Source organism: Streptomyces sp. NPDC005761 (assembly GCF_040630635.1).
Lineage (GTDB): Bacteria > Actinomycetota > Actinomycetes > Streptomycetales > Streptomycetaceae > Streptomyces.
In genome coordinates this window covers 54,468-112,138 of the sequence record NZ_JBEXXX010000007.1, presented here as the reverse complement: position 1 = coordinate 112,138, position 57,671 = coordinate 54,468, and the positions used below count along the sequence as shown (strand labels likewise).

The following is a 57,671-nucleotide window of genomic DNA, read 5'->3' as shown; positions in this document are numbered from 1 at the left end:
TTCTCGTCGAGGACGTTGAGGTCCTCGGCGGGGGCGGTGTAGTGGCCCTCCGACATGACATCGGCGTGGCGGGGCCCGGCGGGGTGTGCGGATCGGCTCATCGTGATGCTCTGCTCTCTCGGGTCTCTCAGAGGTGTTCGGGTGCGCTGATACCGAGCAGGGACAGGCCGCCGGCCAGCACCGTCCCGGCGGCCTCGGCGAGGGCGAGCCGGGAGCGGTGGGCGGCCGAGGGTTTCTCGTCCCCGACGGGAAGCGGCGAGACGGTGTCCTGGAAGTCGAGGAAGGCGCGCGCGACCGCTTCGAGGTGCCGGGCGAGCCGGTCGGGGGCGCGGTGGCGTGCGGCGGAGGCGAGTACGGCGGGGTGGTCGGCGACGAGGGCGAGGAGCGCGAGCGCCTCGGCGCCGGGGCTTTCGACGGCCTCCTGGCCGGGGGTGCTCGTGAACCCGAGGCGCCCGGCGGCGCGGTTCAGTGCGTGGACACGGGAGTGCGCGTACCGGACCAGGAAGAGCGCGTTGGCCTCGCCCTGGACGAGGAGGTCGTCCCCCAGCGGAGCACGGTCGTGCCCGGCCGGCCGCAGCAGGCCCCAGCGGGTCGCGTCGGCCCCGAGCCGGCCGAGGAGCTCACCGGCGGTGGCGCCGGCCGGGACAGGCCGTATCTCCGTCCCCGTGGAGGACGGTTCCGCTGCCTCGCCGGCGATTCCCAGCCGTACCCAGTCCGGATCGGGCGCCACGTCGCAGCCGACGTGCACGACCGCGCCCTGCGCCCGCGCGAGCGCGCCCACCGCATGGGCGGTGACGGCTGCCCGGACCTCGCGGGCATGGCGCAATCGCAGCGGTTCCCCGGCGAGCGCGTCCCCGTGCCCGTACCGCGTCCCCTGCTCCCGTACCCGGTCCACGAGCGCGCGGTGCGCGTCGGCGGAGGGGTCCAGCGTGAAGTTCAGGAACCCCGGCCCGGTGATCTCGACCCGCCCGATGCCGGGCACCCGGGCCACCCGCTCCCGCAGGATCTCGGCCACTTCCCGCGCGGTCAGGGCGGCGGGCCCGGCCAGCTGGAGGGCGACGGCGCTGGCGTAGTCACCGCGTCCGCCGGGTCGTGTCCGCTCTACTCGCACGCGCGCGGGGACGGGCGCGTGCAAGGCGTTCTCGTCGACCGCACGGCGCACGGCGCGCAGCACGGTCATGGAGAGATCGGCGGGGGTCACGGGACAAGCGTATGGGAGGAAGGGGGGCCTTTCGCGAACGCGTTTCGCCATCCGGTCAGCCGGCGGCACTCTCCGCCCGCCCGACCCCCTGCCGGCCGTCGAACAGCGGGGGGCGCCCGCGCTCCATCAACTGCCGTACGACCCGCACGAGCTCGCTCGGCTCGAAGGGCTTGGCGAGGAACGCATCGACACCCGCCTCGACACCGTTGTCCACCTCGTACGGCGTGCAGGCGCTGATGATCGCCACGGGCAGATGCCGGGTCCGCGGATCGGAGCGCAGTCTGGTGGCCGTCTGGAGACCGTCCAGCCGGGGCATCACGACGTCGAGGGTGATCACATCGGGGCTGACCCGGTGCACCAGATCCAGACACTCGACACCATCGGCCGCGGTCACGACCTCGAAGCCCTCCAGCTCGAGATTGACCCTGATCAACTGCCGGATGACCTTGTTGTCGTCGACAACAAGCACGCGGCCGCATGCCCCTGACACCCTTCGAGGGTAGGCGCGGCCAAGTGGCTGCGTCCGGGTTTTGCCCACTTCCGTCCCCGGACGGGTGGCGAAGGGGGTGGCCGGATGTGTGTGCGAGCGTCGGGCGGGCCTCACGGCACCCGGCGGGAACGCGGAAATACCTGTTCACGGGCACCGGGTGGAAGCTGGTAGTGTTTCACTCGTCGCAGAGCAAGACAGCGATACGCCCCCGTAGCTCAGGGGATAGAGCATCGGCCTCCGGAGCCGGGTGCGCAGGTTCGAATCCTGCCGGGGGCACTTCGCAGGAAGTGCCGAAAAGACCTTCTGACCAGTGGAAACACTGAGCAGAGGGTCTTTTTCATATCCGGCCGAACACGGCCCCGTCTCCGAGGAGGGGCTCCGAGGTGCGGCACCGGGCGTCCGGCGCCGCACCCTCCCACCGGCGGATCAGCCCACCGGCAGCCCCGGTGCCGGGTACCCGTCCATCAGCGCCTTCACCTCGGCGCGGACCGTCGTGACGGTGGCCTCGTCGCCGGTGCGGGCCGCGACGACCACGCGGTCGATCCAGCCCGCGACGGTGGCCATCTCGGAGGCGGGGACGCCGCGTGAGGTCAGTGCCGGGGTGCCGATGCGGATGCCGGAGGGGTCGAAGGGCTTCCGGGTGTCGTACGGAACGGTGTTGTAGTTGACGACGATGCCGGCGCGGTCCAGGGCCTTGGCCACGGTCTTGCCGGGGACGTCCTTGTCCGTGAGGTCGATCAGCAGCAGATGGTTGTCGGTGCCGCCCGAGACGAGGTCGAAGCCGCGGGCCGCCAGCTCCTCGCCCAGCGTGCGGGCGTTGGTCACCACGTCGTGGGCGTAGGTACGGAAGTCAGGCGCGGCGGCTTCGCGCAGCGCCACGCCGATGGCCGCCGTGGTCTGGTTGTGCGGGCCGCCCTGGAGGCCGGGGAAGACTGCGCGGTCCAGGGCGCGGGCGTGTTCGGCCCGGCTCAACAGCATCGCGCCGCGGGGGCCGCGGAGGGTTTTGTGGGTGGTGGTGGAGACCACGTCCACGTGCGGGGCGGGCGAGGGGTGCGCCCCGCCGGCGATCAGGCCCGCGATGTGGGCGATGTCCGCGACGAGGACCGCGCCCACCTCACGGGCGATCCGGGCGAAGCCCGCGAAGTCGATCTCTCGGGGGACGGCCGTGCCGCCGCAGAAGATCAGCTTGGGCCGCTCGGCGAGGGCCAGGTCGCGCACCTCGTCGAGGTCGACGCGGCCTGTGTCGCGCCGCACTCCGTACCGGACACCGTTGAACCACGTGCCGGTGGCCGAGACGCCCCAGCCGTGGGTGAGGTGGCCGCCCATGGGGAGCGCCATGCCGAGCACCGTGTCGCCGGGCTTGAGGAAGGCCAGGTAGACGGCGAGGTTGGCCGGTGAGCCCGAATACGGCTGCACATTGGCGTGGTCCATGCCGAAGAGCGCCTTGGCCCGTTCGGCGGTGAGCGTCTCGACCTGGTCGATGATCTGCTGGCCCTCGTAGTGCCGCTTGCCGGGGTAGCCCTCGGAGTACTTGTTCTGCAGCACGGTGCCCGATGCTTCGAGCACGGCAGCGGAGACGTAGTTCTCACTGGGGATCAGGCGGAGGGTGTCGGCCTGGAGCTGCTCCTCGGCGGCCACCAGCGCGGCCAGTTCCGGATCGGCTGCCGCCAGGGCGGAGTGGCGGGGACGTGCGGGTACGGATGTGGTCACGGGATCCTCCCGGGCCGGCCGCACTGCTGCGGCGTTGACCCGGATGCCCAGGCGGACGGCTCTCCGGAGATGACGCCCCGGGCGGGCCCGGGGTGTGCCGCTCCCTAGTGGTCGATTCCACTGAGCGCCTTCGAAGGGCGCGCGCCAGTCGCGGTGTCCCGGACTCTACCCGGGCCTGCCCGCACATGCCGGTCGGGGTGTCAGATCTTCGGCGATTCGGCGTCAACCGGACGGTGTGGAGCACCCCTTGGCCGATTCTTGGCAAATACATGCCCCCTGCATGAGGTGTTCCTCGCCAGAGTGGCGCATTACATGTGCACATCATTCGGCACATGCTCCACACGCGAGACCCACATCGCAGGGGGTTGTTTTGAGAATCAGCCGCGCCCGACGACGCGCCGCACTGAGCATGGCGGCGACACTGCCACTGCTCGCCGGTGCGCTCGCCCTCGGGATACCCGACGCCAGCGCGGATTCGTCGCCGGGCGGCCGGGACGCGCTGCAGGGCACCAAGCCTGCCTGGGCCACCGCCACGGCCGACCGGGGCGCCGCGGCCGACAGCGCGAAGGTCGCCGTCCGGGTCCACCTCGCCGGACGGGACGCGAAGGGGCTGGCCGCCTACGCCGCCGCCGTCTCCGACCCGCAGTCGCCTTCGTACGGGAAGTACCTGAGCGCCGCGCAGGCGCAGGCACGGTTCGGGGCCACCCGGGACCAGATCGACCGCGTCGGCCGGTGGCTGGAGTCCAACGGGCTGACCGTCACGGGCGCCAACCAGCACTACGTCTCCGCCACCGGTGAAGTGGCGCAGAGCGAAGCGGCGTTCGGAACCCAGCTGCGCAACTACCGCAAGGCGGGGCACACCTACCGGGCCCCGGCCGCCACCGCCTCCGTGCCCGCCGCGCTGAGCGATGTCGTGCTCGCCGTCTCCGGCCTCGACAACGCCCCGCACAGGTCGAGTCACGACGAGGTGCTGCCGCCGCCGGACGCGGTGTTCCGCAACTCCGGACCGTTCTCCTCGTACTTCGGGTCGAAGACCGCCTCCACCCTGCCGAGTGCGTACGGCGCCAAGGTGCCGTACGCCGTCAAGGGGTACACGGGCAAGCAGTTGCGCGCCGCGTACGGGGCCGGCGGCTACACCGGCCAGGGGGTCACCGTCGCGATCACGGACGCGTACGCCTCCCCCACCATCGCGAAGGACGCCGCCGAGTACGCGAAGCGCAACGGCGACGCGCCCTACCGGCGCGGACAGCTCAGCCAGGTGCTGCCGGACGACTACACGAAGACCGAGGAGTGCGGGGCCTCCGGCTGGTACGGCGAGGAGACCCTGGACGTCGAGGCCGTGCACGCCGTCGCGCCCGCCGCGGACATCGTGTACGTGGGCGGCGCGTCCTGCTACGACAACGACCTGCTGGACTCGCTGAACAAGGTCGTCGACCACCGGCTCGCGGACATCGTCTCCAACTCGTGGGGCGACATCGAGGCCAATCAGACACCCGACCTGGCGCTCGCCTACGACCAGGTATTCAAGATGGGCGCGGTCGAGGGCATCGGCTTCTACTTCTCGTCGGGCGACGACGGCGACAACGTCGCGTCCACCGGCACCAAGCAGATCGACGTCCCCTCCAACTCCGCCTGGGTGACCTCGGTCGGCGGTACGTCACTGGCCGTCGGCAAGCACGACACGTACCGGTGGGAGACCGGCTGGGGCACGTTGAACGCTCCGCTGGCGGCGGACGGCAGGAGCTGGACGGGCTTCCCCGGCCCCTACACCTCGGGCGCGGGCGGCGGCACCAGCTCCACCGTGAAGCAGCCGTTCTACCAGCGGGGCGTCGTGCCGGACTCGCTGGCGAAGGCGAACGGGAAGACCCGGATGCGGACGGCCCCCGACATCGCGGCCGTCGCCGACCCGAACACCGGCTTCCTGGTGGGCCAGACGCAGACGCTGCCGGACGGATCGCTGGGCTATGACGAGTACCGCATCGGCGGTACGTCGCTGGCGGCGCCGGTCATCGCCGGTGTCCAGGCCCTGGCGCAGCAGGCCCAGCGCGGGCGACCGATCGGTTTCGCCAACCCGGCAATCTACGCCCGCTACCACTCGAAGGCGTACCACGACGTGACGGACCACCCCCTGGGTGCCGGGCATGATCTCGCGGTCGCCCGGGTGGACTTCGTCAACGGGTACGACGCGGCGGACGGCCTGCGGACCTCTGTGCGCAGCCTGGGCAAGGACGCCTCGCTCTCGGCGGTGCGGGGGTACGACGACGTGACGGGTGTCGGTACACCGGCCTCCGGCTACGTGAGCTCCTACCGCAGGCGCTGAGTCCCGGGCGGGGACGAGGCCGGGCGGCCGTCACGGGGGTGAGCCCTCGTGGCGGCCGCTCGGCCTTCTCCGGTGTGCCGGTGGCCGGGGCGGCCCGGTTACGCGGAAGCCCGTTTGCGGGAGGCGGCCTTCGTGCCGCTCTGCTTCTTGGCCGCCGTCTTCTTGGACGCGGCGCTCTTGGACGTGGTGGTCTTGGACGCGGTGGCCTTGGACGCGGTCTTCTTCGTGCCGGACCCGCCGCTGGAGGCGCTCTTCTTCGCCGCCGGTCTGCCCGTGCTCGCCGTGGACTTCTTCGCGCCCGTGGACTTGGGCGAGGAGGCGGCCTTGCGGGCCCCCCCGCCGGAGCCCGATCCGGACGAGGCGCGCGACACCGTCTTGCCCGTGGGGGTCTTGCGGGTGGTGGAGTCCGACGACTTGCGGTCCGCGAGGGAGGTGACTTTCGCGGAGGGCGCGTCCTCCCCGTCCGCCTCGCCGGCATCACCCTCGCCCCGGGCCTCCTTCGCCGCTCGCACGCTGCTCTCCAGGGCCGCGAGCAGGTCGATGACCTTCCCGCCGCCGGTGCCGCCGGACTCGGGCGGTTCCAGGACCTCCCCGGAGGCCTTGGCCGCGATCAGTTCCTCGACCGCCTCGCGGTAGTCGTCGTGCAACGAGTCCATGTCGACCTCGCCGAGCGTGTCCATCAGGGCGTCCGCCAGGTCGAGTTCGGCGTCGCGGACCGACACGTCGCTCTCGGGGGCGACGCCTTCGGGAGCCCGGATCTCGTCCGGCCAGAGCAGTCCGTGCATCGCGATCACGTCGTCGACCACGCGCAGCATCCCCAGGCGCTCCCGCCCGCGCAGCGCGTACTTGGCGAGGGCCACCTTCTGGCTCCGCTTGAGCGCCTCGCGCAGCAGGGTGTACGGCTTGGCGGCCGGCACCCCGTTGGCGGACAGGTAGTAGGCCGCGTCCATCTGGAGCGGGTCGATGGAGTCGGCCGGCACGAAGGCGACGATCTCGATCGTCTTGGCGGTGGGCAGCGGAAGCGAGCCGAGGTCCTCGTCGGTGATCGGGATCATCGAGCCGTCCGCGTCCTCGTACGCCTTGCCGATGTCGGAGGCGGTCACTTCCTCGCCGTCCAGTTCGCACACCTTGCGGTAGCGGATGCGGCCGCCGTCGGCGGTGTGGACCTGGCGGAAGGAGATCGAGTGGTTCTCGGTGGCGTTGACCAGCTTGATCGGGATGCTGACCAGCCCGAACGAGATGGCGCCGTTCCAGATGGACCTCACCGGTCACCCCTTACATGCGTTACGTCCGTATAGAACACAGTTTCATGTGATTCTTATCGTATGACGCCGATCACAGTGGTGGAGGGGCGGCGGGTGCCGCTCAGCAACCTGGACAAGGTTCTGTATCCGGCCACCGGCACCACCAAGGGAGAGGTGCTGCACTACTACGCGGCCACGGCCGCCGAGGTGCTGCTGACGCATCTGCGGGACCGGCCCCTTTCCTTCCTGCGCTATCCCGACGGGCCGGACGGGCAGCTGTTCTTCACGAAGAATCCGCCGCCCGGTACGCCGTCCTGGGTACACACCGCCCCGGTGCCGCACCACGAGAAGGAGCAGGCCCGGCAGGTCGTCGTCCAGGACCTCGCCTCGCTGATGTGGGCGGCCAATCTGGTGGTGGAGTTCCACACCCCGCAGTGGCGGGCCGACGCGCCGGGTCTGGCTGACCGGATGGTGTTCGATCTGGACCCGGGGGCGCCCGCGACGGTCGTGGAGTGCTGCACGGTCGCTCTCTGGCTGCGGGAGCGGCTGGCCTCGGACGGACTGGAGGCGTACGGGAAGACCTCCGGGTCCAAGGGGCTGCACCTGCTCGTACCGCTGGAGCCCACCGCCTCCGAGCGGGTGTCGGCGTACGCGAAGACGCTCGCCGTCCAGGCGGAGAAGGAGCTTCCGGATCTGGTGGTGCACCGGATGAGACGGGCACTGCGACCGGGCAAGGTGTTCGTCGACTTCAGCCAGAACGCGGCGGCGAAGACGACCGCCACCCCCTACACCCTGCGCGCGCGGGCGGAACCGGCCGTCTCCGCGCCGGTCACCTGGCCGGAGATCGAGGCGTGCCGCAGGCCCGGGGCCCTCGTCTTCCTGGCCGGTGACATGACGGAGCGGCTGAAGCGGTACGGCGATCTGCTCGCACCGCTCACCGAGCCGGGCCGGGGGCGGCCGATTCCGGACACTCCGTAGGGCTCCGGTGGCCGGGACATACCGCATCGTCCCAGGTGTTGTCATGTTCAAGGGCAAAAGGCGGGATGGGGCGGGTGGATTGTCCGAGCGGTGGTGCACACTCTGCGCAGACACTGCTTCGTGGGAAACCGTGGGGAGGCGATGGCGTGTTCGCGGGGATCGACGAGGTCGACTGGGCCTCGATGGAGCATGCCTACGGGCCTGCCGACGATGTGCCGGCGCTGCTTCGGGGCCTCGCGTCCGCCGATCCGTCGGAGCGCGAGGCCGCACTGGACGGCATGTACGGAGCGGTCCACCACCAGGGCGACGTCTACGCCTGCACGCTCGCCTGCATCCCCTTCCTCTTCGAACTGGTCGTCGATCCGGTGGTCCCGGACCGCGGCGGCATCGTCGAACTGCTGACCAGCATCGGCGGCATCGACATCGACGAGGAGGACATCGGCGAGGACGAGGACGAGGCCGAGGGTGCGGCGAACTACGCGATGGCGGCGGCGGCCGTCAGCGCGGGCGCCGGGGTCTTCTTCGCGCTCATGGCCGACGAGGATCCGGGGGTGCGGGTGTCCGCCCCGCTGGCGCTCGCCACGCTGCACGGCAGTCCGGCCCGGGTGCTGACCCTGCTGCGCGAGCGGCTCCTGGTCGAAGCGGACGACGAGGTGCGGCTTGCCCTCGTCGAGGCCGCCGGCCGGGTCGCGCTGCGCCACGAACCGCTGACCGGCCGGATCGCCGACTGGCTGAGCCGGCTGGCCGCCGAGGCCAACGCGCCGGGGCTGCGGCTGGCGGCCCTGGCCCAGCTGGCGCGCTGCGCGCCCGAGGCCCTGCCGGTCGATGTGGTGCGGGTGGTGGCGGGTCTGCTGCGGCAGCTGCGCTCGGCCCCCGGGGTGCCGGAGGGTTCCGAGGCGGGTTCCCGGGCCCTCGGGACACACGCGGATCCCACCTCCGCCGAGGCCGCCCCGGTGACCCTGGTGGGCCGGCCGAGGGCCTTGCCGGCCGAGGACGGGGCCGGACGCACGGCGCCCTGGACCGCCGATCTGCTGCGCACCCTGCATGTCGGGCTCGACGACCGGGTCGCTGACCGGACAGCGCTGCTGGCCGATCAGCTGGGCAGCCCCGACCCGGGGCAGCGCACCGACGCCGTCCGGATGAGCGGCGGACTGATCCGGGCCTGGCGCGGTTCCTACGCGGAGCTCGTCCGGCTCGTGGGCGAGCAGCTGGTCTCGGACGAACCGAAGCCGGCCGAGGCCGCGTCGCACGTGCTGGAGGAGCTCTTCGGCCTCGCCGCACCCGCGGCGGACGCGCTGGCGGCCCGGGTCGCGGCCGATCAGGGCGCCTGGGTGAAGGAGTGGGCGAGCGGGCCGCCGGGGCTCGGCAGCGCGGTGAAGGCCCTGGCCCGGCTCGGCGACGCACGCGCGGTGCCCGCGCTGGCGGCGGCGCTGGAGCGGCCCGAGGTGCCGCACGACGTGGGGTCCGCCATCGGATATCTGGGGCCGCCCGCCGCACCGTTGGCCGGTGCGCTGCGCCGTCGGCTGAGCGAGGTCGCGCTGGACGAGGAGGCCTACGACCGGGCGAGCCCGCTGCTCGCCGGGCTGACCGCGCTCCGGGCGGGCGAGGCGGCGCCGGAGGTGCTGCGGATCCTGCGCGGGGCGCCGGAGTACCGGGGCGAGTGGCTCCGTACGGCGGCGCTGCGGGCGCTCGGCTCGTTCGGGTCCGCGGCGCACTGCGCCGTTCCGGAGCTGCGGGCGCTGATCCGCCGGCCCGGGACGGCGGGGGCCACGGAGGCGGCCGAAGCCCTCTGGGCCGTCGACGGGGACGCCGCGGCAGTGCTGCCGGTCCTGATCGAGGGGCTCCAGGCGGAGCACGCGCGTGACCGGGCGGCGGCGGCGCGCGCGCTGGGCCGGCTCGGCGCACACGCGGCGGTGACCGCACCGCGGCTGAGGGGGCTGCTGCTCCACGAGGAGCTGTGGCTGCGGGTGGACGCGGCGATCGCTCTGTGGGAGGTTTCCGGACGGGCCGGGGAGTCCGTTCCGGTACTCCTCGCGGCCTGGGAGAAGAACCGTCACGTCAGGGTTCGGGTGGCCGAATGCCTGGCGCGGGCGGGGGCTGCTGGTGCAGGCTCGGAAGCGGAACACGTGCTGCGCGCCGAACTCGCCTCCGTACGCCGTCACAACGCGATGGACGGCGGATACGGCAGTCACGACACGTACGAGGACGAAAAGCTGCTGGCGCTCTGCCGGCGGGCGCTCCTGGGGAATACGGGGAAGGGACCCACGACATGATCATTTTCGGTACGCGAGGCTATCTCTACCAACTGGCGGTCCTGACGCTGGTCTGCGGCTGGTGCGGGAACCCGGCGGCGCACACCCTGCGCAAGCGGGTGACGAAGTTCACGCTGTTCTTCGTGCCGCTGTTCCCCTTCTCGACGAAGTACGCCACGCAGTGCACGTTCTGCGGCGGCGAGCAGCAGATCCCCAAGGAGCAGGCCGACCAGCTGCTGGCCCAGCACGCGGCCTCGCAGGGCGGCAACCCCTACGGCCAGTCCCCGCAGCAGCCGGGCTACGCTCCGGGCACGCAGGGCCAGAACCCCTATCAGCACTGAAATACCGGAACCGAAGCAGCAGTACTAAATACACATAAGAGACTTCCTTCCGAATAAGGTCTACGAAGCCGGGGCCGTGCACATGCACGCGCGGTCCGGCCCGGCCGGCCGTCGGACAGGGAGGAAGAACATGCGTCCGCAGCATCGGACAGGGCGCCGCACCGCTGCCGCCGTCGCGGCTCTCACCGGTGTCGCCCTGCTGGCGGGCTGCGGCACCGGCGGCGAGCTGAAGAGCGCGGGACAGGCCCCGGCCGCCATCGGGCCCGCCCGTCTCTGGCCGGAGCTGCCGCCCGCATCCGCCGCCCCGTACGACTACGGCGAGGGCGAGACCGCCCATATCCCCGGGATCACGGTCCCGGGCGGCGATGTGCGCCGGCTGGACCCGGTGGCGGTGGTGCAGGCGGGGCTGAACGCCCGTCCCGACCGGTCCAGCGGCACGGCGGCGCTCCCGGCCGAGACCGTGCGGCGCATCAACGCCTGCCGGACCGCGGTCGCGTCCTGCCCGGTGCTGAAGCCGTACTACCGCGATCTGACAGGCGACGGCCGGGACGAGATGGTCCTCGGCATCCAGCTGGCCGACCGTCAGCTCTCCGTGCGCGTCTACATGCCGGAGCCGAGCGGGCTCACCCGGATCATGTCGACCTCCGACGCCGTGATCAGTGTGGAGCTGGCGGGCCGGGACCTGATCATGCGGGCTCCGTCGGCCATCACGGGGTACGAGTACCGCACCGCTTGGTCCTGGGACGACCAGCAGCGAGCCATGCTGCCCACCCAGGACGAGATCCTGCGGATGGCCCCGCGGTCCGAGCCGGGCCGGCACCGCACACCGAACGCCCGGCCCTCCGCCCCGCCGACCGCTGACGCGACCCTGACGCCCGGCAGCGCGCCGCCCTCCCCGGTGCCTTCCGCGGCCGTGACCGCGGAGCGCCGGTGAAACGCGCGCGGACGGGCGCGACCCGGGCCCGCCGTCCCCGGCGGCGGCTGCGGCTGCCCGCCTGGACCGCGACGCTCACCTGGAAGTCTGCGGTCTTCATCACCGTGATGTGCTGCGTCCTCGCCGCCCTCCTGGGCGTGCTGGTGCACACCGCGGTCACCCGGCAGACGGTCGGCCACGCCCGGGAGAAGGCGCTGTCCCGGCTGGAGACCGTCACCGCCGCCTATGAGGCGGGCGAGGCGCTGCCGCCGCGTTCCGGGCTCGATCCGCCGGGACTGCCAGCGTCGCTGCGCGCCCTGGCGGTGGACGGGAAGCGGGGCACCATGGTCGCCGACCATCTCGGCCGCCCCACGATGTGGGCGGCCGCCCCGGCGGACGGGCGCGCCCTGGCGACGCAGGTCGACTACAGCCAGAGCGCCCGTACGATCAACGGCCTCGACGGGGCGATCGTCGGCTCCTCGCTGCTGGCGATCGGCGCCACGCTGCTCGTCGGCGCGTTCTCCGTCACCCGGGTGACCCGGCGGCTGCACCAGACCGCGCGGGTCGCCCGCCGGATCGGAGCGGGCGATCTGGACGCCCGCGTCAACGACCCCCGCACTGCCGACCCCTCCCGCCGGCAGGACGAGGTCGCGATCGTGGCCGGAGCGCTGGACACCATGGCCTCGGCTCTCCAGCGCAAGCTCGTGGCCGAGCAGCGCTTCACCGCCGATGTCGCGCACGAACTGCGCACCCCGCTGACCGGACTCTCGGCCGCCGCCGAACTGCTGCCGCCGGGCCGCCCCTCGGAACTGGTGCAGGACAGGGTCCGGGCGATGCGCGCGCTGACAGAGGACCTGCTGGAGATCTCCCGGCTCGACGCCCGTACCGAACAGGTCGACCTCGATGTGCACGAACTGGCACCGCTCGCCGCGCGGGTGGCCCGCGCCTCGGGCCGTGGCACCGAGGTCAGGGTCGCCCCGGAGGGTCCACCGGTGCGGGTCGAGACGGACAAGCGGAGGCTGGAGCGGGTGCTCGGCAATCTGATCGGCAACGCCCACCGGCACGGCCGTCCCCCGGTGGTGCTGACGGTCGACGGGCCGGTCGTGACCGTACGGGACCACGGCGAGGGCTTCCCGGACTATCTGATCGCGGGCGGCCCGCAACGATTCCGCACGGAGGGTGACACCAAGGGCCACGGCCTGGGGCTGACCATCGCCGCCGGTCAGGCGGAGGTGATGGGAGCCGAGCTGGTGTTCGAGAACGCGCCGGGCGGCGGCGCGGTGGCCCGGCTGACGCTGCCGGAGTACGTACGCCTGGACCACGGTGACGAGGAGCCGCCGCACCACACCGCCACCACCTGACGGCCGCACGAGGCGCGCACTCCCCCGCTGCCACCTGTCGGCCGCCGCCCGGACGCACTCTGACCCCACGCACCCCCACGGCAGGACATAAGGGAAATACCACCCACCTCTTGCTACGTTGCGTGGCATGACCGCAACGACGGCGGACACGCCCCCGCCCGAGCTGCGCCTGCCCAAACGGCGCGGCGTAGAACTCTCGCTCCTCATCGGGGCCGTCCTCATCTCCGTCTACGGCTACGCCGCCGTCGGTCTGGCCCACGACGACGCGGTCCCGCCCGACGTCGCCGGCTACGGCGGCGGACTCGGGCTGCTCGCCCTCCTCGCCCATCTCGCCGTCCGCTTCCGCGCCCCGTACGCCGATCCGCTGCTGCTGCCCATCGCCGTCCTGCTCAACGGGGTGGGCCTGGTGCTGATCTACCGGCTCGACCTGGAGACACCGAGGGACCAGGCGGCTCCCACCCAGCTGATCTGGTCCACGCTCGGCGTCGCCTTCTTCATCGCGGTGGTGGTGTTCCTGCGCGACCACCGAGTGCTGCAGCGCTACGCGTACCTCTCCGTGGCCGCCGCCCTCGTCCTGATGATCGTGCCGATCTTCTTCCCCGCGGTGAACGGGGCCAAGATCTGGATCAGGATCGGCGGATTCTCCTTCCAGCCGGGTGAGTTCGCCAAGATCCTGCTCGCCGTGTTCTTCGCCGCCTACCTCGCGGCGAACCACAACGCGCTCGCGTACACCGGCCGCAGGATCTGGAAGCTCCAGCTCCCGACCGGCCGGGTACTCGGGCCGATCGTGGCGATCTGGCTGATCAGTGTCGGTGTCCTGGTCCTGGAACGTGATCTGGGCACCTCGCTGCTGTTCTTCGGTCTGTTCGTGATCCTGCTGTACGTGGCGACCGGCCGGACCGGCTGGATCGCGGTCGGGCTGCTGCTGGCAGCCGTCGGCGCCTTCGCCGTCGGCTCCTTCGAACCGCACGTGCACAGCCGGGTGCAGGACTGGCTCGACCCGTTCGCATCCATCGACGCCGGCCGGGGCCCCGGGCAGCTCGCCCAGTCGCTCTTCGCCTTCGCCGCGGGCGGGATGCTCGGCACGGGTCTTGGTCTCGGCCACTCCATCCTGATCGGATTCGCCGCCAAGTCCGACTTCATCCTCGCGACCGCCGGCGAGGAGCTGGGCCTGACCGGGCTGACCGCGCTGTTCATGCTCTACGCCCTGCTGGTGGCGCGTGGCTACCGGGCCGGGCTCGCCCTGCGTGACGCCTTCGGGCGGCTGCTGTCCATCGGCCTCGCCTCGATCCTGGCGCTCCAGGTGTTCGTGATCGCGGGTGGGGTGATGGGGCTGATCCCGCTGACCGGGATGGCGATGCCGTTCCTCGCCCAGGGCGGCTCGTCCGTGGTCACCAACTGGATCATCGTGGCACTGCTGATCCGGGTCAGCGACGTGGCTCGTAGACCCCACCTCGACCAGGTGGAGACCGGAGTCGTCGCAGCCGCCACGGAGGGCGAACAGTGACTGCTCATCCGCCGACCGCCCGGGGGGCCCGTACATGATCCGCTACATCCGCCGCGCCGCCGCGTTCTGCCTGCTGCTGCTCGTCGCCCTGCTGGTGAACGCCGCCCGCGTCCAGATCTTCGAAGCCGACGCACTCGACGACAACCCCGCCAACCGCCGTACCACCATCGACCGTTACGACCGGCCGCGCGGCAACATCCTGGTCGGCGGCCGGTCCGTCACCGGCTCGAAGAACACCGGCGAGCAGCTCGCGTACGAGCGCACCTACCGCAACGGCCCCCTGTACGCCCCGGTGACGGGCTACGCCTCGCAGACGTACGGCACCACCCTGATCGAGAACGCCGAGGACGCGATCCTCTCCGGCACGGATCCCATGCTCGCCCCGCTCCCCTTCTGGAACGAGATCACCCGTGGCCGGCAGCCGGGCGGCGATGTCCTCACCACGATCAAGGACTCCATGCAGCGCGCCGCCTACGAGGGGCTCGGCGGCCGCCGGGGCGCGGTGGCGGCCGTCGAGCCGACGACGGGCAGGGTCCTGGCCCTGGTCTCGACCCCGTCGTACGACCCCGGGCGGCTCTCCGGCACCGGTTCGGCCGTCACCGACGCCTGGCGGGAGCTCAACGCGTCCACGAGCCAGCCGATGCTCAACCGGGCGATCCGGCAGACGTATCCGCCCGGCTCCACGTTCAAGATCGTGACGGCTGCGGCGGCGCTGGACGCCGAGGTCGTCACCGATCCCGACGCCGAGACCGACACCCCCTCCCCGTACGTCCTGCCGGGCACCTCCACGACGCTGCCCAACGAGGCCCGCGGCTGCGAGCAGGCATCGCTGGCGGACGCCATCCGGGTCTCCTGCAACACCGTGATGGCACACCTGGGCGTGGAAGTCGGCCTGGACGGCATGGTGGAGGCGGTCGGCAGGTTCGGCTTCAACGACGCGGGCCTGAAGATCCCCTCCGGGGTGGCTAAGAGCAACTTCGACACGGAGATGAGCGACGACCAGCTGGCGCTGTCGTCGATCGGCCAGTTCGACACGACGGCGACCCCGCTGCAGATGGCGATGGTCGCCTCGGCCGTGGCCAACGGCGGCGACCTCATGTACCCGCACCTGGTGGAGCGTACGACCACGCACAGCGGCTCCACCGTCCGCACGAACGGCTCGCGTACGTACCACCGGGCGATGAACCCGATGACGGCGATGCGGTTGCGTCAGATGATGATCGACGTGGTGCAGGACGGCACCGGCACCAACGCGGCCATCGACGGCGTGACGGTCGGGGGCAAGACGGGGACGGCCCAGCACGGCATCGACAACTCCGGTACGCCGTACGCCTGGTTCATCTCCTGGGCGCAGGCCGCGGACACCGGGCGGCCCGCCGTGGCCGTGGCCGTGGTCGTCGAGGACGCCTCCGCCGACCGGGCCGACATCAGCGGTGGTGGCAGTGCCGCACCGATCGCCCGTTCCGTGATGGAGGCCGCCCTGGAAGACTGAGCCGGTGAGGGCATCGAGGGGGGTCGCAGAGACACTGGCCGCGATCGAGCGGGAGGACGGGCGGCTGTGCGCGTTCCTCGACGTGTGGCGCGAGGACGCGCACGCCAGGCTGCCGGCGGCTGCCCGGCTCCCGCTTGCCGGGCTGCCGTTCGCGGTGAAGGGCCCCGGCGGGATCCGTTCGTACGCCGCGCGCCGGCTGATCGCGGCCGGTGCCGTCCCGGTCGGCTCGACGTCCGTACCGGGCCCCGGTACGTACTGGAAGACCTGGGGGCTCGGCGCGCACGGACGCACCGTCAACCCGTGGCGCCCGGACCGGACACCGGGCGGCTCGTCAGCCGGCTCGGCGGTGGCGGTCGCCGCGGACCTCGTGCAGCTGGCGACCGGCAGCGACGGAGCGGGGTCGGTGCGCATCCCGGCTGCCTGGTGCGGGGTGTTCGGGCTGAAGACGACCAACGGGCTGCTGCCCTCCCCCGACCGTTCCGGCCTCGCCTCCGCCGGGGTCCTGACCCGCACGGCCGCACAGGCGCACACCTATCTGCGCTGCGTCCTCGACGGGTACGAACCGGCCGAAGCGGAACTGCCCCTGACCGCCGCCTACAGCCCGGACCTGGGGTTCGCGGAGGTCGACCCGGACGTGGCGGCGGTGGTGCGGGGCGCGGTACGGCGGCTGGTCGCGGCGGGGGTGGTGCGGCTCGCGGACGGCGGCTGCGAACTGCTGGACCCGGGGGCGGCCTGGCAGGCCGTACGGAACGGTGCGGTGGAGCCGCACCTCGGAGAGCTGCGGAGCGAGAACGACCGCAGGCTGGACACCTTCTTCGACGGCACGTCCCTGCTCCTCACGCCGGTGACCCCCAACCGCCCGCACGGCCACGACGGTCCGGGCAGCCTCTTCTCCACCGCGCTGACCTGGGCGTTCAACCTGAGCGGGCATCCGGCGGCGAGTGTGCCCGCCGGATTCACCCCGGACGGCTGCCCGGTCGGGCTCCAACTGGTGGCGCGGCGCGGCGCGGACGCCCCGCTGCTCGCGATGGCCTGCGCGGTGGAGCAGGTGCTGGCGCCCACGCGGCCGTGACGTGCCGTACCCCGGAGCCGGTCAGCCGCCGTCGGCTATCGGCTTGCGCGACTCGGCCCTGACCTTGGCGGTATCCAGCGCCGCCTTCTCGAGGTCGACCTCGTCCGGGTCCTGGAGCGCGGTCTCGGTGGTGACGACGGCGACGAAGGACGCGGTGTTGTCGTCACCCCAGGCGCACATCGGGAGGGTGCTGCTGACAGCGCCCTCCTTCGACCGCACGACCTGGCAGGACACCGTGATCCCGTACCCCTCGGGAGTGAACTCCCTGGCGGGTACGGCGATGGTCATGCCCTCGTTCTGCGTCGCCCCTTCAAGGATCTTGTCCCGGGTGAACTCGGGTCCCTTGATACGGCCCCACATCCCGGAGATGACCAGGGTGCCGCCGCTCTCGGAGGTGTACTGGGTGACGACGGCCTTCGCGTCACGGATGCTCGGGTCGTAGGTCTGCTCGATGTCCTTGCCCTCGGTCGACGAGGAGTCCTTGAGCAGGGTGTACTCGTCGTCCAGCAGCTTCTTCGGCACGGTCAGCCGGTACTCGGCCTTCGGGAAGTCCCCGACCGACGGGATTCCGCTCTCGGCCGCCTCGTCCATCAGCCGCGAGACCCCGAAGGCGAGGCCGCCGGCGACCACCAGGGCGCCGAGGGTGATCCCGACGATCAGCCCGGTCCGGTTCCTCCTCGGCGGCGGCATCCCGGGCCACCCGGGCGCGCCGGGTCGCGGAGCGCCCCACGGCTGCGGTGTCTGCGGATACCCGTAGGGCTGCTGGCCCGGCACCGGCTGCTGCTGGGCCGGTGTCTGCGGATACCCATAGGGCTGCTGGCCCGGCACCGGCTGCTGGGCGTACGGATTCTGCTGGGGCTGCCCGGGGCCGTACGGGCCCTGCGGGGCTCCGTACGGGCCCTGCGGGGGCTGGGGCGGGGGCGTGGTCATGACGCCAAGTTACGTCATACGGGCGAACATCGTTTCGATCCTCCGGACCCGGGCGTACCGGCGTCAGCGCAGGGGCTCGCGGCGCCGCAGCCATTCGGCAGGCACCCCTTCGACACCGGTGACCGCACCGACGATCCCGCCGGTGATGGCGCAGGTGGTGTCGACGTCCCCGAGGCCCTCGGCGGTCGCCCAGAGCGCGGCCTCCAGATCGTCCGGGTGCCGGGCCGCGGTCCACAGGGCGAAGGGAACGGTGTCGTCCGAGCGGATGCGCTGCCCGTTGCCGAGCAGGTCGGCGGCCTTCCACGGCTCGGTGCCGAACGGTACGTCCGCAGCCCGGAGCAGACCGTCCCGCACCCCTCCCGCGGGGGTCCGCCCGGCCACCCGTGCGAGCGTGAACTCGCCCCGTACCGCCAGCGCCGCAGCCACCGCGACGGCCACCGCACCCGCGATCCCCTCCGGGTGGGCGTGGGTGACCTCCGCCTGCAAGGCGGCCTGTTCGGCCACGTGGCCGATGTCCCGGTGGAATCGCGCGCCGAGCGGGGCGACGCGCATCGCCGCGCCGTTGCCGAGGCTGCCGCCCTCGAACAGTTCGGGGGCCAGCGTCCGCCAGTCGGCCGGGGACGTCAGCAGTTCGGGCAGCAGGATGTGCATCCCGTGGCCGTACCCGCGGGCCGGATCGGCCTCGAAGGCGAGCGCGAAGTACAGCGCGAGCCGGTCCTGCTCGACGTGCCCGTGGTCGTCGAGCACCCGCTGCAGCGCACGGGCCAGTGCGGTGTCGTCGGTCCAGTGCCAGACGGGCTCGTGGGGGGTGCGCCGGGCCCTGATCTCCTGGTACGCCTGCCGGGGCCGGCGGAACAGAGGGAACCACCGCTCGCCGAACGCGTCTCCCAGCGCGAGGCCTTCGAGACTGCGGCGGGCGGCGGCGAGGTCCGGGGAAACGACGGTGGAGGACATGCCCGCCATCCTCCCGTCACCGGTCAGGGGCCGTCCACCACCGGAGGCGGTCACAACTCCCTGTACAGAAGCGGGTGGTTCGTAGATCGTTGCTGACGTGACGGAAGAGACGAGCACCACCCCCTGGCCGGGAGCCATCAGCGCCCTCACGCTGTTCACCGAGGATCTGGCGGAGACCAAGCGGTTCTACCGTGAGGTCTTCGGACTGCCGGTGACCTACGAGGACGAGAACTCGGCCGTGTTCACCTTCGGTGACACGCTCATCAATCTGCTGCGGACCACTGCCGCGCACAGTCTGATCGAACCGGCCGGCGTCGCCCGCCCGGACACCGGCGCCCGGATGCAGCTCACACTCCCGGTGGACGATGTGGACGCCATGTGCAAGGTGCTGGCCGACCGCGGTGTGACGCTGCTCAACGGGCCGGTGGACCGGCCGTGGGGTATCCGGACCGCCAGCTTCCGTGATCCCGGCGGCCACATCTGGGAGATCGCGCGGTGACGGGCGCCGAAGCGGGGAGCCAGGCCGGGGCCACGGCCCCCGACGCCGAGATCCGCGCCCTTCTGTCGTCCCTGGACGGGCAGCGCCGCCATGTCCTCGGCATCCTCGAAGGACTCGACGACGAGTCCCTGCGGCAGCCCGTGCTCCCCTCCGGGTGGACCTGCCTGGGGCTCGTCCAGCATCTGGCGCTCGATGTCGAACGCTTCTGGTTCCGGGCCGTGTTCAAGGGGGACGCGGAGGTGATCGCCGCACCGGCGGAGACCGACGACGCCTGGCAGGTCGCCCCCACCGCCACCGCCGCCGAGGTCCTCGACCGCTACCGTGCGGAGACGGCCCTCGCGGACGCCGTCGTCACCGCGGCCGCGGCCGGGGCCCCGTTGGCCTGGTGGCCCCGCGCACAGTTCGGCGAACCGCACCTGCACACGCTCCGGGACGTCCTGCTGCACGTCATCACCGAGACCGCGTGCCACGCCGGTCACCTCGACGCGGCACGTGAACTCCTCGACGGCCGGACGTGGCTGGTGCTCACGTAGGGCGTGTGGTGCAGGTCCCCGCTGATCAGGCCGGGCCCGCGGGGTCCCGCTCGGGGCCGTGGTCGCGGCGATCCCGCTGCCGGCGTTCGCGCTCCCGGCGACGGGCGGGCTGCCGTACCTGCCGCCGGTGCGGTAGGCGGTCCTGGCAGCTGATCAGGCCTGTCCCGGGAGGTTTTGGTGGTCCCGTCCGCCCTCCGCTATCGCCTCCGCGACCTCCGCCACCCGCGCCTGCTCCTCCGCCTCGAAGCGCTCGCGGTCCAACTGCTCGGCTATCTCCTCGTCCTGGGCCATCAGCAGGTCCAGGTTCGAGTCGCCGAGCTCGAAGACGCCCATGTCGACGTAGGCCTTCTGGAGGCGCTCACCCCACAGGCCGATGTCCTTGACGCACGGGACGATGCGGCTGAACAGCAGCTTGCGGAAGAGCTGGAGGAACTCCGAGTGCTCGGAGAGGTCCTTGGCCTCCTGCTTGGCGATGCCGAAGTTCTCCAGCACCTCCACCCCGCTGAGCCGGTCGCGCATCAGGTAGCAGCCCTCGATGACGAACTCCTCGCGTTCACGCAGTTCGGCGTCGCTCAGCTGCTTGTAGTAGTCACGCAGCGCCATCCGGCCGAAGGCGACATGGCGGGCCTCGTCCTGCATCACGTACGCGAGGATCTGCTTGGGCAGCGCCTGGGTCGTGGTGTCGCGGATCATGCCGAACGCGGCCAGGGCCAGACCCTCGATGAGCACCTGCATGCCGAGGTAGGGCATGTCCCAGCGCGAATCGCGCAGCGTGTCGCCGAGGAGCCCCTGGAGGTTGTCGTTGATCGGGTAGAGCATCCCGACCTTCTCGTGGAGGAACCGGCCGTAGATCTCCGCATGCCGGGCCTCGTCCATGGTCTGGGTCGCCGAGTAGAACTTGGCGTCCAGGTCGGGGACGGACTCCACGATCCGGGCGGCGCAGACCATGGCGCCCTGCTCACCGTGGAGGAACTGGCTGAACTGCCAGGAGGTGTAGTGCCTGCGCAGCTCACCCCGGTCCTTCTCGGTCATCTTCGCCCAGTGCGGGGTGCCGTACAGGGTCAGCGCCTCGTCGGGGGTGCCGAGCGGGTCGGAGGGATCGACCTCGATGCTCCAGTCGATGCGCTTGTTGCCGTCCCACTGCTTGTCCTTGCCCTTCTGGTACAGGGCGAGGAGGCGTTCACGGCCGTCGTCGTAGTCCCAGCTGAACCGGGCGGCACCCGAGGCGGGCACCGCCCACAGCGGCTGCTCGGGGGCGGTGGTGTAGAGGTCGTGTGTCGACACGGACGGCTCCTTCGCCTCTCAGGGCCTCGGTAAGTCACCTGACGTCTGGCTCAGTTGGCAGGTTCACACGTTGGTAGACGCCGGGTCAACAAGTCGTACGCAAGGGATTGACGGCCTTGCTGACAAGCAGTCTCATAGAGAGTGACCGTCGGTAACCCATGGGAGAGGCACGTCCAGCCATGACGACCGTGACCGAACGCGATGTGCAGTTGCTCCGCGACGCACTCGGCCCCCTCCGCGACCGCGAGCAGATCGCCGAACGGCTGCTGGAGGCCTCCGCCAAGCACTCGTTCGACCCGGACAAGGAGCTCGACTGGGACTCACCGGTCGAGGACGGCAAGTGGTTCTGGCCGCCCGAGCTGATCTCCCTCTACGACACCCCGATGTGGAGGAGGATGTCGCAGGAGCAGCGGCAGGAACTGGCCCGGCACGAGGCCGCCTCGCTCGCCTCGCTCGGCATCTGGTTCGAGATCATCCTCATGCAGCTGCTGGTCCGCCACATCTACGACAAGCCGGTGGTCAGCAACCACGTCCGCTACGCCCTCACCGAGATAGCCGACGAGTGCCGGCACTCGATGATGTTCGGCCGGATGATCACCTGGGGCGGCACGCCCTGCTACCCCGTGCCGCGCCGCTACCACAATCTGGCCCGCGTCCTGAAGACCGTCTCCACGACGCCCGGTTCGTTCGCGGCGACGCTGCTCGGCGAGGAGATCCTCGACTGGATGCAGCGCCTGACCTTCCCCGACGAGCGCGTCCAGACCCTGGTGCGCGGCGTGACCCGCATCCATGTGGTCGAGGAGGCCCGGCACGTCCGCTACGCCCGCGAGGAGTTGCGCCGCCAGATGGTGACCGCCCCGCGATGGGAGCGCGAGCTCACCCGGGTGAGCTGCGGGGAGGCCGCCCGCGTCTTCTCCGTCTGCTTCGTCAACCCGCAGGTGTACGCGCACGTCGGCCTGGACCCGCAGGAGGCCGTCGCCCAGGTGAAGGCCAGTGGCCACCGGGCGGAGGTCATGCAGTCGGGCGCCAAGCGGCTGACGGACTTCTTCGACGACATCGGGGTCCTCAACGGAGTGGGACGCAGGCTGTGGAAGAACTCGGGCCTGCTGGCCTGACCAGGCATGATCCACAGGAGAGACACCCTCGCACCCGGCGTGATCCGCACGGGAGGCCCTAAGGGCTGTCCCGCAATTCCTGGTGGATCAGCGCGCGGCGTCAGATGCGGTGCATCGCAAGGCGGAGAGACGCCCGCATACTGGACGTATTCGGGCGTTTCGACAACGCGGAGAGGTGCCGTAGCTGTCGTCGTGCGCCCGCCAGGAATTGCGGGACAGCCCTTAGGCTGGCCGGTATGACCCCTGCCGCAGCCGCGCCGCCCAGCCGTGCGTACCGAAGGCTCAGCGTCGAGGAGCGCCGCACGCAGCTCCTCGGTGCGGCGCTCACCCTCTTCGCGCACCGGGCCCCCGACGAGGTCTCGCTCGACGAGGTCGCGACGGTGGCCGGGGTGTCGCGCCCGCTGGTCTACCGCTACTTCCCCGGCGGGCGTCAGCAGTTGTACGAGGCGGCGCTCAGGTCCGCCGCGGAACAGCTGAAGCTGTGCTTCGCCGAACCGGCCGTGGGGCCGCCCACGGAGCGGGTGACACGCGTACTCGACCGCTACCTCGCCTTCGTCGACGAGCACGACGCCGGCTTCAGCGCGCTGCTGCGTGGCGGCAGCGTCGCCGAGACGTCCCGTACGAGCACGATCGTCGACGAGGTACGGCGCTCGGCGGCCGAGCAGATCCTCCTGCACCTGGGCCGGGGAGAGGACAGCGAACCCGCCCCGCGGCTGCGGATGATGGTGCGAACCTGGATCGCCGCCGTCGAGGCGGCGTCGCTGATCTGGCTGGACGAGGGCAAGCAGCCCGCCGCCCGCGACCTGCGCGACTGGCTCGTCGACCAGTTCATCGGTCTCCTCGCCGTCACCGCGGCCACCGACCCGGAGACCGCGTCCGCGGTGGCGGAACTGCTGCCCCTGGAGACGGCGGCCGGACCGGCAGGCCGGCTGGCGGACCGGCTGGCGCCGCTGATCGGCGCTGCGGCGCATCTGCTGCCGCCGGACCGATCGGTCAGACTGGAGCGGTGAGAAGCGAGAACGTCACCTTCACCGGCGGCCCGATGGACGGCCGGGCCCTGCCCGTCCTGGTCGGCGCCACCGGCCACCCGCCCAAGTGGTACGAGGTCCCGGTCCCGGCCGCCGACGGCGGGCCGGCCACCGTGTACGCGTACCGGAGGGTCCCGGCCGGATACACCAGGCGGCTGCGGATCCAGCGGGGCTGGGTGTACGAATACGCCCCGGACGGCCGCGAACGCCACCGTCCCAAGTGGCCCTGGTCGAAGTCGGAGTAAGACGTCCGGGGCGGAATGGGGCCCCGGGGGCCGGACGTCCTAAGATCGGCGGACTGGTCCGAGGGACGGTCACAAGGGGGTGCGCCATGGAGGCGCTGCGTCAGGACGATCCACGCCGCTTCGGCCCGTACACGGTGCTGGTGCGGTTCCGTGAGACGGCCGCCGCGGTCCACTACCTCGCGCACGGGCCGGACCCCGACGACCTCGTCGTGATCACCGCGGCCCGGCCCGCGCTGGCCGCACTGCCCGCGTTCCGGCGGCGGTTCCACGCGGAGGCACGCACCGCCGACCGCCTGGCCGGCGGCTGGGTGGAGGCGCGGCTGGACACCCCTGACGGTGGATCCGAGGACGACGACCTGCTGTGGACGGCGTCGGTGTACGTGCCGGCGCTGACCCTCGCCGAGGCCGTCGACCTCCACGGTCCGCTCCCCGAACGTGCCGTGCGGATACTGGGCGCGGGCGTCGCCGAAACGCTGTCCCGGGTCCATGCGACGGGGGCCGTGCTGCAGGGCCTCGCCCCCAGGACCGTGCTGCTGGCGGAGGACGGGCCACGGCTCACCGCGTTCGGGCCGCTGGGCGCGGCCGCCGACGCCGAGGCCCGGCCGGGCGGCCAGCTGTCCGTACGGCTCGGCTACCTGACCCCGGAACAGGTCGCGGGCCAGGAGGCCGGTCCCGCTTCCGACCTCTTCGTGCTGGGCCTGCTGCTCGCGTACGCGGCGACGGGCAGCACCCCGCTGGCGGACGGCCCGGCCGCCGAGGCCGCCGAACGGATCGCGCACAGCGAACCCCGGCTGGACGCGGTGCCGGACGCGTTGCGTGAGCTGGTCGCCCGCTGCCTGGCGAAGGACCCTGCCGACCGTCCCACCGCCGGGGCGGTGGCGGCGGAACTGGCCCTGGAGGGTGCGGCCGGGCTGGCCAAGGGCGGCTGGCTGCCGGAACCGCTGGTGGCGGCCCTGGCCGAACAGAGTGCCCGGGCCCGGCAGCCGGTCGCCGGGCCCCCTGCCGCCGGCGAGGGCGCCTCGGCTGTGGGGGACTCCGCCGGCGTGCAGGACGCCGTCCCCGCCGCCTCCGAGGACCTGACGCAGGGCCCCACGCCCCCGCCCGGCCCCCTGACGCCCCACCACGACACCAGGACCGCACAGTTGGGGGTCATCGACCACCAGGCCCCGCGGCCCGACCGGGTGACCACCCAGCTCGCCATGCCGGCCGAACTGCCCGGGCAGCCGGCGGGTGCCCCCGCCGCAGCTCCGGCCCCGCACCCGCTGCCCCGGGCTCTGCCCCCCGCCGGGCCCGAGGCACCCCTGCCCGCCGCCACTGCCCCGGCCCCCGCCGGACGCGCCTCCGTCGACCGCCGGACCCTGCTCATCGGAGCCGCCGCGGGGGCCGCCGGTCTCCTGGTCGGCGGCGGCGGGGTGCTCGCGCTCGGGTCCGGTGACGACTCCGAGCCCACGGTCGACGCCAAGCCCGCACCGAGCCCCAGCCGGCCCGTCGTCGCCGGGCTGCCTCCGCAGCCGCGCTGGATCTACACCCACCCGGCGTCCGAGCCGGCCCCCCTCACCGCCGCGCTCTGGAACGAACGGCTGCTGGTCCTGACCGGTGAGACGCATGCGTCCGCCGTCGATCTGAACACCGGGCGCCGGATCTGGGAGAGCCCGGACGCCGCCAAGGGCCAGGCCGCCCTGGCCGCCGGCAAGGAGTACTGCTTCGTCGCCGGGCCGTCCGAGTTCCTGTGGCTGTCCGCGAAGGACGGCAAGGTGGCCCACCGGGTGGCGTACGCCGACGGGTTCGAGGGCGCTCCGCACCTGTCGGTGCGCACCCTCGTCGGATCGTCAGGTGCGAACCTCTGGTTCACCGGTTCGCACGAGGTCACCGTGAAGGCCCCGAAGCCCAAGAAGGGCAAGAAGCCCGGCAAGGACAGACAGGTCGTCAAGTCGTACCTGTTCGGGTACGACATCGAGCAGCGCAAGGAGCTGTGGCGGACGCCCGTGCCCACCGGCCGCGGCCCGGTCGCTCCCGTGTACCGCCTGGTGGCGGTCCGGCCGGACGCCGTCGTCGTACGACAGGACCGGCTGACGCTCACCCCCGCCGATGTGAAGGCTGCCAAGGGCAAGGCCCTCTTCCGCAGCTTCGACCGGACGACCGGGAAGCAGCAGTGGGCCAAGGCCGTCGGCACGGTCACCCCGGACGCGGCGGCCGTGGGAGACACGGACGGCGTGCTGTACGCGGCGGTCGGGGACGACCTGCGGGCCTTCGAGACCCCCGGCGGCCGGCCGAAGTGGACGCTGAACGGCACGCCGGGTTCCTTCTTCGGGACCTCCGTCGAGGCCGCTGCGCTGCTGCACACCACCAACAGCAACCAGGAAGTGGGCGTGGTCGACCGGGCGACGGGGCGGCTGCGCTGGAGGCGGTCCACCGAGGCGGTGGCCGGCGGATCGGCTCCCACGGTCACGGTCAGCGGCTCGGGCAGCACGCTGCTCGCGGCGGACCCCGGGCAGGTCACCGCGTTCGCGGCAGCCGACGGGCGGCGGCTCTGGAAGTTCCAGGACATCGGGACCCAGGACCCGAAGGGGGCGACCGTCACCGCCCGGTACCAGGTGCTGGCCTACGGCAGGAGCGCACTCGTCCGGCGCGACCGCGTGGTCTACGCGTTCCCCGTCGCCTGACCGGGGACGCGGGCAGAACCCGGGTGCCCGGCCCGCCGCCTTCCGGGGGAACCGGCCCGCCGCCACGCGCGGGGGTTCTTGCATCACCTGACGGTGAGTGAGCGTATGGAGGAATTGCGCTCACTCATGGGGTAGTCGCACGATTCACCCCGTTTTCGGAGGTGGTGTCGTGTCGGGCAAACTCTTGCGCTCCCTCGGCACGGCGGCGCTGGCCGCCGTCGTCGTGACCTCCCCGGCCGTAGCCGTCGCGGCCCCCTCGCCTGCCCCGTCGCCCGGCTCCGAGGATCCCGCCGCCCCGGCCCCCGGCCCCGAAGCTGCGCCCGGCGGCGTCTCCGGACTGCTGAACGAACTCCAGCGGCTGTACCAGCAGACCGAGGAGGCCACCGAGACGTACAACGGGACGGCGGCCGAGCTGAAGAAGCGGACCGCGGAGGCGAGGAAGCTGGACGCCGCCCTCGTCACCGCCCGGCTCTCGCTGTCCCGCGGTCGCGACGCCGCCGGGCGGCTGGCCCGTGAGCAGTACCAGGGCCGGTCCGACCTCTCCGCGTATCTGCGGCTGCTGCTGATGCGCGATCCCGAGTACGCCCTGGACCAGGGCCAGGTCGTCCAGCGGCTGGCGGCCGGCCGGGTGGCGGCCATGAAGCGCCTCGGCGGCGCGGAGAAGCATGCCGCCGCCCTGGCGAAGGCGTCCCGCAAGGTCCTGGACCGGCAACAGGTCCTGGCCACGCGGCAGAAGAAGGAACGCGACACGGTCCGGGCCCGGCTGAAACAGGTCGAGGGGCTGCTCGCCACTCTCTCCGCGGACCAGCTCGCCGAGCTCTCCCGCCTCGAACAGGAGGGTACGGACAAGGCCCAGGACGCGCTGGTGGCCTCGGGCGCGCTGTCCTCGGCCCGGCCGGCGACCGCCCAGGGCGGCGAGGCGGTCCGGTACGCGATCGAGCAGATCGGCAAGCCGTACGTGTGGGGCGCGGAAGGACCGGGTTCCTTCGACTGCTCCGGACTCACCTCGCAGGCCTGGGCGCGTGCCGGCCGCACGATTCCCCGTACCTCGCAGGAGCAGTGGCGGCAGCTGCGCAAGGTGCCGGTGAGCGCCCTGCGGCCGGGTGACCTGGTGATCTACTTCCCGAAGGCCACGCACGTGGCGCTGTACATCGGCAACGGCCTGGTGGTGCAGGCGCCGCGGCCCGGCTCCCGGGTCAAGGTCTCGCCCCTGGCGTCGAACCCGCTGCTGGGCGCCGTCCGCCCGGATCCGGAGAGCGCGCCGCTGACCACGTACAGGACGCCGGAGCTTCCCGAGGGGGCGTCCGAGGGCTCCGACGAGGGATACGGCGACACCTCGGCACCTGACGAGTAGCCCCCGCACCGAACGCGGCCGGGCCGGGCCCGGCGGAGGATCCGACGGTGCCCGGCCCGGCCGGTGCGATCAGGTAGTGCGCGAGGCTCAGGCCCCGGACACCGAGGCCAGGTAGGCGTTCGTCTTCTCCGGCTCGAAGAAGAAGTTCTCGAAGTCCGCCGGGTTGTTGAACCCGTTGGCGAAGCGGTCGGCGACCGGCTGGAGCTGGCCGGCGGCGCCGATCAGGTTCAGCACGTGCTCCGGCGGAGCGCCGAGCATGGCGTTCGTCCACTTCGTGACGTGCTGGGCGGTCTCCCAGTAACGGTCGAAGGTGGCCTGCATCCACGCCGCGTCGAACTCTCCGTCGCCGTGCTCGATGATCGAGTCCAGGTAGGCGTTCGCGCACTTGGACGCCGAGTTGGAGCCCTGGCCGGTGATCGGGTCGTTGGCCACGACGACGTCCGCCACGCCCAGCACCAGGCCGCCGCCGGGCAGCCGGCCGATGGGCTTGCGGACGGTCGGGGCGTAACGGCCCGCGAGGGTGCCGTTGGCGTCGGTCAGTTCGACCTTGGTGGCGCGCGCATACTCCCAGGGGGTGAACCGCTCCATGAGCTCCAGCGTCTTGGCGAGGTGCTCCGAGGGGTCCTTGATGCCCTGGAAGGCGTCGAGCGGTCCGCCCGGGACGCCCTCCCAGAACAGGATGTCGGCACGGCCCGACGTGGTCAGGGTCGGCATCACGAAGAGCTCGCCGACGCCCGGGACCAGGTTGCAGCGGACGGCGTCGAAGTCGGGGTGCTCGGGGCGCGGGCCCATGCCGTGGACGTACGCGACGGCCAGGGCGCGCTGCGGGGCGTCGTACGGCGAACGGGACGCGTCCCGGCCGAACATGGAGACCAGCTCGCCCTTGCCGGCCGAGACCATCACCAGGTCGTAGGTCCGGGAGAAGTAGTCCAGGTCGGAGACGGCCGCTCCGTGGATGACGAGCTGTCCGCCGCGCTGGGCGAAGGTCTCCATCCAGCCCGCCATCTTCACGCGCTGGTCCACGGACTGGGCGAAACCGTCCAGCTTGCCGACCCAGTCGATGGCGCGGGAGGAGTCGGGGGCGGCGACCGAGACGCCGAGACCCTCGATCCGCGGGGCCTGGGACTCCCAGAAGTTGAGCTGGTAGTCCCGCTCGTGCTGGAGCGCCGTGTGGAACATGCACTGCGTCGACATGACCCGGCCGGAGCGGATCTCGTCGGCCGTGCGGTTGGACATGAGGGTGACTTCGTAGCCTCTGGACTGCAGTCCGAGGGCGAGCTGGAGCCCGGACTGGCCGGCTCCGACTATGAGTATCTTCCGCATCGCGGTTCTCCGTTGTGTGTGTGACGGCGAGCTGGGAGGGAGCTGATGATCTCGACCCTGCAAGATCTGCGGTGCCCCCCTGCGGGACAGCCCTTAGGCCGGGGTGGCGTCGAGAGCATGGCCGACAAGGGCCAGCAGGGACTCGACGACGGTGATCCTGTTACGCGCGTCCATGATCACAACAGGCACGTGCGGAGGAACGGTCAGGGCCTCCCGGACGTCCTCGGCCTCGAACCCGGGCGTTCCCTCGAAGTGGTTGACGGCCACGATGTACGGAAGTCCGCAGCTCTCGAAGTAGTCGAGGGCGGGGAAGCAGTCGGCGAGCCGACGGGTGTCGGCCATCACGACCGCGCCGATCGCGCCGCGCACGAGGTCGTCCCACATGAACCAGAAGCGCTGCTGTCCCGGCGTGCCGAAGACGTACAGCACGAGGTCGTCGTCGAGCGTGAGACGGCCGAAGTCCATGGCGACGGTCGTGGTGACCTTGTCGGGCGTCGCGCTGAGGTCGTCGGTCTCCTCGCTGGCCTGGGTCATCATCGCTTCGGTCTTCAGCGGGGTGATCTCGGAGACCGAGCCCACGAAGGTGGTCTTGCCCACGCCGAAGCCGCCCGCGACCACTATCTTCGTGGCGATCGGAGCCCTGGTGCGGTCGAGCTGCCAGGCCTGCAGTGACTCCTCGGCCTGGTCCTTCGGCCCCGGCTGGCGCGGGGCGAACAGCGGCGACTCAGAGACGACGGAGTCCATTGAGCACCCTTTCGAGCAGTGCGCGGTCGGGCTGACCGGTTCCGTGACCGGTTCCGTACACGCGGATCTTTCCCTGGTCGGCCAAGTCGCTGAGGAGCACCCTGACCACACCCAGCGGCATCTTCAGCAGGGCGGAGATCTCCGCGACGGTACGCATCCGCCGGCAGATCTCGACGATGGCCTGGAGCTCCGGCATGACGCGCGAGGCCAGGTTGCCGTTGGTCAGTTCGCGGCGCTCGTCGGGGGCTTCGAGCGCGGCGACGAAGGTCTCGACGAGCAGGACATGACCGAAGCGGGTCCGGCCACCGGTGAGCGAATACGGGCGCACCCGCGCGGGCCGCTTGTCGGCTCCGCGCACGGGGAGCCTGCGGGCGGGTTCAGCAGCAGCGTGGGTCACTGGGCGCTCTCCATCGATTTGCGCAGCTCACTGCGGAGTTCGGGGGTGAGTACGTGTCCGGCACGGCCGACGAAGAGCGCCATGTGGTAGGCGATGACGCTCATGTCGCAGTCGGGTGTGGCGTGCACACCGAGCAGCGAACCGTCACTGATCGACATGACGAAGACGCTGCCCTCGTCCATGGCGACCATGGTCTGCTTGACGCCGCCGCCGTCCATCAGCTTCGCGGCGCCGACGGTGAGGCTGCCGATCCCGGAGACGATGGTGGCCAGATCGGCGCTGGAGCCCCGGGGGCCGCCCTGCCGGCCTGCCGCCGGGGCGCTCTGGTGGCCGGGGTCGGAGGAGAGCAGCATGAGTCCGTCGGACGAGACAACGGTGACCGAGTGGACCCCTGGCACCTCCTCCACCAGATTGCTCAGCAACCAGTGAAGGTTCCGGGCCTCGGTGCTCAGCCCGAATGTGCTGGGCGCAGTCAACTGCGTGCCTCCTCGACTGTGTCCCCCGTCTCTCCGGTCCGGACATCGGTACGGCCGGCCTGCTCAGTGTGTTCGGTACGTGTGGTGACTCCGGCCGGGCCGGTGGCCTCGGCGATCTCAGCCTCGACGTCCCGGCGGCCGTCCTTCGCGCCCTGGTGGAAGCCGCCGAGCCGGCGTCGCAGGGCCTCCTTGTCGACGCTGCCGGTGCGCTCGGGGGCGGGGGCCGACGCGGGCCTGACGACCTTGGGGGTGCGCTTGGGCAGCCCCTTGTCGGTGATCCGCCCGGGCTGGGGCCGGGCCTCCGGCTCCGGGTGGCGCGGCCCGGGCAGCGCGTCGGCCACGGGGGTCGCGACGGGCGCGGGGGCGGCCGGTGCCGGGGCCGGGGCGGCCTGCGGCTGAACGCTCTCGTCGGCGGTGCGCTCGTGGCGGTCGGGGCCGATGGCGTACGGGCCGGCGGCGGTCGTGGGCTCCGGGCCGTCCCCGAAGGTGGGGGCGTGCGTGAACTCCGGCACGTCCTCGAATTCCGGCACCCGTGGGAGCCGGACCTGCATCGTGGTCTCGGCCTCGGTCTCCGCGGGCGGTACGGACCCGGGGTCCGGGGCGACCGCGGAGGGCTGCGGCGCCGGGCCGCTCTCCGGCTCGGGCGCGACCGGCGGTGCGTGGTCGGGGACGGCCGGGGTGGGGTTCCCGGCCTGGGTCCCGGCGGCCGGGCCGGGCGTGGGAACAGCCGTCGTGCCGTTCTCGGCGATCGTCTGCTCGGCGGCCGCGATCAGCGGATCGCCGGGGAGCGCGAGGGTGCGGCGCGGCAGGGCGTTGGAGTTGGCCTCGGCGACCGATCCGGGGAGGTTCAGCGTGGGCGCGTCCCCGATGGCCGTGACCGGCGGCGGGGTCGCGGCGGGGGGCGCCTTCGGGAGCAGGGCCTGGGGCAGCACGACGACCGCGGTCACCCCGCTGCCCTTCTGCTCGCGCAGCTGGACCCGTACGCCGTGGCGCGCGGCGAGCAGCGAGGTCACCTGGAGACCGAGACCGGCCCCGTCCGCGCTCTGTTCACCCGCCTCGAAGAGCGACGGGTCGCCGAGGCGGATGTTGAGCTCGCCCATCCGTACGGACGACATACCGATGCCCTCGTCCTGCACGGAGAGCATCACCTCACCGGTCTCCAGGAGCCAGCCGGAGAGCTGGACGTGGGAGTCCGGCGGGGAGAACGAGGTGGCGTTCTCCAGGAGCTCGGCGACGAGGTGGCTGAGGTCGTCGGCGGCGAACCCGGCGATCTGGGCGTGCGGCGGCAGGGACTGGATGGTGACCCGCTCGTACCGCTCGATCTCACTGACCGCGGCACGCGCCACGTCGACCAGCGGGATCGGTCCGGGGTGCCCGTGCCCGTGGTCGGCACCCGCGAGGACCAGCATGTTCTCGCTGTGGCGGCGCATGACCGTGGCCATGTGGTCGAGCTTGAACAGCGTGCTGAGCCGCTCCGGGTCCTGCTCGCGCTCCTCCAGGGACTCGATGACACCGAGCTGGCGCTCGACGAGACCGAGGGTGCGCAGGGACAGGTTGACGAAGGTGTGGTGGACGGTGTTCTTCAGCTTCTCCAGTTGCGCGCTCAGATCGGCGGTGTGCACCTGGAGTTCGGCGCGCTGGAGCGTGAGGGCCTCGCGGCCCGCGATCAGTTCGGCGCGTTCGCCCTCCAGGCTCTCGAACCGTCCGTTGAACTCGTGGAGCAGTCCGTGCAGCCTGCCGTGCAGGGTGTTGATGGACCGGACCACCTGCGCGAACTCGTCGTTGCGGCCGGTGTAGCGGACGGGTTCGGCCGTCTCCGGTTCGGCGGCGAGGCGCCCCGCGCCGATCCGCAGGACGGCGAGCGGCTGGGTGAGGGTTCGGGCCACAGCGGTGGAGACGCCGACGGCGATGAGCAGACAGCCGCCGAGGAGCGCGATCCGCAGTTCGAGCGCCGTGACGTCGTCGTCGCGCAGTTCCCCGAGCCGCTGCACCTGGGCGGTGCCGAGGGCCGACTCGACGCCCCGCATCCGGTCGATCCGCGCGGAGAGCGCCGCCTGGAGCTTCTTCTCGCTGACCTTCTGGTCGGATTCGGAGAGTTCGGGGCGGTCGGTCAGTGCGGCGAGGTACTTCTCCGCGCTGTTGACCTCGGGGCCGGTCACGGTGGTGGCCAGCTTGTCGCGGGCGGTGGCACCGGCGGCCTGGTCGAAGTCCGCGAGGGCGGAGAGCTCGCCGACCCGGGACTGCTGGGCTGCACCGCTCAGCGCGTCACGGGTGCGGTCCTCCTTGGTCTCGCCCTCGTCCTGGGTCTGGACCGGCAGGCCGGTGAACGGGTCGGTCTGCGGGGCGGCCGGCTCCTTGCGGGGGACGGCGAGCGCGGCGAGCAGCAGCCCGCGGGTGGCGGATGCCTGTTCGGTGGCCCGGCCCAGCGCGAGCGGGGCGCGGACCGCTTCGGCGGCGCGCGGAGAGGTGCTGTCCGCGAGTTCGTCGGCGAGGTCGTGGAGCTTGGAGATGACCTCGGTGTACGCCTGGTGGGCCTCCAGCGCCGTTCCCTTGCCGCCGATGGCGTCGCGGCGCAGGGAGGGAATGGTGGAAAGGTCGCGGCGCAGGACCGCGGAGGCGGCGTCCCGGATCTCGTCCACCTGCTGGTCGACACGGGCGCTGCGGCTGCCCGCGGAACCGCTGCTCGCACCGGGCTTGCCCTCCCGGCCGGCGGCGATGAAGGCGGTGACCTCGTCGCGCTCGTCGGCGAGGGAGTGCGCGAGCACGATGGCCTGCTGGTTCAGTTCCGCGAGGTCGACCAGCCGCTGCGACTCGGTCAGGTCGGAGGAAGCGCTCAGGGCCGCCGGCGCCCCTGCGGCTATGACGGTGATCCCGACGACCGCGACGCCCGCGACGAGCCGGCTGCGGACGCGCACGGTGCGCCCGCTCTCAGCCGGCGCCGATGACGCCCCCTCGGAACCACTGTGCTTGCTGCCCTTGCTCCGAGGCCGCTTCTTCTGCACCGGTGCTCGCAATCTCGACTCGTCCGCCCTTGAAGCAGAGGTGACGCTCGGTCACGTGAACGAGCGCCCCGACCCCTGGTACGGCTTCTGACCATTCCAGTGCTTTTGAGAGGGGGGCGCGCATCAACCGCTCCGCCACTCGAACGAGTGAACCGCACTCCGGAGTTGGCGAACAAGTCTCCCCATGGGCCCCCGACAGCACACCTGGACGCCCGGCTGGATCTTCCGAGCAGGCTTTGGCAAGATGCCCGCCCGCACACTTCCCGGAGTGATTCCTTCCGCTCCAACCGCCCGCCTGACCTGCTGGTACGGGCCAACCCCCGGTCCGTGCAGGCTCCGTGAAGGCATCGTGGAGACTGGTCGCATGCGCATCGAACTCGCCACCGCCGCCGGCCTCGCCGGACGCCCGAACGAGGACTGGGCCGCCACCGTCCTGCCCGCCTCCGGCCAGGGTGGAGGGCTCGTCCTGCTCGACGGGGTGACCCCGCCGCGGGGTGACGACGGTTGTGCACACTCGGTCCCCTGGTTCACGGCACGACTGGGCGGCGCACTGGTCGAACTGTCGGGTTCGCGGCGGGATCTGACCCTTGGGGAGATCCTCGCGGAGTCCATCCGGCGCACCGGCGACACGCACCGTTCCCTGTGTGACCTTTCTCACGTACGTACACCACAGGCAACCGTCGTCATGGTGCGTTGGGACGAGACGGAGATCGAGCACCTGGTGCTGTCCGACTCGGTCCTGCTGTTCGAGTCGCCGGGGGGCGCCGTCCGGGCCCTGCTGGACGACCGTCTCGACCGGCTGCCCCCGGGCTCGCTGGCCTCCGACGCGATCGCCGACGCGCAGGTGCGGAACAAGGAGGGCGGCTTCTTCACCGCGGCCGCCGACCCGGCCGTTGCGGACCGGGCGGTCACCGGACGGACGCCGCGCGCCGAGGTGCGGGCGGTCGCCGCGATGACCGACGGGGCGAGCCGCTGGACGGAGATGTTCGGGGAGGGCGACTGGGCGGCCTGCCTCGGCGTGCTCGACAAGGAGGGCCCCCAGGGGCTGATCGACCGGGTCCGGGCCCTGGAGGACGCGGACACGGACCGTACGTACCTGCGGCGGAGCAAGCGGCACGACGACGCGACGGCGGTCTACGCGCAACTGTGAGCCGTCCCGCGCCGTACCGGACGGGCCGCCGGCCTCAGCTCTCGGCGCGGGCGTTCAGCTGGTGCAGCAGCCTGGCCAGCTCCGCGACCTCGGCGCGGTCCCAGTCGGCGAGCTTGCGCACATAGCGGTCACGGCGTGCGTCCCGGACGCTGCGGAAGCGGGCGAGGCCCTCGTCCGTGAGATGGACGAGGAAGGCCCGCCCGTCGGCCGGGTCCGGCTCGCGCGCCACCAGTCCGAGGACCTCCAGGGCGCGCAGTTGACGGCTCATGGTGGCTTTGCCGACGCCGAAGTACGAGGCGAGGTCGGTGGCACGCTGACGCCCGGCCGATTCGAGACGCACGAAGAGTCCGTAGGCCGCCGCTTCCAGTTCGGGGTGCACCTCGCGTGCCATCTCCCCGGAGTTGGCCCTCGCGCGGCGCAGGAAGACCGCCAACTCCAGCTCCAGGGCGAGGAACTCGTGGTCCACACCACTTTCGCCGGTTGTGCCGGGTTCACTCCCGCGTTCGCTCCCGTGCACGTCAACACCCCTCATGAGCTTTCCCGCCGCTGAAAGTTTCTTTCGCCGCCGGTCATCGCCGCAGCTCCACCAGTATTTCGCAGGAGTAGACCAACGGCACCGCCCAGGCCCTCTTCCGCCGCACGGGTCTACGTGCGTAGCGTCATGCATGGCATGTTCACACCATGGCATGCCACCAGGGGTGCGTCCGTCGCGCCCCGGGTCAGCAGATCCCCCCACCAAGGCCTCGGAGGCACGCAATGCCCGTGCACAGATCCGGCTCCAAGACAGCCCGACGCTCGCGCTTCGCCGCAGCGGGAACTCTGCTCGCAGCTCTCTCCCTCCTCGTCGCCCTGCCCGGTGCCGCCGGCGCGGCCTCCACCGCCGGAGACCCCACGAAACCCGCCCGGGGCACGGCCACCATGGGCATGGGTGTCGTCGCCCACGACGGCCAGGGCGGACTGCCCACCACCCGCGCGGTCCAGACCGAAGGCGTGGACGTGAGCAGCCACCAGGGCAACGTCGCCTGGTCGACGCTCTGGAACAGCGGCGTGAAGTGGGCCTACACCAAGGCCACCGAGGGCACGTACTACACGAACCCGTACTTCGCCCAGCAGTACAACGGCTCGTACAACGTGGGGATGATCCGCGGTTCGTACCACTTCGCCACCCCGGACACCACGAGCGGCGCCACCCAGGCCAACTACTTCGTGGACCACGGCGGCGGCTGGTCCAAGGACGGCAGGACACTGCCCGGCGTGCTCGACATCGAGTGGAACCCGTACGGCGACCAGTGCTACGGGAAGACCGCGGCCGGGATGGTCTCCTGGATCCGTGACTTCGTGAACACCTACAAGGCGCGCACCGGTCGCGACGCGGTCATCTACACCGCGACCAGCTGGTGGCAGTCCTGCACGGGCAACAACGCGAGCTTCGGCGCCACGAACCCGCTCTGGGTGGCCCGTTACAACACCACGGTCGGCACGCTGCCGGCCGGCTGGGGCTACTACACGATCTGGCAGTACACCTCGTCCGGCCCGACGGTGGGCGACCACAACCACTTCAACGGGGCCCTCGACCGCGTACAGGCACTGGCCAACGGCTAGCCGCTCCGCCGCCCCTTCCCCGCAGAGCCCGGTGACGCACCCCGTCACCGGGCTCTGCCCCGTTCACACGTCTCCGAGCAGCCGCGAAGGCTCTCCAGCGCCGCACTCCGCCCCCCTATACACCGCATGTATACGTGCTGTGTATAGTCCCTGCAGTCCGCACGTGAGTGCGACGTAAGCAACGAGGGAGTGACCTGCCTTGCCCAGTAGGACGAAGTCGATCGGTACGGGGTTGGCCGTCGCTCTTGTGACGGCGCTCACGCTGACGCTGAGCGGCTGTTCGATGGAGACCACCGCACCCGGATCCGCCCGGGGCGACGCCGGCTCGGACGCGAAGGGCTCGTTCGGCCCGGTGGACTGCCGCGAGGCGAAGTGCATAGCCCTGACCTTCGACGCGGGGCCGGCCGAGGACACCCCCCGCCTGCTGGACATCCTCAAGAAGGAGAAGGTCCACGCGACGTTCTTCCTGCTGGGCAAGAACCACGTGAGGAAGCACCCGGAAACCGTCCGCCGGATCGAGGCGGAGGGCCATGAGGTCGCCAACCACACCTGGTCGCACGAGATCCTGACGGACAAGAAGCCCGCGGAGATACGCGCCGAGCTGGAGAAGACGCAGGACGCGATCGAGGCGATCACCGGAAAGAAGCCGCGTCTGATGCGCCCGCCGCAGGGGCGCACGGACGACACCGTCTCCGGGATCAGCAAGGACCTGGGCCTCTCCCAGATCCTGTGGAACGCCACCGCCAAGGACTACTCGACGACGGACTCCGCGCTGATCGAGAAGCGGATACTCGACCAGGCGACCAAGGACGGCATCATCCTGCTGCACGACATCTACAAGGGCACGGTGCCCGCGGTGCCCGGCATCATCGAGAAGCTGAGGAAGCGCGGCTACACCTTCGTCACCGTCCCGGAGCTGATGGCACCCGCCGAGCCGGTCCCCGGAACCATCTACCGTCCCTGACCCGGCCCCGGCCCACGCGCGAGACGGCCCGCCTCCCCGCAAGGGGGAGACGGGCCGCCCGTACCGGCCGTGTCCGTGGTGCCACGCCCGTCACTGTGTGACACCTACGCCGCGGCCGGGATCCTCCGCTCCGCCGGGGCCGAGGCCGGGGCGAGGGCGATCTCCAGGACCTGGCGGACATCCGTCACCGGGTGGACCTCCAGCGTGTCCAGCACCTCGGCGGGGACGTCGTCCAGGTCGGCCTCGTTGCGCTGGGGGATCACCACGGTGGTGATGCCCGCTCGGTGGGCGGCCAGCAGCTTCTGCTTCAGGCCGCCGATCGGCAGCACCCGTCCGGTCAGCGACACCTCACCGGTCATCGCCACGTCCGTACGGACCAGCCGCCCGGAGAGCAGCGACGCCAGCGCGGTCGTCAGGGTGATGCCCGCGCTCGGGCCGTCCTTGGGGACCGCGCCCGCCGGGAAGTGGATGTGCACGCCCCGGTCCTTGAGATCGGCGACCGGCAGCTCCAGCTCCGCTCCGTGCGAGCGCAGGAAGCTCAGCGCGATCTGCGCGGACTCCTTCATGACATCACCGAGCTGACCGGTGAGGGTCAGACCCGACGCCCCGGTCTCCGGGTCGGCGAGCGACGCCTCCACGAAGAGCACATCGCCACCTGCCCCGGTCACCGCGAGCCCGGTGGCCACGCCCGGCACCGCGGTGCGGCGCCCGGCCGGATCCTGGGCGGACTCCGGGACGTGGTGCGGCCGGCCGATGAGAGCGCGCAGGTCCTCGTCGGTCACCGTGAACGGCAGTTCGCGGTCCCCCAGTTCGTGCTGGGCCGCGACCTTGCGGAGCAGCCGGGCGACGGCCCGCTCGAGATTCCGGACGCCGGCCTCCCTCGTGTACTCGCCGGCCAGCTTGCGCAGGGCGGACTCGTCGAGGGTGACCTCTTCCTCCTCCAGACCGGCCCGCTCCAGCTGGCGCGGGAGCAGGTGGTCGCGGGCGATGACGACCTTCTCGTCCTCGGTGTAGCCGTCGAGCCTGACCAGTTCCATCCGGTCGAGCAGCGCCTCCGGGATGGCTTCGAGCACATTCGCCGTGGCCAGGAAGACGACATCGCTGAGGTCGAGTTCGACCTCCAGGTAGTGGTCGCGGAAGGTGTGGTTCTGGGCCGGGTCGAGGACTTCGAGGAGGGCTGCGGCGGGGTCGCCGCGGAAGTCGGAGCCGACCTTGTCGATCTCGTCGAGCAGGACGACCGGGTTCATCGAACCGGCCTCCTTGATGGCGCGGACGATGCGGCCGGGGAGCGCTCCGACGTACGTACGCCGGTGGCCCCGGATCTCCGCCTCGTCCCGGACCCCGCCGAGCGCGACGCGGACGAACTTGCGGCCCATGGCGTGCGCGACGGACTCGCCCAGCGAGGTCTTTCCCACGCCCGGCGGACCGACCAGGGCCAGCACCGCACCGCCGCGCCGGCCTCCGACCACGCCCAGCCCCCGGTCGGCCCGCCGCTTGCGGACCGCGAGGTACTCGGTGATGCGCTCCTTCACGTCCTGCAGGCCCGCGTGTTCGGCGTCGAGGACCTTCTGGGCGCCCTTGATGTCGTAGGCGTCCTCGGTGCGTTCGGTCCAGGGGAGTTCGAGGACGGTGTCGAGCCAGGTCCTGATCCAGGAGCCCTCGGGGCTCTGGTCGGAGGAGCGCTCCAGCTTGTCGACCTCCTTGAGCGCGGCCTCGCGGACGTGCTCGGGAAGGTCGGCGGCCTCGACGCGCGCCCGGTAGTCGTCGGACTCGTCCTCCGGGTCACCGTTGAGCTCGGAGAGCTCCTTGCGTACGGCGTCGAGCTGGCGCCGCAGCAGGAATTCGCGCTGCTGCTTGTCGACGCCCTCCTGGACGTCCTTGGCGATGGACTCGGCGACGTCCTGCTCGGCGAGGTGCTCGCCGAGCCACTGGATGGCGAGCTTCAGCCGGGCCACCGCGTCGGCGGTCTCCAGCAGCTGCACCTTCTGGGCGGTGGTCAGGAAGGGGGAGTAACCGGAGTTGTCGGCGAGCGCGGAGACGTCCTCGATCTGCTGGACCCGGTCCACGACCTGCCAGGCACCGCGCGTCTTCAGCCAGCTGGTGGCGAGCGCCTTGTACTCCTTGACCAGCTCGGCGACGGCTCCGGGGAGGGGGTCGGGGACGGAGACGTCGACCCGGGTCCCCTCCACCCAGAGCGCGGCACCGGGACCGCTGGTCCCCGCCCCGATCCGCACCCGTCCACGACCGCGGATGAGAGCACCCGGGTCGCCGTCCGAGAGCCGCCCCACCTGCTCGACGGTCCCGATGACACCGACTCCGGTGTAGGTCCCGTCGATGCGCGGAACGAGCAGCACCTCGGGCTTGCCACCGCCCCCGCGGGCTGCGGCCTGTGCGGCCTCCACCGCGGCACGCACCTCGCTGTCGGACAGGTCCAGAGGCACCACCATTCCGGGCAGCACGACCTCGTCGTCGAGCGGCAGCACAGGCAGGGTGAGCGGTGTGACCGCATTGGACTCAGTAGCCATGATCTCCCCTTCGGCAGTCAAGTTGAGCTATGCAGACTCAATGCTTGTGAGCCGCTCAATGTTCCCGAGGGTGTGTTCGCTGTGAGCGATCACGGAACGACTGCCGCCGTGCCCTCGGTGCAACGCCCGGTGCGGTCGCCGTAGTCCCTCGGGTGCGGGAGCGCGCCTCGGGTGCGGGAGCGCCCCTCCGATGCGGGAGCACCCCTCCGATGCGGGAGCGCGCCTCGGGTACGGGAGCGCGCCTCCGATGCGGGAGCGCCCCTCCGATGCGGGAGCACCCCTCCGATGCGGGAGCGCGCGAAATCCCTTGGAGGACGACAGCGCCGCCGGACAGGATGAGCCCATGACCGATTCCGTGCCTCCTTCCCATGCCCTGATCGTCGTGGACGTCCAGAGGGCCGGGGTGACCGGCGGCCGGGCCGTGCCCGGCGCGGCCGGACTGCTGGAGCGGACGGCAGGGCTGATCGCCCGCGCACGCCGGAGCGGTGCGCTGGTCGTGCACCTGCAGAACGACGGCGCGCCCGGCGCGGGCGACGAGCCGCACACCCCCGGCTGGGCGCTCCACCTGCCGGTCGAGGCGGGTCCCACGGAGTGTGTGATCCGCAAGACGCGGGACGACGGCTTCGCGGGCACGTCGCTGGGCTCCGTACTGAGCTCGGCGGGCGTCGGGGCGGTCGCCGTCTGCGGCGTGATGTCGGAGATGTGCGTCCAGGCGACGGCCCGCACGGCGCTGGCCCTGGGCTACCGGGTCGTCCTGCCCCATGACGCGCATGCCACGCAGGACATCCCGGCAGCCCCCGGGATCAGCGCGGCGGTCCCGGCCGCCGTGGTCTCGCGGGTGGCGGCCTGGGCGATCAGCGGGGACGCCGAGGTCACGGCGCGCGCCGCGGACGTGACGTTCGCGGCGCCGCGGTCGCGCTGAGGCCCCGCGGGTGCCGTGCCTGACACCGGGAGCGCCGGTGCGCTATGTGGACGACGATCTCGCCGCTGCCGATGACGGTCTACGCCGGTGCGGTGTACCTGGCGGCGCCGCGCACTCCCGGCGGCGCGGCCTCCGCGTGGGCCTGGCTGATGCAGCCGGGGGCATGGGTGGTGGCGTACGCGGCGGGCGCCGCACTGTTCGCCGTGCGCGGGCCGCGCCGCGAACGCGGCCGAGTCCTCGCCACGTTCGGGGACCAGTAGGCCGATTCGGCGGCCGAGCCGCCGCCCGGCGGGACAGGATGGCCAGGACCGTCAACAGCGGTGTCGTCGAACGGCGACGACATCGCACCGACCCCCGGAGATCAGCGCCATGTCTCTCACGTTCGGCCCCGACGCATTCGCCCCCGTCACCCTGGACCGCCGCGAGGGACCGTACGGGGAGGTCGTTCTGCGCAGGCGGGGCGACGACTTCGAGATCATCGCCAACGGGTGCTTCCTGATGGACACCTCGGACGGGCGCTCCGAACGGCTGCTGATCGATGCCGCGCTCGACGCGCTGCCTCCCGGCCGCCCCGCTCCGGCGATGCTCATCGGCGGGCTCGGCGTCGGGTTCTCGCTCGCCCGGGCCGCCGCCGAGCCGAGGTGGGGGCGGATCGCGGTGGCCGAGCGGGAACAGGCCGTCGTCGACTGGCACCGGGACGGGCCGCTGGCCGGGATCTCGGGGGCGGCGCTCGCCGATCCGCGGACGTGCATCCTGACGACGGACCTCGTCGCCCACCTCCGTACGACTACGCACCGTTACGACGCACTGTGTCTGGACATCGACAACGGGCCCGACTGGACCGTCACCGCCGACAACAGCAATCTGTACTCTCCCGCCGGGCTCGCCGACTGCCACGCTCGGCTGACACCGGGGGGCGTGCTCGCGGTGTGGTCCGCACAACCTTCCGCGGAGTTCGAACAAGCCCTACGGAATGCCGGATTCCATGGGGTAAGGACGGAAGAAGTAGGCGTTGCCCGAGGTGTGCCCGACGTGGTTCATCTCGCAATTCGAGCAGACCGATAACCCCCCGCCGGGTATGCGCGCCCCCGGGACGCCCGGGGGCCAAGCGCCACAAGCCCGACACTCCGCCTCCGTTGTCCCCCCGACCGGCCACCGCCGCCTTGCACCCTGCGTAGCCGGGAGCCCTCCGGTGCCTTTACGCTGCTGACCGATAGCGGGATCACCCACGAAATTCACGAGCGAAAACCGTACGTCCGGGGGAATGGCCTCCGTGAGAACGGGCAGGGGCGGGGCGATGGAACAGACACACACCACCCACACAGGTGTCGCGGCCACCCCGGGCGCGCAGCGCCGCGTGCTGGTGGTCGAGGACGACGCCACGATCGTCGATGCCATTGCCGCCCGGCTGCGGGCCGAGGGCTTCCTGGTGCAGACCGCGCTCGACGGCCCCGCGGCCGTGGACGCGGCCGAGGCCTGGCAGCCGGATCTGATGGTGCTCGACATCATGCTTCCCGGCTTCGACGGCCTGGAGGTCTGCCGGCGCGTGCAGGCCCAGCGCCCGGTGCCGGTGCTGATGCTGACCGCCCGCGACGACGAGACCGACATGCTCGTCGGCCTCGGCGTGGGCGCGGACGACTACATGACCAAGCCGTTCTCCATGCGCGAGCTGGCGGCCAGGGTCCACGTCCTGCTGCGCCGGGTGGAGCGGGCCGCACTGGCCGCCGTGACGCCCCGCAGCGGAATACTGCGCCTCGGCGAGCTGGAGATCGACCACGCACAGCGCCGGGTGCGGGTCCGCGCCGATGACGTGCACCTGACCCCGACCGAGTTCGACCTGCTGGTCTGCCTTGCCAACACTCCCCGCGCGGTGCTCTCCCGGGAGCAGCTCCTGGCGGAGGTCTGGGACTGGGCGGACGCCTCGGGTACCCGTACCGTCGACAGCCACATCAAGGCGCTGCGCCGCAAGATCGGCGCGGAGCGGATCCGTACCGTGCACGGTGTGGGCTACGCGTTGGAGACCCCCGCGCCATGACCGGGCCCGGACCGGGGCTGCGGCCGTTCTCCATCAAGGCCAAGCTGGGCACGCTGGTCGTGGTCTCGGTCTTCATCACGACCGGGCTGATCATGGTGGCCATGCGCACGCGCACCGAGCTCCGGTTCATCACGGTGTTCTCGGTGATCGCCACCTTGCTGATCACCCAGTTCGTGGCCCACGGCCTGACCGCGCCGCTGGACGAGATGAGGGCCGTGGCCCGGTCGATCTCGCACGGCGACTACACCAGACGCGTGAGCGGCGCCGACCGGCGCGACGAGCTCGGCGATCTGGCGCAGACGATCAACCTGATGGCCGACGATCTGGAGGCCGTGGACCGGCACCGCAAGGAGCTGGTGGCGAATGTCTCACATGAGCTGCGCACGCCCATCGCGGCGCTGAGAGCCGTGCTGGAGAACGTCGTGGACGGGGTGTCCTCGGCCGATCCGGAGACGATGCGCACGGCCCTCAAACAGACGGAGCGGCTCGGGCGGCTGGTGGAGACGCTGCTGGACCTGTCCCGCCTGGACAACGGCGTGGTCACGCTGAAGGCCGGCCGCTTCGAGGTGTGGCCCTATCTGTCGGGGGTCCTCAAGGAGGCGAACCTCGCCGCCGCGCACCGCCGGCTGTCCTCGGGCTCCGGCAACCACTCCCGCAAGGACGTCCATCTGCACCTGGACGTGTCCCCGCCGGAGCTGACCGCGCACGCGGATGCCGAGCGGCTGCACCAGGTGGTGGCCAATCTGATCGACAACGCCGTGAAGCACAGCCCGCCGCACGGCCGGGTCACCGTGCTCGCGCGTCGCGGTCCGCAGCCCGAGTCGCTGCATCTGGAGGTCCTGGACGAAGGTCCCGGCATCCCGGAGTCCGAGCGGCACCGGGTCTTCGAGCGTTTCAACCGGGGCGAAGTTCCGTCGCCGCACGGCCCGGGCAGCGACGGCGGTACGGGGCTGGGCCTCGCGATCGCCCGCTGGGCGGTGGATCTGCACGGCGGCCGGATCGGTGTGGCCGAATCAGCTCGCGGCTGCCGCATACGCGTCACTCTTCCGGGGATTCGTCAGCCGCGAGGTTGACATAGGGTTCGAACCGGAAGGGCGCGTTCTACGTGTTCTGTTCAAGGGGTACGGTCGAAGGGGCCGTAACTGCGGTCTCGCGTACCCGGAGTGAAGCGGAACCAAGCTTGTTTCCCGCCATTTCCTGCCCCGAAACCCGACTTTCGATGTGACTTGCACGACGAAGACCGGCCCGGCCTGCATGGAACGGCCGGGGAGGCGTAGCCTTGATTTCCGCTGTCCATCACCTTGTGAAGCGGAAGAGGGCGGTTGCCGCCGTGTCGTCTCAGTCCCCCAGTAACTCGAGCATCTCCACCGACCAAGCCAGCCCGGGTACGAACCCGGCTGCCGCTTTTGGCCCCAATGAGTGGCTCGTCGACGAGATCTACCAGCAGTACCTCCAGGATCCCAATTCGGTCGATCGCGCCTGGTGGGACTTCTTCGCCGACTACAAGCCGGGTACGTCCGGCACGGCGGACAAGCCCGTTCCCGGCGCCGCAGCCGCGGGGGCTGCGGTGCCCGCGGCCCCGGCCGCCACCGCACCGGCGCCCGCCGCTCCCGCGGCCAAGGCTCCGGCCGCACCGGCTGCCTCTGCGCCCGCTCCGGCCAAGCCCGCACCTGCCGCCCCGGCGGCTCCGGTGAAGGCCGCTCCGGCGAAGACCGCACCGGCCCCGGCCGCGAAGGCTCCCGCCGCTCCGGCCACCGAGGCCCCGGGCGGTCCGGAGTACGTGACGCTGCGCGGCCCCTCCGCCGCTGTCGCGAAGAACATGAACGCCTCGCTGGAGCTGCCGACGGCCACGTCCGTCCGCGCCGTCCCGGTGAAGCTGCTCTTCGACAACCGCATCGTCATCAACAACCACCTCAAGCGCGCCCGCGGCGGGAAGATCTCCTTCACGCACCTCATCGGGTACGCGATGGTGCAGGCCCTCAAGGCCATGCCGGCGATGAACTACTCCTTCGCCCAGAAGGACGGCAAGCCGACCCTGGTCAAGCCGGAGCACGTGAACCTCGGCCTCGCCATCGACCTGGTGAAGCCGAACGGCGACCGCCAGCTGGTCGTCGCGGCCATCAAGAAGGCCGAGACGCTCAACTTCTTCGAGTTCTGGCAGGCCTACGAGGACATCGTCCGCCGGGCCCGCAACGGCAAGCTCGGCATGGACGACTTCACCGGCGTCACCGCCTCGCTGACCAACCCCGGCGGCATCGGCACCGTTCACTCGGTGCCCCGCCTGATGCCCGGACAGGGCCTCATCATGGGCGTCGGCGCGATGGACTACCCGGCGGAGTTCCAGGGCACGTCGCAGGACACCCTGAACAAGCTGGGCATCTCCAAGGTCATGACGCTGACCTCGACGTACGACCACCGGGTCATCCAGGGCGCCGCCTCCGGCGAGTTCCTGCGGATCCTGGCCCAGCTGCTGCTCGGCGAGAACGAGTTCTACGACGAGATCTTCAAGGCGCTGCGCATCCCCTACGAGCCGGTCCGCTGGCTCAAGGACATCGACGCCTCGCACGACGACGACGTCACCAAGGCCGCGCGGGTCTTCGAGCTGATCCACTCCTACCGGGTCCGCGGCCACGTCATGGCCGACACCGACCCGCTGGAGTACCACCAGCGCAAGCACCCCGACCTCGACATCACCGAGCACGGCCTCACCCTGTGGGACCTGGAGCGGGACTTCGCGGTCGGCGGTTTCGCCGGCAAGACGATGATGAAGCTCCGCGACATCCTCGGTGTACTGCGTGAGTCGTACTGCCGCACCACCGGCATCGAGTTCATGCACATCCAGGACCCGAAGCAGCGCAAGTGGCTCCAGGACCGGGTGGAGCGTCCGCGCCCCAAGCCCGAGCGCGAGGAGCAGCTGCGCATCCTGCGCCGGCTGAACGCCGCGGAGGCGTTCGAGACCTTCCTGCAGACGAAGTACGTCGGCCAGAAGCGGTTCTCGCTGGAGGGCGGCGAGTCCGTCATCCCGCTGCTCGACGCGGTCATCGACTCCGCCGCCGAGGCCCGCCTCGACGAGGTCGTCATCGGCATGGCCCACCGCGGCCGGCTGAACGTGCTGGCGAACATCGTCGGCAAGTCGTACGCGCAGATCTTCCGGGAGTTCGAGGGCAACCTCGACCCGAAGTCGATGCACGGCTCCGGCGACGTCAAGTACCACCTGGGCGCCGAGGGCACCTTCACCGGTCTGGACGGCGAGCAGATCAAGGTCTCGCTGGCCGCCAACCCCTCGCACCTGGAGGCGGTCGACCCGGTCCTGGAGGGCATCGCCCGCGCCAAGCAGGACATCATCAACAAGGGCGGCACGGACTTCACCGTCCTGCCCGTCGCGCTCCACGGCGACGCGGCCTTCGCGGGCCAGGGCGTCGTCGCCGAGACGCTGAACATGTCGCAGCTGCGCGGCTACCGCACCGGCGGCACCGTGCACGTGGTGATCAACAACCAGGTCGGCTTCACCGCCGCCCCGGAGTCCTCGCGCTCCTCGATGTACGCCACCGACGTGGCGCGCATGATCGAGGCGCCGATCATCCACGTCAACGGTGACGACCCCGAGGCCGTCGTCCGTGTCGCACGGCTCGCCTTCGAGTTCCGGCAGGCGTTCAACAAGGACGTCGTGATCGACCTCATCTGCTACCGCCGCCGCGGTCACAACGAGGGCGACAACCCGCAGTTCACCAACCCGCAGATGTACACCCTGATCGACAAGAAGCGCTCGGTGCGCAAGCTGTACACCGAGTCCCTGATCGGTCGCGGCGACATCACGCTGGAAGAGGCGGAGCAGGCGCTCCAGGACTTCCAGGGCCAGCTGGAGAAGGTGTTCGCGGAGGTCCGCGAGGCCACCTCGCACCCGGCGCAGCCGCACGTGTCGGACCCCCAGGCCGAGTTCCCGGTGGCCGTGACCACCGCGATCTCCCAGGAGGTCGTGAAGCGGATCGCCGAGTCGCAGGTCAACATCCCGGATCACATCACCGTCCACCCGCGCCTGATGCCGCAGATGCAGCGCCGTGCGGCCTCGGTGGAGGACGGCACGATCGACTGGGGCATGGGCGAGACCCTGGCCATCGGTTCGCTGCTGATGGAGGGCACCCCGGTCCGGCTCGCCGGCCAGGACACCCGCCGCGGCACGTTCGGCCAGCGCCACGCGGTGCTGGTCGACCAGGTGACCGGCGAGGACTACACCCCGCTGCTCTACCTCACCGACGAGCAGGCCCGTTACAACGTCTACGACTCGCTGCTCAGCGAGTACGCGGCGATGGGCTTCGAGTACGGCTACTCGCTGGCACGCCCGGAGTCGCTGGTCGTCTGGGAGGCCCAGTTCGGTGACTTCGTCAACGGCGCGCAGACCGTCGTGGACGAGTTCATCTCCTCGGCCGAGCAGAAGTGGGGGCAGACCTCCGGCGTCACGCTGCTGCTGCCGCACGGCTACGAGGGCCAGGGCCCGGACCACTCGTCCGCCCGCCCGGAGCGCTTCCTCCAGATGTGCGCGCAGGACAACATGACGGTCGCGATGCCGACCCTGCCGTCGAACTACTTCCACCTTCTGCGGTGGCAGGTGCACAACCCGCACCACAAGCCGCTGATCGTCTTCACCCCGAAGTCGATGCTCCGCCTCAAGGCGGCGGCTTCGAAGGCGGAGGAGTTCACCACCGGCGGCTTCCGCCCGGTGATCGGCGACGAGTCGGTCGACCCGAGCGCGGTCCGCAAGGTCGTCTTCTGCACCGGCAAGGTCTACTACGACCTGGACGCCGAGCGTCAGAAGCGTGGCGACACGGAGACCGCGATCATCCGTCTGGAGCGCCTGTACCCGCTGCCGGGTGCCGAGCTCCAGGCCGAGATCGCCAAGTACCCGAACGCGGCGAAGTACCTGTGGGCCCAGGAGGAGCCGGCCAACCAGGGTGCCTGGCCGTTCATCGCCCTGAACCTGATCGACCACCTGGACCTGGCCGTCGGCGCCGACGTCCCGCACGGTGAGCGCCTGCGCCGCATCTCGCGGCCGCGCGGCTCCTCGCCGGCGGTCGGCTCGGCCAAGCGTCACCAGGCCGAGCAGGCTCAGCTGGTCGCAGAGGTCTTCGAGGCCTGACCGGCACGTTCACGGCCGAGGGCCCGGCTCCGCGAGTGATCGCGGGGCCGGGCCCTCGGCCGTGCAGCTGACGGGCGCATGGGCCGTGGCGGGCGCCGACGCCGCGTCCTGCGCGGCCCACTTGATGCCTCAGCAACGGCTCCGCTAGATCAAATGATCTGGGGTTCGAAGTCCCAGTAGGGCCGGACGCGGGACCGCGCCGAAACGGTGTGGACGTGTTGGGCGCCCAGCGTCTTCTCCAGGTCGTCCAGCGCCTCCGACTCGACCTTGTCCGCATGCTGCAGGTCACGAAGGCCCCGCAGGTCCGCCGCATGCGCGATGCGGGCGGAGAGCGTCAGCGGATGGGTACGGCCGAGCACTTCGATGGCCCGGGTGCTGATCGCGTCCGTCAGCGCGGCAGCGGACTCCGGGTCGCCCACCAGGTTGCGCAGCGCCGAGGCGTTGACCGCGCAGCCCAGCGTCCAGGGGTGGTTCTCGCCCACCATCCGGCCCATGTCGGTGAGGGCCTCCTCCAGCAGATGGTGTGCCTGGTCCCGCTCACCGACGTTGCGCAGGATCAGGGCGTGGTTGGCCCGGGTGCCCGCGACATACGGATGCTCCTCACCCAGCATGTCGACATAGCCGCCCACGACCTTCTCGCTTATGGCCCTGGCCTGGTCGATGTCGGCATGCTCCCGCGCGAAGAAGCTCTGGCTGGCCGCGAACATCATGGTCAGGGGGTCGCTCTCGCCGAGGACCCGCTCGCCCCGCTCCAGAACCCGGGTGAACAACTCCGCGGCATCTCCACGCTTGCCCGAGCGGTACAGGCAGAGCGCGAGGTTGTGCTCGGCACGCAGGGTCTGCGGGTTGTCCTGGCCCATCACGATGCGGTGCACCCGGGCGCTCTGGGTCTGGAGCGATTCGGCCTCGCTGTACCGGCCTAGCAGGCGCAGGTCGGTGCCGTAGTTGATCTCCGAGTAGAGGGTCCAGCTGTGACGTGGCCGGAGGAGCTGCCGACGGGACTCGAGGGTGCGCCGGTTGAGTTCCAGCGCATCCCTGTACCGGCCCAGCAGCCGGAGCGAAATGGCCAGGTTGTTCTGCGCGTTGAGCGTGCGCGAGTCCTGGTCCCCCAGCAGCTCCCGGTAGGCGCCCAGGATCCACTCGGACATCTCGTGGGCCTCTTCGTACCGCCCCAGCCCTCGCAGGTCGGCCGCGAGACCTCCTGCCGCGCGCAGGTGCTCCAGGTCCTGCGCACCCCGCTCGGCCCGCAGGTGGTCGACGGCGGCCCGCTCGATCGCCTCGGTTCCGGCGTAGTCGCCGACGGCCCGCAGCAGGTTGGCGTAGTTGTAGCTGAGGTCCCACAGGCGCGGGTGGTTCTCGCCGAGCAGTGAGCTCCAGGCGGTCATGGCCCGGGAGCCCAGCTTGATGCCGGCCCGGTACTCCCCGGAGAGGTACATGTAGCGCAGGCAGTTGAGCACCAGGCTCTGCACCGCGGGGTCCGTGCTGCGCAGGACGTCGGCCCACTTCAGGTGCGGGGTGATCTCGGCGTACGTGGGCCACAGCCGGGTGTCCGTGGGGCGGCCGGGGTCGGCGGCGGCGAGGGCGCGGCGTACGACGTCGATGAACTCCCGGCGGTCCTGGTCCGGCATGTCCTTGCGGACGATCTGGTGCACCATGCGGTGCAGGTAGATGGACTCACCCGAGGACGCGTCGTCGATGATGGAGTCGTGGGACTCCAGGCGGACGACGGAGTACTGGCGCAGCTGGCCGATCGCCTTGTTCCAGAGCAGCGGATCGTTCATCAGACCCGAGAGCTGTTCGGGCAGTTCCCCCGACGGCATTTCCTTCAGCAGCCGTACGGGGATGGACCCCGGCGCGAAGAAGCTGCACAGGCGCAGCAGGTCGACGGATTCGGGGACGGTGTCCCGGAGCTTGTTCAGCAGTATCGACCAGGCCGTCTGGAACGCCAGCGGGAAGTCGGCGGAGACCTTGACGACGTCCTGGTCGATGCCGCCGCCGAGCAGGTCGATGTACTCCTCGACCGACATGTCGGAGTCGTTGAGCCAGCCGGCGGTCTGGTCGAGCAGCAGGGGGAGATCCTCCAGCGCCTCGGCGAGCCGGTCGGCCTCGGTGTGCGTGAGCCGCGGGGCACGGCGGCGGATGAAGGCGACCGACTCGTCGCGATCGTAGACCGGTACCTCGACGAGGTTGCTGTTGTGCTCGCTCCACTCCGGGTTGCGGGAGGTGATCAGGACGTGCCCCGGGCCGGTCGGGACCAGGTCCCAGATCTGCTCGGGTTCGTCCGCGCCGTCCAGGATCAGCAGCCAGTGGGCGTGCGGGTCGCCGCGGCGCAGCGAGTCGCGGACCGCGCGGAGGCGTTCGCCGTACTCGGCTCCGGTGGACAGGCCCAGTTCGGGGGCGAGTTCGGCGAGCTTCTGCCGGTAGAGCGCACGCCGGTCGGCGGGCACCCACCACACCACGTCGTACTCGGAGCCGAAACGGTAGACGTACTCGGCGGCCAGCTGTGTCTTGCCGACGCCGGACATGCCGTGCAGCGTGACCACGCCGGCGCCGGTCCCGGCGTCCTGAAGTGCTTGGTAGGCCTTGCTGAGCAGTTCCTCGCGGCCGGTGAAGCGGGTGTTGCGGCGCGGGACCCCGCCCCACACCTCGGGGGTGTCGAACGGGAAGCGGGGGCCGCTGCGGGCCTCGGGGCCCTCGGGCAGCGGGCTCGTGGGCAGGCCCAGGCGGACGAGGAGCCGGCGCTCCGCCTCGACCGCGCCGACGTTGGTGAGATCGGCCGCGCCGAACACCGAGGTGGCACCGGGCAGTGCCGAGGTCGTGATGGACACCGCGGCGAACCGGTCCGGGTCGGGGGCGACGACCGCGCGCAGGGCCCGGTTCCACTCCTCGTGGCTGCGCGGACCCAGCTGGAAGTACCAGTCGCTGAGCAGGACCAGGACCCGTCCGCGGGAGAGCGTCAGATCCTGTAGGGCGTCCTCCAGCGGGAGCTCCACCTGGGGGTCCCAGCGCTGCTGCACGACCGTCACGCCGCGCCGCTCCAGACGGTCCGCGATCCACGCCGCCCAGGCCCGGTTGAAACCGGCGAAACTGAGGGTGACGGTCTGCGCCCCGATTGCTCCAACTTGCTTACGCGTACCGGGCATTCAACCGTCTCCCTGACATCGTTGCGAGCCTTTTCAAGATACACCTGGGCGTGTTCGCTCCGGCCGGAATCACCTGGCTGCTCACGTCCTGGGTGATCCGTTCCTCTGCTGCCATATCACCCTCGTGGTGTTCACGTAGGCCTCCGCGCGCGCCAGGTGACCCGTGGGTGGCGGCGAATCCTCCAGACGGTGGTAGAGCGTGATCATCTCGTTGACGAGGATGCGCCCCTCGACGGTCAGCAGGGCCGATCCGACCAGTACGGGCAGTACGGCCCCGACCTGTTGACGGCAGCGGGCGTGTTCGGCCCAGGCCAGGTCGCGATGGGTGACGCGGCGCGAGCCGAGCGCGAAGCGCTGCCAGTAGTCGGCGAGCGCCAGGTGTGAGTAGGCGCCCTGGAACAGCCCGTCGAAGGGCCTGGGGTCGGCGCGCCACGGGGCGAAGTGGCGGGGTGCGGCGTCCTCGTGGTGCAGCGGGACGAGCGCGCCGAGCGCGGCGAGCTTGGTGTGCTGGAGCTCGTGGACGAGCGTCGAGGCGAAGTAGGCGGGGGTGGCCGGCTTGCTGCTGAGGACCGCGCCGAACGCCTCGCGCCGGGTGCCGCTGCAGTGGGCCGCCGCCTCGCCGGTGGGCCCCGAGCCGGGCGGCGGGCCGAGCGGGACGAGGCACCGCAGCAGCACGGCCGCTTCGGTGAGCCGGTGCTCGCCGCCGATGCGGAGCAGCGGTTCGACTCCGGCCCAGGAGGCGATCCAGGCCTTGCGTTCCTGGTCGTCGACGTGCGCGGCCGCGCTCAGGCCGTGCCGTTCGAGGCCGGTGCCGCGGGTGCGGTACGGATCGACGTCGTCCAGGGGTACGGGGCCTGCGCCGGGCAGCACGGGCGGCAGCATGAGGACCGGCAGCCATCGGGGGTCGGCCGAGCTCATGGTGCCGTCCGGCTGGGCCCGTACCGTCACAGGAGGCCCGCCGGCCGGCCGCACGGTCATCTCGTCGTCGGCGAAGGTGAGTGCGACCGGTCCGTCCTCGGCGCGTACCGCTCCGAGCGTGGGCAGCGAGCACTGTCCGCCGCGGGCGGTGAGACGGGCGGTGACGGGCGTCCGGGAGCGGATCGCGGCCGCTGCCGCGAGTGCGCTCAGATGGGCCAGGCCGGCGAGGAGGTCCGGGCCCGTGGCGGTCCTCGAGGTGAGGCCGGCCAGGAGGCCCTCCGCCCAGGGGCCCGTCATGGGGTGGAACAGCACAGCGCGCACCGCGGTCCGGTCGGCGCGTTCGGCGGCTTCGAGCAGCGCCCAGTCCGCGCGGAGCCGGTCGAGGAGCGGGGGCGGGCACACGGTCACGGGCGCGGCGGCCGCCGCGTCGAGCAGGGCCCGGAGAAGGACGAGGCGGCGGGTGTCCTGGTCGCGCACGAGCAGGCCGAGGGTGGCTGCGGTGCCTTCGGTGCGGCCGAGTTCGCGCAGTACGCGATCGGGGATGGCGGAGCTCATGGGGGGTCTCCTGCGGTTGCGTCGGCGAGCCGGTCCGCCACGTGGCGGACCAGCCGGTCGAGGTCGGCGCAGTAGACGGACGGATTGATGAAGCCGTTCTCTGCGCGGTACCGGTGGGCGTAGTGGCCGCCGCCGCAGACGTGCAGCAGCGGGCATGCACGGCAGAGGGCGGCGAGTGCGCCGGCTCCTGCCTGGCGTGCGGCGACGCCGGGGTGGCGCAGGGCGTCGTCGAAGGTGTGGCGGAAGATGTCGAGTCCGGTGGCGGCGGCGGTGTCGTAGGCGGACTTGAGGGAGTCGACCTGTTCGATCGATCCGTCCGTCTCGACCACGACCGCGTTGACCGGGTCGAGCCCTAGGGACTCGGTGGCGGCGGGCAGCCCGAGGAGCAGGGCGATGCACTCCTCGAAGAGCCTGATCCGGGTCTCCCGCCGCGCGGCCGGCCACCAGCGGTCGAAGACGGTGCACAGCCAGTCGCCGTACGGGGTGGCGCGGCCCGGGCCCGGGCCTGCGGGAACACCGGCCGGATCCGGCAGGCCGGGGGGCGGTCTGGTCCAGTTGCCGTGCGGCAGCAGCAGGTCCAGGGCCGGCGGGCGCAGGGCGAGCAGCGACTCGTACATCTCCAGGGGGTCGGTGCGCGGGTCGACGACGGTGAGGATCCCCGCGTACGCCTCCGGGTGGCGGTCGGCGAGCAGCCGGGCGCCGCGGGAGGCGGCGGGCCATGAGGGGCGGCCCGCGTGGTCGGTGCGCTGGGTGTTGTGTGCGGCCAGGCCGCCGTCCAGGCTGATGCCGATGCGTATGCCGTGCCGGGCGAGGGTGGTGACGCCGGCGTCGGTGAGGAGGGTGGCGTTGGTCTGCACGGTGGCGTGGACGGTGCAGTCGCCGGGCACCCGCTCACGCAGCCGGTCGGCGAGGGCGGCCAGCCGTTCGGGCCCGGCCAGTAGGGGTTCGCCGCCGTGCAGCACGAGGGCGACGTGGCGGAGACGGTGTGCGGCCGCGTGTTCGGCGATGCGGTCCGCGGTCCGGTCGAGGACGGTGGGCGAGGCGGCGGCGGGGCGGGTCCGCCACGTCGCGTCGGGGCCCTCGTACAGATAGCAGTACCGGCACGCGAGGTTGCAGCGGCCGTGCACCTTCACGATGAACTGCCCGAAGGGCACGGGGGCGGCCTCCGGGCGCACCGCCCCCGGGTCCTGACGCGCCGCCTTCTCCGCGCGCCCCGGCGTCGTCGGTCGAGCCACTCCGGCACCCCCGTGCTGTACGTCTGCCGGGACGGAGCCCGGAAGCGGCCGCCCGGGCCGGGCGGTCCCCGCGTGGCACGGCGAGGGCCGGTCGGTCCCGGGCGATGAAGTCGTGGTCGTCGGCGCCCCGGACCCTACGGCTGCCGGGCTCCCCGTGGTGGTGGTCGGCGCCCCGGACCGCGTGACTGCGGGGCTCTCCGCCTCAGAAGGCGTTGTTGAATCCCCAGAGCATCTCCCGCGGCTGCTCGACGCGGCCGCGCAGATCCGCGACCACCTCGGACAGCACGGGGTGGTCCATCGTCCGCAGGGACTCCAGATCCAGGCCCAGCAGATCCGGCAGCTCACCGGACGCACCGGTCGCTTCCGCCCCGCCCTTACGTGTCGACTCGTTCATCACGCCTCCCCGTAGTGCAGCACCGGGACCGTCGCGCCGCGCTCGCCGTCGAGCGCGCACCGCCGGTCCCGCGTCCCTGACCTGCCTCGAGCCTTTCGGGTGGATCACGCCGGGCGTCACCGGTCGAGCGGCGCCCCGTGCTCGCCGTTGAGCACTCAGCGCTCCAGCTCGGCCAGCCGCTCGGCGGTCGACTCCCCCGCCGCGCCGCCGCCGTCCGGCAGTTTGCGCCACTCCTGACGGGCCGCCCGGTACGCGTCCCGCGCGGCCCGGGGGCGCCCCGCACTCTCATAGGTCTTACCCCGCCAGTGGTTGGCTGTAGCACCCAACTCCACAGCCTCTTGCAGCTGTTGTGGACTCCTCTGCTCCGCTTCTGCCTCCGTCGCGGACTCCGCGGCCGACCGGAAGGCCTCCGCCGCATCGTCGCGCCGGGCCGGCCTGTCCAGTACCTCCGCGGCCTCCAGACAGGCCCGGCCCAGCTCCAGCCAGCAGCGGGCCGCGGTCAGCGGGTCCGCCGCCTCCTGCGCCGCCAGCCTGAGGAGATGCTCGGCCTCCCGCAGATCGACCCGGTCCGCCCCCGCCCGGTGCCTCAGCATCAGGGCCCGGCCGAGCATGAGCAGCCGCTCCGACTGGTGCGCACCGCCCGCCGGCGTCTCGGACCGGCAGTCCCGCAGCACCCGCACGGCCGCGCCGACGTACGCGCCCCCGTCCGGCAGTTCGGCGCGGCGCAGCAGCGTGGCCCCCCACTCGGCGAGCAGGTCGGTGTGCGCCCGGGAGTCGCGCGGGGTGCCCCGGGCGGCGCGGGCGAACCATTCGGCGGCGGCGAGGAGTTCGGCCGGGTCGCCGGTGTGCTCGTAGCGGGCCGCCCGGATCCGTCCGGCCCTGGTCTGCAGGTGGGCGCGCTGGCGCTGTTCGCGTACCGTCTCCAGCGCCTGGCCGGTCAGCACCGCGGCTTCGTCCGGCTCCTCGCCCGAGGCGAGCAGGGCGTCCACCAGATCCAGCACGATGCGGTTCTCGGTGCCCGTGGTGTGCCCGCCACCCTGGCCGAACGCCGTGCGCAGGGAGCGGGCCGACTGCCGCGCGTACTCCCGGGACTGCTCCGGGTCCTCGGTGGCGCCGGCCAGTTTCAGCAGCGTCCTGCCGTGCTGCAGCGGCAGGGCGGCGGGGCGGTTCTCCTGGTCGGGCCAGGCGTCGGCGAAGGCCTCCAGCATCCCGCAGGCGCTCTGCAGCAGGGCGCTGTCGCCGTCGAGCCGCCACTGCGCCTCCAGGGCCCGCACCCGTTCCAGGGTGAGGCGAAGGGCCTCGGCGGGCTCCATGCCGGGGGCCGCGCAGGCGAGGGTGTACTCGCGCTCGGCGCGCCGCAGGAGGTCCAGGGCGCCGCGGCGGTCCCCGCGCCGCCGCCCGTCGTCGGCTGCCGCGTGCAACACCTGGGCCAGCACCGCCCGTTCGCGTACGGCGCCGGGGTGGGCCACGGCCCGTTCGGCGGCACTCCTGGCCTCGCCGAGCAGTTCGTCGCCGCCCCGCACCTCCCAGAGCCTCAGCACACACCGCGCGTACTCGGCCCAGAGCTGCGGACCGGCGGCGGACCGCGAGCCCGTGCCGGCGGCTCCCCTGAGAAGCTGCACGGCGTCGATCAGGCGCTGCACCATCTTGTCCGCCTCGAACTGCCGGACGAGCTCGCGGGCCTGTTCCACGGCGGGGCCGGCACCGGCTTCCGGGAGACCCGCCCCGCCGGCAGGGCCCGGGGTCACGAACCCGGGGGGTACGGGCATGAAGCGCTCCAGCACTCGGGCCGCAACCTCGGCGAACGCATGGGGAACGCCTCGGCCCTCGTCCTCGGTCCCGTCCTTCTCGTCGCCGTCCGCGCTCTCCTCGCCCTCCCAGTCGTCCGGCGTCCCGTCACCGGGCCGGGCACGGGTACCGACGACGGGCCGCGGGCCCCGCAGCGTGCCGTCCCCGAGCTGGGCGAAGGCCAGGGCAGGGAAATTGGGCCCGCCCTTGCCGAACCGCTGCTCGATGTACTGCGAGCAGTGCTTGAGTACGAGCAGGGCCTCGTCCCGCCCGAGCGGACCGAGCAGTACGTCCTGGACGCCGGGCTCGAACGCGTACCACTGCCCGCGGCCGCTCCCGCCGTCGGCGCGAGTGAGCAGCCCGCTCAGCAGCACCTCGGCCAGCTCGGAGGGGCCCGAGTGGGGCAGCATCGTGCGCTGCACGAGCTGCATCACCGGGAGGTAGAGGGGGGCGGCCGCCAGATGGACGGCCAGTTGTCCGGCGGCCGGTGAGGCCACCGAGCGGAAACGGCTGACGAGCTGGAGCGAGGAGAGCGGTCCGCCGGACCGCTGGGCCGCGGCCGCGGGCTGATCGGCCCGCACCCAGCCGACCGCTCCGGCGATCCGGGCCGCACCGGTGCCCGACAGCAGTCTGGCCCAGGCCCCGAGTGCGTCCGCCGTCGGCGGGAGGACCGGGACGGCCAGGGCACCGGGGTGCACGGCGGGTCCGGTCCCGGCATCCTCGGCGACCTTCAGCTGCGCAGCCCCGCCCGGTCCGTCGCCCCGCGAGAGGGAGCCGAAGGTGACGGGCAGCCTGGTCCGGCTCCACATGCGCTGCGGCAGCGGTTGCAGGACCGCGACCGGGGACTGGCGGGCCAGCTGGTGCAGCAGCCGGTGGGCGCGCCCGCTGTGCCAGAGCGGTCCGGCGCAGTCGCTGATCACGACGGTGACGCGGCGCCCGGTGGGATCGCTGAGCCGGTCCGCGGAGTGCAGGGGGCCCGCGGCGGGGTCGGCGCTGCGGCTGACCGCGCATCCGCCGTCCGGCCCCTGGTGCAGATAGCGCACCTGAACGTCCCGGAAGGCACCCAACTGAGCGAACACGCGCTGGAGTTCGTGGAACATCCGGTCCCACACCAGCATGGAGGACGAGGCGTCCATGACGCACTGGAGGATGGCGTCCCCCCTGCGGATACCACGGAAGACCGGCATGATCGTGCCGCCCGCCCGGGCGCTGCGTTCGGCGGTCGCCGTCTCGTCCAAGGCGCGCCGCAACGGCGCGGAGGCCGGGTGGTAGCGCTGCAACGGGCGTAACGCACGGGTGAGTCCGAGAGGGTCGGGGAGCACGGGGGCGGCCGGAACGCCAAAGGTGAGCGCGGTGGCGGGAGCGCCCGCTGCGGGTCGCCGGCCGGAGCCGGAGTCACCGTCGCGCGGCGCGCGCGCCTGTTCCGGGAGGGGGTACAGGGAGATCTTCCCGTCGCCCCTGGGCCTGCGCGGCTCCTCGGGCAGGGCGTCCCCGCCGGCGTCCGGGGCGCCGCTCCCGGACGTGGTTCCGGTACGGGCGGGGGCCGCGGCTTCGCCGGGCAGTGCGGCGGATGCGGGCGCACCGGACGCCTCACCCACGGTCCGGGCCGGTGCGGGTCCGTCGGCGCCGCGGGTCCACCGGGCCAGCCAGAGCGCGTCGCACAGCTGCTCCACATCGGGGTCGAGCCCGGCTCCGCGCAGCCGTGCGACCAGTGTCGCGAGCCCCGCGCCGGGCGTCGCGCCGCTCGCATCCACATCGGTCGCCGCGTCGTCAGAGGCCGGCACCCCGCCCGGCTCCCGGCCCTCTGGGGCCCCTGGCGTTCCGTCCGCCCCGCGCATCAGCTCGTCACCTCGGCCGGTCGAGTCGCTGGATGAGCAG

46 protein-coding genes and 1 tRNA gene (2 of these 47 cut by a window edge) are annotated in these 57,671 nt (G+C 71.9%); 26 read left to right on the top strand and 21 right to left on the bottom strand.

Annotation, left to right across the window (positions count from 1 at the left end; all coding sequences use genetic code 11):
- The 3 genes in view from lysA to ABZ434_RS09500 are tightly spaced (at most 55 nt apart) and all read right to left on the bottom strand, a layout consistent with a single transcriptional unit that may run on beyond the window.
- Positions 1-101 carry the start of a diaminopimelate decarboxylase gene (lysA, locus tag ABZ434_RS09510; protein ID WP_359133451.1) on the bottom strand. 1,291 nt of this gene lie to the left of the window's left edge, so only the first 101 of its 1,392 coding nucleotides appear in the window; the start codon lies at positions 99-101; its stop codon lies beyond the left edge, outside the window.
- A gap of 26 nt (positions 102-127) precedes the next feature.
- Complete coding sequence (nrtL, locus tag ABZ434_RS09505; RefSeq protein ID WP_359133449.1) at positions 128-1,201, bottom strand: ArgS-related anticodon-binding protein NrtL; 1,074 nt, start codon at positions 1,199-1,201, stop codon at positions 128-130.
- 55 nt (positions 1,202-1,256) lie between these two features.
- Positions 1,257-1,670, bottom strand: coding sequence for a response regulator (locus tag ABZ434_RS09500; protein WP_359133447.1), 414 nt, complete (start codon positions 1,668-1,670; stop codon positions 1,257-1,259).
- 225 nt (positions 1,671-1,895) lie between these two features.
- On the opposite strand from ABZ434_RS09500, the gene ABZ434_RS09495 reads away from it, so the two are divergent.
- Positions 1,896-1,967, top strand: a tRNA-Arg gene (locus tag ABZ434_RS09495).
- A gap of 150 nt (positions 1,968-2,117) precedes the next feature.
- On the opposite strand, the gene glyA is transcribed toward ABZ434_RS09495, so the two are convergent.
- Positions 2,118-3,401 (bottom strand): serine hydroxymethyltransferase, encoded by a 1,284-nt coding sequence (glyA, locus tag ABZ434_RS09490; RefSeq protein ID WP_359133445.1) that lies wholly within the window; start codon positions 3,399-3,401, stop codon positions 2,118-2,120.
- Positions 3,402-3,810: 409 nt separating this feature from the next.
- Between glyA and ABZ434_RS09485 the strand changes: the two genes are divergently transcribed.
- On the top strand, positions 3,811-5,721 hold the full coding sequence (locus ABZ434_RS09485; protein ID WP_359133704.1) for a S53 family peptidase: 1,911 nt from the start codon (positions 3,811-3,813) through the stop codon (positions 5,719-5,721).
- 98 nt (positions 5,722-5,819) lie between these two features.
- Here ABZ434_RS09485 and ABZ434_RS09480 read toward each other — a convergent pair whose 3' ends face one another.
- Positions 5,820-6,986 (bottom strand): Ku protein, encoded by a 1,167-nt coding sequence (locus tag ABZ434_RS09480; RefSeq protein WP_359133443.1) that lies wholly within the window; start codon positions 6,984-6,986, stop codon positions 5,820-5,822.
- A 60-nt stretch (positions 6,987-7,046) separates the two neighbouring features.
- Here ABZ434_RS09480 and ligD point away from each other — a divergent pair, with 60 nt between their 5' ends.
- From ligD to ABZ434_RS09440, 8 genes are all read left to right on the top strand, one after another.
- Positions 7,047-7,943, top strand: coding sequence for a non-homologous end-joining DNA ligase (gene ligD, locus ABZ434_RS09475; protein ID WP_359133441.1), 897 nt, complete (start codon positions 7,047-7,049; stop codon positions 7,941-7,943).
- 146 nt (positions 7,944-8,089) lie between these two features.
- On the top strand, positions 8,090-10,216 hold the full coding sequence (locus ABZ434_RS09470; protein ID WP_359133439.1) for a PBS lyase: 2,127 nt from the start codon (positions 8,090-8,092) through the stop codon (positions 10,214-10,216).
- Positions 10,213-10,536 (top strand): zinc-ribbon domain-containing protein, encoded by a 324-nt coding sequence (locus ABZ434_RS09465; protein ID WP_359133438.1) that lies wholly within the window; start codon positions 10,213-10,215, stop codon positions 10,534-10,536. Before ABZ434_RS09470 ends, ABZ434_RS09465 begins: the two co-directional genes overlap by 4 nt.
- A gap of 130 nt (positions 10,537-10,666) precedes the next feature.
- Positions 10,667-11,470 carry a hypothetical protein gene (locus ABZ434_RS09460; RefSeq protein ID WP_359133436.1) on the top strand — a complete coding sequence of 268 codons (804 nt, stop codon included), beginning with the start codon at positions 10,667-10,669 and terminating at the stop codon, positions 11,468-11,470.
- Positions 11,467-12,810 carry a HAMP domain-containing sensor histidine kinase gene (locus ABZ434_RS09455; protein WP_359133434.1) on the top strand — a complete coding sequence of 448 codons (1,344 nt, stop codon included), beginning with the start codon at positions 11,467-11,469 and terminating at the stop codon, positions 12,808-12,810. The genes ABZ434_RS09460 and ABZ434_RS09455 overlap by 4 nt, the downstream gene beginning before the upstream one ends.
- Positions 12,811-12,937: 127 nt before the next feature.
- On the top strand, positions 12,938-14,317 hold the full coding sequence (locus ABZ434_RS09450; protein WP_359133432.1) for an FtsW/RodA/SpoVE family cell cycle protein: 1,380 nt from the start codon (positions 12,938-12,940) through the stop codon (positions 14,315-14,317).
- Positions 14,318-14,351: 34 nt separating this feature from the next.
- A complete protein-coding gene (locus ABZ434_RS09445; protein ID WP_359133430.1) occupies positions 14,352-15,809 on the top strand; it encodes a penicillin-binding transpeptidase domain-containing protein in 1,458 nt (485 codons plus the stop codon).
- 4 nt (positions 15,810-15,813) lie between these two features.
- Positions 15,814-16,881: an amidase gene (locus tag ABZ434_RS09440; RefSeq protein ID WP_359133428.1), complete on the top strand. Its 1,068-nt coding sequence runs from the start codon at positions 15,814-15,816 to the stop codon at positions 16,879-16,881.
- A gap of 21 nt (positions 16,882-16,902) precedes the next feature.
- On the opposite strand, the gene ABZ434_RS09435 is transcribed toward ABZ434_RS09440, so the two are convergent.
- Together ABZ434_RS09435 and ABZ434_RS09430 are read right to left on the bottom strand one after the other, a co-directional pair.
- On the bottom strand, positions 16,903-17,811 hold the full coding sequence (locus ABZ434_RS09435; protein WP_359133426.1) for a hypothetical protein: 909 nt from the start codon (positions 17,809-17,811) through the stop codon (positions 16,903-16,905).
- Between the two features lie 63 nt (positions 17,812-17,874).
- The gene (locus ABZ434_RS09430; RefSeq protein WP_359133701.1) at positions 17,875-18,774 is read right to left on the bottom strand and encodes an ADP-ribosylglycohydrolase family protein; all 900 of its coding nucleotides are present in this window, start codon (positions 18,772-18,774) and stop codon (positions 17,875-17,877) included.
- A gap of 88 nt (positions 18,775-18,862) precedes the next feature.
- On the opposite strand from ABZ434_RS09430, the gene ABZ434_RS09425 reads away from it, so the two are divergent.
- Together ABZ434_RS09425 and ABZ434_RS09420 are read left to right on the top strand one after the other, a co-directional pair.
- Positions 18,863-19,264, top strand: a complete 402-nt coding sequence (locus ABZ434_RS09425; protein ID WP_359133424.1) for a VOC family protein — start codon at positions 18,863-18,865, stop codon at positions 19,262-19,264.
- Positions 19,261-19,797 (top strand): DUF664 domain-containing protein, encoded by a 537-nt coding sequence (locus tag ABZ434_RS09420; protein WP_359133422.1) that lies wholly within the window; start codon positions 19,261-19,263, stop codon positions 19,795-19,797. The genes ABZ434_RS09425 and ABZ434_RS09420 overlap by 4 nt, the downstream gene beginning before the upstream one ends.
- A 153-nt stretch (positions 19,798-19,950) precedes the next feature.
- Here the strand turns inward: ABZ434_RS09420 and ABZ434_RS09415 are convergent, their stop codons facing one another.
- Entirely contained in the window at positions 19,951-21,081 is a 1,131-nt protein-coding gene (locus tag ABZ434_RS09415) for a ferritin-like domain-containing protein (RefSeq protein ID WP_359133420.1), read from the bottom strand.
- 179 nt (positions 21,082-21,260) lie between these two features.
- Between ABZ434_RS09415 and ABZ434_RS09410 the strand changes: the two genes are divergently transcribed.
- The 5 genes from ABZ434_RS09410 to ABZ434_RS09390 all read left to right on the top strand — a co-directional run bounded on the left by ABZ434_RS09410 (position 21,261) and on the right by ABZ434_RS09390 (position 27,486).
- On the top strand, positions 21,261-22,196 hold the full coding sequence (locus ABZ434_RS09410) for a diiron oxygenase (protein WP_359133418.1): 936 nt from the start codon (positions 21,261-21,263) through the stop codon (positions 22,194-22,196).
- A gap of 236 nt (positions 22,197-22,432) precedes the next feature.
- Positions 22,433-23,206 carry a TetR/AcrR family transcriptional regulator gene (locus ABZ434_RS09405; RefSeq protein ID WP_359133416.1) on the top strand — a complete coding sequence of 258 codons (774 nt, stop codon included), beginning with the start codon at positions 22,433-22,435 and terminating at the stop codon, positions 23,204-23,206.
- The gene (locus ABZ434_RS09400; protein WP_359133414.1) at positions 23,203-23,469 is read left to right on the top strand and encodes a hypothetical protein; all 267 of its coding nucleotides are present in this window, start codon (positions 23,203-23,205) and stop codon (positions 23,467-23,469) included. Before ABZ434_RS09405 ends, ABZ434_RS09400 begins: the two co-directional genes overlap by 4 nt.
- A gap of 86 nt (positions 23,470-23,555) precedes the next feature.
- Positions 23,556-26,132, top strand: coding sequence for a PQQ-binding-like beta-propeller repeat protein (locus ABZ434_RS09395; protein WP_359133412.1), 2,577 nt, complete (start codon positions 23,556-23,558; stop codon positions 26,130-26,132).
- A gap of 169 nt (positions 26,133-26,301) precedes the next feature.
- The gene (locus ABZ434_RS09390; RefSeq protein WP_359133410.1) at positions 26,302-27,486 is read left to right on the top strand and encodes an NlpC/P60 family protein; all 1,185 of its coding nucleotides are present in this window, start codon (positions 26,302-26,304) and stop codon (positions 27,484-27,486) included.
- An 87-nt stretch (positions 27,487-27,573) separates the two neighbouring features.
- On the opposite strand, the gene ABZ434_RS09385 is transcribed toward ABZ434_RS09390, so the two are convergent.
- The 5 genes from ABZ434_RS09385 to ABZ434_RS09365 all read right to left on the bottom strand — a co-directional run bounded on the left by ABZ434_RS09385 (position 27,574) and on the right by ABZ434_RS09365 (position 33,428).
- Positions 27,574-28,809 (bottom strand): styrene monooxygenase/indole monooxygenase family protein, encoded by a 1,236-nt coding sequence (locus ABZ434_RS09385; protein WP_359133408.1) that lies wholly within the window; start codon positions 28,807-28,809, stop codon positions 27,574-27,576.
- Between the two features lie 93 nt (positions 28,810-28,902).
- Positions 28,903-29,553, bottom strand: a complete 651-nt coding sequence (locus ABZ434_RS09380) for an ATP/GTP-binding protein (RefSeq protein WP_148020704.1) — start codon at positions 29,551-29,553, stop codon at positions 28,903-28,905.
- The gene (locus ABZ434_RS09375) at positions 29,534-29,950 is read right to left on the bottom strand and encodes a DUF742 domain-containing protein (RefSeq protein WP_148020703.1); all 417 of its coding nucleotides are present in this window, start codon (positions 29,948-29,950) and stop codon (positions 29,534-29,536) included. Before ABZ434_RS09375 ends, ABZ434_RS09380 begins: the two co-directional genes overlap by 20 nt.
- Positions 29,947-30,426 (bottom strand): roadblock/LC7 domain-containing protein, encoded by a 480-nt coding sequence (locus ABZ434_RS09370; protein ID WP_359133405.1) that lies wholly within the window; start codon positions 30,424-30,426, stop codon positions 29,947-29,949. Before ABZ434_RS09370 ends, ABZ434_RS09375 begins: the two co-directional genes overlap by 4 nt.
- Positions 30,423-33,428 carry a nitrate- and nitrite sensing domain-containing protein gene (locus tag ABZ434_RS09365; RefSeq protein WP_359133403.1) on the bottom strand — a complete coding sequence of 1,002 codons (3,006 nt, stop codon included), beginning with the start codon at positions 33,426-33,428 and terminating at the stop codon, positions 30,423-30,425. The genes ABZ434_RS09370 and ABZ434_RS09365 overlap by 4 nt, the downstream gene beginning before the upstream one ends.
- 364 nt (positions 33,429-33,792) lie before the next feature.
- On the opposite strand from ABZ434_RS09365, the gene ABZ434_RS09360 reads away from it, so the two are divergent.
- Entirely contained in the window at positions 33,793-34,578 is a 786-nt protein-coding gene (locus ABZ434_RS09360) for a hypothetical protein (RefSeq protein ID WP_359133401.1), read from the top strand.
- Positions 34,579-34,612: 34 nt separating this feature from the next.
- On the opposite strand, the gene ABZ434_RS09355 is transcribed toward ABZ434_RS09360, so the two are convergent.
- Positions 34,613-35,110, bottom strand: a complete 498-nt coding sequence (locus ABZ434_RS09355; protein WP_359133399.1) for a MarR family transcriptional regulator — start codon at positions 35,108-35,110, stop codon at positions 34,613-34,615.
- Positions 35,111-35,334: 224 nt separating this feature from the next.
- Here ABZ434_RS09355 and ABZ434_RS09350 point away from each other — a divergent pair, with 224 nt between their 5' ends.
- Positions 35,335-36,180 carry a lysozyme gene (locus ABZ434_RS09350; protein WP_359133397.1) on the top strand — a complete coding sequence of 282 codons (846 nt, stop codon included), beginning with the start codon at positions 35,335-35,337 and terminating at the stop codon, positions 36,178-36,180.
- A gap of 283 nt (positions 36,181-36,463) precedes the next feature.
- Positions 36,464-37,144: a polysaccharide deacetylase family protein gene (locus ABZ434_RS09345; protein WP_359133699.1), complete on the top strand. Its 681-nt coding sequence runs from the start codon at positions 36,464-36,466 to the stop codon at positions 37,142-37,144.
- A gap of 104 nt (positions 37,145-37,248) precedes the next feature.
- Here ABZ434_RS09345 and lon read toward each other — a convergent pair whose 3' ends face one another.
- Complete coding sequence (lon, locus tag ABZ434_RS09340) at positions 37,249-39,669, bottom strand: endopeptidase La (protein ID WP_359133395.1); 2,421 nt, start codon at positions 39,667-39,669, stop codon at positions 37,249-37,251.
- A gap of 343 nt (positions 39,670-40,012) precedes the next feature.
- Here lon and ABZ434_RS09335 point away from each other — a divergent pair, with 343 nt between their 5' ends.
- The 6 genes from ABZ434_RS09335 to ABZ434_RS09310 all read left to right on the top strand — a co-directional run bounded on the left by ABZ434_RS09335 (position 40,013) and on the right by ABZ434_RS09310 (position 47,760).
- Positions 40,013-40,591 carry an isochorismatase family protein gene (locus ABZ434_RS09335; RefSeq protein ID WP_359133393.1) on the top strand — a complete coding sequence of 193 codons (579 nt, stop codon included), beginning with the start codon at positions 40,013-40,015 and terminating at the stop codon, positions 40,589-40,591.
- Positions 40,592-40,635: 44 nt separating this feature from the next.
- On the top strand, positions 40,636-40,851 hold the full coding sequence (locus ABZ434_RS09330; RefSeq protein WP_359133391.1) for a hypothetical protein: 216 nt from the start codon (positions 40,636-40,638) through the stop codon (positions 40,849-40,851).
- A gap of 109 nt (positions 40,852-40,960) precedes the next feature.
- Entirely contained in the window at positions 40,961-41,656 is a 696-nt protein-coding gene (locus ABZ434_RS09325; protein ID WP_359133389.1) for a spermidine synthase, read from the top strand.
- 232 nt (positions 41,657-41,888) lie between these two features.
- Positions 41,889-42,626 carry a response regulator transcription factor gene (locus ABZ434_RS09320; protein ID WP_148020697.1) on the top strand — a complete coding sequence of 246 codons (738 nt, stop codon included), beginning with the start codon at positions 41,889-41,891 and terminating at the stop codon, positions 42,624-42,626.
- Positions 42,623-43,699 carry a HAMP domain-containing sensor histidine kinase gene (locus ABZ434_RS09315; RefSeq protein ID WP_359133387.1) on the top strand — a complete coding sequence of 359 codons (1,077 nt, stop codon included), beginning with the start codon at positions 42,623-42,625 and terminating at the stop codon, positions 43,697-43,699. The genes ABZ434_RS09320 and ABZ434_RS09315 overlap by 4 nt, the downstream gene beginning before the upstream one ends.
- Before the next feature lie 257 nt (positions 43,700-43,956).
- Positions 43,957-47,760, top strand: a complete 3,804-nt coding sequence (locus tag ABZ434_RS09310) for a multifunctional oxoglutarate decarboxylase/oxoglutarate dehydrogenase thiamine pyrophosphate-binding subunit/dihydrolipoyllysine-residue succinyltransferase subunit (RefSeq protein WP_359133385.1) — start codon at positions 43,957-43,959, stop codon at positions 47,758-47,760.
- Positions 47,761-47,909: 149 nt separating this feature from the next.
- Here ABZ434_RS09310 and fxsT read toward each other — a convergent pair whose 3' ends face one another.
- The 6 genes from fxsT to ABZ434_RS09280 all read right to left on the bottom strand — a co-directional run.
- Positions 47,910-50,903, bottom strand: coding sequence for an FxSxx-COOH system tetratricopeptide repeat protein (gene fxsT / locus ABZ434_RS09305; protein ID WP_359133383.1), 2,994 nt, complete (start codon positions 50,901-50,903; stop codon positions 47,910-47,912).
- Positions 50,904-50,984: 81 nt separating this feature from the next.
- Positions 50,985-52,376, bottom strand: a complete 1,392-nt coding sequence (locus tag ABZ434_RS09300) for an HEXXH motif-containing putative peptide modification protein (protein WP_359133381.1) — start codon at positions 52,374-52,376, stop codon at positions 50,985-50,987.
- Positions 52,373-53,551: an FxsB family cyclophane-forming radical SAM/SPASM peptide maturase gene (locus tag ABZ434_RS09295; protein WP_359133696.1), complete on the bottom strand. Its 1,179-nt coding sequence runs from the start codon at positions 53,549-53,551 to the stop codon at positions 52,373-52,375. Before ABZ434_RS09295 ends, ABZ434_RS09300 begins: the two co-directional genes overlap by 4 nt.
- 262 nt (positions 53,552-53,813) lie before the next feature.
- Positions 53,814-54,005, bottom strand: a complete 192-nt coding sequence (gene fxsA / locus ABZ434_RS09290; protein WP_359133380.1) for an FxSxx-COOH cyclophane-containing RiPP peptide — start codon at positions 54,003-54,005, stop codon at positions 53,814-53,816.
- Positions 54,006-54,160: 155 nt separating this feature from the next.
- Entirely contained in the window at positions 54,161-57,631 is a 3,471-nt protein-coding gene (locus ABZ434_RS09285) for an SAV_2336 N-terminal domain-related protein (RefSeq protein ID WP_359133378.1), read from the bottom strand.
- Positions 57,632-57,638: 7 nt separating this feature from the next.
- Positions 57,639-57,671, bottom strand: partial view of a MoxR family ATPase gene (locus ABZ434_RS09280; protein ID WP_359133376.1) — the 3' end only. It continues 987 nt past the right edge of the window; only the last 33 of its 1,020 coding nucleotides appear in the window; the start codon falls outside the window, past its right edge; it ends in the stop codon at positions 57,639-57,641.

What these genes read in the sequence shown, in the direction of transcription:
- ABZ434_RS09325 (WP_359133389.1), top strand. Translation starts at nt 40,961, where the DNA reads ATGTCTCTCACGTTCGGCCCCGACGCATTCGCCCCCGTCACCCTGGAC.
- ABZ434_RS09445 (WP_359133430.1), top strand. Translation starts at nt 14,352, where the DNA reads ATGATCCGCTACATCCGCCGCGCCGCCGCGTTCTGCCTGCTGCTGCTC.
- ABZ434_RS09380 (WP_148020704.1), bottom strand. Translation starts at nt 29,553, where the DNA reads ATGGACTCCGTCGTCTCTGAGTCGCCGCTGTTCGCCCCGCGCCAGCCG.
- ABZ434_RS09360 (WP_359133401.1), top strand. Translation starts at nt 33,793, where the DNA reads ATGCGCATCGAACTCGCCACCGCCGCCGGCCTCGCCGGACGCCCGAAC.
- ABZ434_RS09350 (WP_359133397.1), top strand. Translation starts at nt 35,335, where the DNA reads ATGCCCGTGCACAGATCCGGCTCCAAGACAGCCCGACGCTCGCGCTTC.
- ABZ434_RS09345 (WP_359133699.1), top strand. Translation starts at nt 36,464, where the DNA reads ATGGAGACCACCGCACCCGGATCCGCCCGGGGCGACGCCGGCTCGGAC.
- ligD (WP_359133441.1), top strand. Translation starts at nt 7,047, where the DNA reads ATGACGCCGATCACAGTGGTGGAGGGGCGGCGGGTGCCGCTCAGCAAC.
- fxsA (WP_359133380.1), bottom strand. Translation starts at nt 54,005, where the DNA reads ATGAACGAGTCGACACGTAAGGGCGGGGCGGAAGCGACCGGTGCGTCC.
- ABZ434_RS09385 (WP_359133408.1), bottom strand. Translation starts at nt 28,809, where the DNA reads ATGCGGAAGATACTCATAGTCGGAGCCGGCCAGTCCGGGCTCCAGCTC.
- ABZ434_RS09335 (WP_359133393.1), top strand. Translation starts at nt 40,013, where the DNA reads ATGACCGATTCCGTGCCTCCTTCCCATGCCCTGATCGTCGTGGACGTC.
- ABZ434_RS09315 (WP_359133387.1), top strand. Translation starts at nt 42,623, where the DNA reads ATGACCGGGCCCGGACCGGGGCTGCGGCCGTTCTCCATCAAGGCCAAG.
- ABZ434_RS09460 (WP_359133436.1), top strand. Translation starts at nt 10,667, where the DNA reads ATGCGTCCGCAGCATCGGACAGGGCGCCGCACCGCTGCCGCCGTCGCG.
- ABZ434_RS09330 (WP_359133391.1), top strand. Translation starts at nt 40,636, where the DNA reads ATGTGGACGACGATCTCGCCGCTGCCGATGACGGTCTACGCCGGTGCG.
- ABZ434_RS09405 (WP_359133416.1), top strand. Translation starts at nt 22,433, where the DNA reads ATGACCCCTGCCGCAGCCGCGCCGCCCAGCCGTGCGTACCGAAGGCTC.
- ABZ434_RS09435 (WP_359133426.1), bottom strand. Translation starts at nt 17,811, where the DNA reads ATGACCACGCCCCCGCCCCAGCCCCCGCAGGGCCCGTACGGAGCCCCG.
- ABZ434_RS09485 (WP_359133704.1), top strand. Translation starts at nt 3,811, where the DNA reads ATGGCGGCGACACTGCCACTGCTCGCCGGTGCGCTCGCCCTCGGGATA.
- ABZ434_RS09430 (WP_359133701.1), bottom strand. Translation starts at nt 18,774, where the DNA reads ATGGCGGGCATGTCCTCCACCGTCGTTTCCCCGGACCTCGCCGCCGCC.
- fxsT (WP_359133383.1), bottom strand. Translation starts at nt 50,903, where the DNA reads ATGCCCGGTACGCGTAAGCAAGTTGGAGCAATCGGGGCGCAGACCGTC.
- ABZ434_RS09450 (WP_359133432.1), top strand. Translation starts at nt 12,938, where the DNA reads ATGACCGCAACGACGGCGGACACGCCCCCGCCCGAGCTGCGCCTGCCC.
- ABZ434_RS09410 (WP_359133418.1), top strand. Translation starts at nt 21,261, where the DNA reads ATGACGACCGTGACCGAACGCGATGTGCAGTTGCTCCGCGACGCACTC.
- ABZ434_RS09355 (WP_359133399.1), bottom strand. Translation starts at nt 35,110, where the DNA reads ATGAGGGGTGTTGACGTGCACGGGAGCGAACGCGGGAGTGAACCCGGC.
- ABZ434_RS09300 (WP_359133381.1), bottom strand. Translation starts at nt 52,376, where the DNA reads ATGAGCTCCGCCATCCCCGATCGCGTACTGCGCGAACTCGGCCGCACC.
- ABZ434_RS09465 (WP_359133438.1), top strand. Translation starts at nt 10,213, where the DNA reads ATGATCATTTTCGGTACGCGAGGCTATCTCTACCAACTGGCGGTCCTG.
- lon (WP_359133395.1), bottom strand. Translation starts at nt 39,669, where the DNA reads ATGGCTACTGAGTCCAATGCGGTCACACCGCTCACCCTGCCTGTGCTG.
- ABZ434_RS09320 (WP_148020697.1), top strand. Translation starts at nt 41,889, where the DNA reads ATGGAACAGACACACACCACCCACACAGGTGTCGCGGCCACCCCGGGC.
- ABZ434_RS09395 (WP_359133412.1), top strand. Translation starts at nt 23,556, where the DNA reads ATGGAGGCGCTGCGTCAGGACGATCCACGCCGCTTCGGCCCGTACACG.
- ABZ434_RS09285 (WP_359133378.1), bottom strand. Translation starts at nt 57,631, where the DNA reads ATGCGCGGGGCGGACGGAACGCCAGGGGCCCCAGAGGGCCGGGAGCCG.